Consider the following 56,236-nt stretch of genomic DNA (forward strand, 5'->3'; position numbering starts at 1 on the left):
TGCTGGAGCCTATCGGTAACATCCCGCCGGCCGAAGCCGAGGAGCGCTACTACGTCATGCTCGGTGAGCAGAAAATGGCGGCGTGACTTAAACCAAATGGCCTCCGGTGAAGTCGGGGCGGTTCACGTGTGCGTTAGATCAGCACCCGCTCAACCTCGTCCAGCGTCACCTCATCCGACCGCCGGTCATAAAGCTGGGTAGTACGCGTCGACGAATGGTTCGCCATGGCGGCCGCTCGCTCAAGCGTCCCGCCATTCTTCAGGTAGGCCGTGATGCCGGTCGCCCGGAACGTGTGGTTCCCGACCTTGGTGCCGATCCCGGCCGCTGCCGCACGCCGTCCGATCATCGCATAGGCATTGGCTTGGGGGAGAGGGCTCTGCGTCAGCTCGCCCGTGCCACGCCCGATCGTGCGGAACAGCGGCCCGCGCGGATCCTCTCCCAGCCCGCAGCCGTCGATGTAGGCGTGCAGATAGGTTTCAAGGTTGTGGTGGCAGGGCATCTCGTGCCGCTTGCCACCCTTCTCGTGCAGCCTCACCCACAGGCGCCGGTTCTGCACATAGACGTCCTCGACCTTCATCGCGAGCGCCGCACCCACCCGCGCGAAGGAATAGACCATCAGGCCGATAAGCGCTCGGTCCCGCAGGCCGATGGGCGTGGTCACGTCGATCGCGTCCAGCAGCGTTCGCGCCTCCTCCGGTGCGAGTACCGGCGTGCGCCCCCGCTTCACGATGTGCGAGGGGCCGCGCACCGACGCGGCAGGGTTCACCGGCACCACCTGCCCGGTCACTAGCCAGTCGAACAGATGGCGCACCGCAGCCAACCGCTGCTTGGCGGTCGGCGCAGCGTGCGAGCGGGTCTGCATTTCCACCCAGGCGGAAACGTGCAGCGGGCGGATCTCGCCCAGCCCCGATACGCCCTGATCCGCGCACCATGTCAGGAAGTCGGTCACGGCGCGGCCGTAGGCGCGGCGGGTGTGCGGATTGCGGATGTTCGCGGTGAAAAAGTCGAGGAAGCGCATCTGGGCGCGGTCGCAGGCAGCTGCGACAAGCAAGGGCAGTGCCGGGCTCACGATGCGGGTGAGCTGGTTCATTGACTACGCTCACAAAAGGTTACTGCGAACCAGGGAGGCATAATGTTGTCAGGCTGAGGCCTACCCTCTAGCCCAACACCGCCATCGGTCTCGAAGCTATGCCAATGGTCGATTACGTACTCCTGCTCAACGACCTGTTGGACCTGTCTCTGACTGGCGCCGAATGCCCCGGGAGGCGGCCCCCCGACGCTTACCGTGCCTTCGATCCGGACAAGGCGAATTGGAGACGGAATATCCATGGGACCAGTTCGGCCTCGATGGATATGGGGCGGCAATTCAGCTGGACTGAGTGGATGCTGCTCTTTGCCGCCAATCTGACCCTCAGCGCGCTCCTTCAGTAGCGTGCCATCCGAATTGCGCCCTTGCCCCGATCCGATGAGAAAACGCCCTTTTGTAATCTCTGAGACACGCCATCCCGGTGCAGGGCAATTAACTCCCTTGATCACCAAAATAGCATCCACGGGCAGTTCCGACGGTTGGGTGACCCCACCCAACGCTCGTATCAAACCGCCTCCGGTCAGCCACGCCCAAGACGCGGCTATGGTAACGACAACCGCAGCTACGGCAGCAGCCGCTGCGGCTTTCCATAGATGATCCATCAGCGCCTTACGCCCTTGCGCAAAGAAGTCGGCCTTACCCTCTTCGGGCGGAGGAGCTGAACCTTTGACCTCACCTCCTGGCTGCGTCTCACCAATCATCACCCATCCCCAGACATATGATAAAGGACATTATCATACATTTAGGCGTGCGATAACGCCTTCGGTTTGATGGGGAAGCCGCGCCGAGGAAATCCAAGTGACAACAGTTGGCGAATCGACGGTAAACGTGACAGAGTAACTATCTAAGGTTGCGAGGGTGCTCGATGTCTAGCGATTGCTTCCTTTGTCAGGGTGGTCATAAATCAACGTGACCCTGGAGGCTCCAGATATAGGCTGCGGATTATCCGCATGGGGGAAGTGTTCGCCCGACCGGCAGAACTTTCATCATCTCGCCCATCACTCTGCGGATGTCGCTGCGGCACTTCTTATTTTGTTAGATCAGCCCATAATTCGGCGCGCGGCTGATGCGGCGCTTGGGCGTGAATTGGACGAGGTAGAATTGCGGGCGCTTACCGCGCTCGCCTTTCTGCACGACATCGGAAAATTGGCACCAGGTTTTCAAGCCAAGGGTTGGGTGGGCCAGCATAACGTCCCATTTCGCGGCCACCTGGAATGCGGGTGGCTCTGGACCCGAACGCTAGATGCGCAGTCATTGGCCGGAGCGGCCCGCCATCTGGCGCGCTGGTCCGAAATCCGCATTTGGTTGTTGGTCTTGTTTGCCCATCACGGCCGCCCCGTCCCCGCGCCGGGTTCAGGATTAGCCAGCCCGTTCTATACGCCTCGCGATATCGCTTATGACTGGAAGGTAGAAGAAGAACGGATGGGTGAAGCGTTGCTTGCCTGGTTCCCCGATTTCGCTGAGCTTCTGCCTCCCCCTGCCTCGCCCCGGCTCGTGCATTTCTTCTGCGGCCTTATCACCCTCGCGGATTGGATCGGGTCGGACCAGCGTGCCTTCCCCTTCGAGCCGACGTTCCGGCCAGATTACTGGGCCACCGCACAGGCGCGGGCGGTACAGCGCATTCGTGACATCGGATTTTCGCGGGAGGGACTGAGCCTTCGTGGATCCCCGGGCTGGGCGCTGATCTCCGACCATGCGGCGCCGCGGCCGGCACAGGCAGCGGCCGGAGCGATGCCGCTGCAGGAGCGACTTGTTCTGCTGGAAGCTGAGACGGGAGCCGGCAAGACGGAAGCCGCGCTTTGGCGGTTTGTCTCCCTGGTGGCGGCCGGAGAGGTCGACGCGCTCTATTTCGCCGTTCCCACCCGTGCGGCGGCGCGACAGCTTCAGCGTCGGGTAAACGACGCTCTGGAACGCATGTTCGTTGATCCGCCGGAGGCGGTACTGGCCATTCCCGGTCAGGTAAAGGCCGGTGAAGCCTCGGGCGCCCGGCTTCCTGATTTCACCATGCTGTGGGACGACGAGAAAGATTTACCGGCCCGCTGGGCCGCTGAACATGCCGCACGCTTTCTCGCCTCCCGCGTGGCTGTGGGCGCGGTCGACCAGGTGGCGCTCGGCGGACTTCAGGTCAAATACGCGCATTTGCGCGGTACGACGTTGAGTCGGGCACTGCTCGTCATCGACGAGGTGCATGCGTCCGACGCTTACATGACCACGATCCAAACGGCGATGGCGCGTGACCATATCTCGCTGGGCGGCCATGTCATGCTGATGTCCGCGACCCTGGGGGCCGTCGCGCGGGCGCAATGGTTCGAACAGCCGGTGGGTAACTACGCCAGCGAGGCGGCTGTGCCTTATCCCGCCATCTGGACATCCCGCGGTGTGCAGCCCGTTGAGGCGGAGGTCGGAGCGGGCAAGACGGTGCATGTGCGGGCGTCGGCAGGCTGGACGGGTGACGACGCGGCCCGCCTTGCCACAGATATGGCGCGGCAGGGCGCGCGCGTGCTTGTGATCCGAAACACGGTGGCGCGGGCTCAGGAGACCTATGCGGCCTGCCGGGCTCAAGCGACTGACTGGCTGTTGCAGGTCAACGGCATCCCGACCCTTCATCATGGCAGGTTCGCAGCGGAAGATCGGGCGCGGCTCGATGAGGCGGTCGAACAGGCGATTGGCAAGGGCAGTCCCGTCGGCAGCCGCATCGTCATCGGCACGCAGACGCTGGAACAGTCGCTGGATCTGTGCGCTGATCTGCTGATCACGGACCTGTGCCCGATGGATGTGCTGCTTCAGCGCATCGGTCGCCTGCACCGTCATCGGCGCCCCCGTCCAGCGGGCTTCGAGGTGGCGCGCGCCGTGGTGCTCACGCCCCCGGACGGTCTCGATGGGTTAACGCGCAGGGCGGACAACGGGCTCGGTGCTTATAGCGATGGCGCGACGCTCAGCGGCATCTATCTCGACGTGCCGGGCCTCGCGGCGACCTTGGACGAGATCGACGCGCGGCCGGTCTGGCACCTGCCGGCCATGAATCGCGCGCTGGTGGAAGCCGCGACGCACCCCGAGGCGCTGGAGGCGGTCGCTGAGCGGCGGGGATGGCAGGATTACAGCCAGAGGGTAAGCGGCAAACGGCTCGGCGATCGCGCCACCGCCCGTCTCGGTCTTCTCGACCGCGCGCAGCCGCTGGCCGAATTCCCTGATGACGAGACCTTGCGCACCCGCCTTGGCGAGGATGGCGTGGTGCTCCGGTTGCCGGAGGACACACCGGGAGCGTTCGGTCTTCCCGTCTCGGTACTGGCAATCCCTGCCCGTTGGTCGCGTGGGCTGACGGGCGAGGAAGAGGTCGTGGTGGAAGAGAGCGGGCCGCCGCTGCGGCTGAAGCTGGCCGACCGCGTGATGATTTACGGGCCGGCAGGGTTGAGCCGTGGGGGAACCGACAAAGGATGATGCGCAACCTTCTCCTCGCCCCTCTCATCGAGACAAACGCCGGTGGGCACAGCCTGCCCGGCCTGTTCGCCGCCATGGTACGGGGCGAGGTGACCGGCTTTCCGGCATTGCGCCCGCATCAGCGGCCGGCGCTGCATATGTTTCTGGTCCAGCTCGCTGTGCTGGCGCTCGACGCCGCGGGCGCACGCGATCTGCCGCAGCATGAGGCGACGTGGCGGAAGGCGCTGCGCGGGCTGACGCCGGATTTCCCCGACGATGAGCCCTGGTGCCTCAGTGTCGACGATCGCGCCAAGCCAGCCTTCCTGCAGCCGCCCGATCCCGGCGGGCTGAAATGGTCGCCCGTCGCCACGCCGGACGCGCTCGACATGCTGGTCACCTCGCGCAATCACGATGTGAAGCGCGAGATCGCCCGCGAGGGCGCTCCGCAGGACTGGTTCTTCGCTCTTATCAGCCTACAGACGATGGAAGGTTTTGGCGGGGCGGGAAATTACGGCATAGCCCGGATGAATGGCGGCTCCTCCTCGCGCGTAATGATCGGCCTCGCGCCGGCCCGCCCGGGCTCGGCGGAAGTCGATCCCTCGCTGTGGTGGCAACGCGATGTGCGTCGGCTGCTGGAAACCCGGTCGGGTCTCCGAGGGCCGGCGCTGTTGTGGCTGGAGCCCTGGCCGGAAGGTCGCTCCCTGGGGCTCGACACGCTGGATCCGCTGTTCATCGAAGTGTGCCGGCGCATTCGCCTGACCAAGCGGGCGGGACAGCTTCTGGCCGAGCGGAGCACTTCCAAGGCCGCGCGCCTTGCGGGGAAGGAGTCGAAGGGCAAAACCGGCGACCCCTGGGCGCCGCTCCATGTCGCGGAGGGCAAGGCGCTCACCTTGGGCGAACGCGACTGGACCTGCGACATGCTGGTGACGCTGCTGTTCAAGGGGGACGGGCGCGAATGGAAAGTGCCGCTACTGGCCCGCCCTGCGCCGGGCGAGGAGGCGACACCGCTGCTGCTCATTGCCGAGGCCTTTGCGCGGGGCAACTCGAAGACCGACGGCTTCCGGTCCCGCGTCATCCCGGTGCCGCGCGCCGTTGTCACGGATTTCCTTGGTCCGCGCCCGGTGGCGGTGGCCGAAGAACTGCTCGCGGACATCGCTGCCATCGACGTGGCGCTGCGCGACGGCCTCGCGCTGATTGCCGCCGGCGGCGACCGCGACAAGGTTGGCAAATCGCACTACGCGCGCACCGGCCCAGCCCGCGCCGCGCTGCGCCGCGCCGCCGACCGGCTGTTCTTTCCCGAGCTTTGGAGACGGGTCGCCGCGACATCGGATGCCGAATTCGGCCGCCTGCGCCTTGCCTTCCTGGAAGCACTCGCCGGATTGGCGCGGCGGGAATTCCGGACCGCCCGGGACACCATTCCCTGCGCCAGCATTCAACGCCCGCGCGCGGAGGTGCGCGGCGCGGCTCGTCTCGAGGCGCGGCTTGCCGGGGCGATGGAGAAATTCAAGCAACCGGAGGCAGCCCATGGCTGACGACAGCGACGCTATCGCCCGGATCGCCCTTGGCATTGCCGGGGCACTCGGCGCGACCGACCCCGGCGAGAAGGCGCAGGCGCGGCGCATGGATGAGCAGGGCGCGCCGCTGTTCTGGCGGCAAGTGGCGCGGCTTGGCATCTCCCCCTCGCAGGAGCAGCTCTGGCTGCGCTTTACCCGCATGGTGGCGTTGCTGACGCCGGCCAGCGCCACGGAGTCGATTCATCAGTCCGGCCGTCGTCTCGGTGCCGTGCTGGCCGATGGCGGCGATGCCGGCGCCGATCTCCGGGCCTCCAGTCGGCCGTTTCTCTCCGAACAGCGGCTGGCCCGCCTGCTCGCCAGCCGCGACGAGGCACGGCTGGAAGCGCTGGAGCGCGCCATCCGCATGGTTGGCCGCTCCCGCCCCCGGCTCGACGTGGTGAGCCTCGCGCGCACCGTGATGAGCGCCGAGAGCAACGCGCTCGCCCGCGACTATTACGCCCGCATTGACAGAAGCCCCGCCCGGGAGGTCGAACATGCCTGAGCCCCGTTTCCTGCAGATCCATTTTCTCGCCCCCTATACGGCGGCCCTGCTGAACCGCGACGATGCCGGCCTCGCGAAGCGGCTGCCGTATGGCGGCGCCATGCGCACCCGTGTCTCCTCGCAATGCCTCAAGCGCCACTGGCGTCTCGCCGACGATCCGCACGCGCTGGCGGCGCTGGCCGCAGATGCAGCATCGTTCCGCTCCCGCGAGATCATCGACCGCCGGGTGCTGGAAGGCTGGACGCAGGGCGTTGACGAGGGCGTGGTGAAGCCCATCCGCGAGGCGCTGCTGGTCGCCGTCTATGGCGACAAGGGTGCCGACAAGAAGTCGCGTCAGACGCTGCTGCTGGGCGAGGCCGAGATCGCCTTTCTCACCGCCGAGGCGCGCCGGCTTGTCGTTGCCGCCGCGGGCGATGCAAAGGCGGCCGACGAGTTGGCGAAGGAATGGCGCAAGTCCGACAAGGCCAATCTCAAGGCACTGGGCGAGGGCGCGAAACTCCCCGGCGGTCTGACCGCCGCCTTGTTCGGGCGCATGGTCACCTCCGACCCGCGCGCTAACATCGATGCGCCGGTTCATGTCGCGCACGCCTTCACCGTCCATGCGGAGGAGGCGGAAAGCGATTATTTCATCGCCGCCGACGATCTCGCCCGCGAAGAGGAGACGGGCGCCGACACCATTCAGGAGACCGAACTGACATCAGGCCTGTTCTACGGTTATGTCGTGGTCGACATTCGCGGCTTGCTCTTCAATCTCGCGGGCGATGCCGAGCTGGCCGGCGCAGTGCTGCACAATCTTCTCTATCTCATCGCCGAGGTCTCTCCGGGTGCCAAGCTCGGCTCGACGGCGCCCTATTCCCGCGCCTCGTTCCTTCTGGTGGAAGCCGGCGACCGCCAGCCCCGGTCGCTGGCCGAAGCGTTCCGTGATCCGTGCGCGGCGCAGGCGGGCGTCGCCATCCGGCGGCTCGCCGATCATCTGACCCGCCTCGACGAGGCCTATGCGACCGGTGAGACACGGCGTTTTCTCTCGCTGGCGAACACCGATATTCCCGGCGCCGAACGCGGCGCGCTGGCCGATCTCGCGCATTTTGCCGGCACGCTGCCGCAGGCGTTCGCGGAACCCGCCGCATGACCCGTCGCTGGCTGCATCTGCGCCTTGTGGCTCCCCTCATGGCCTTTGGTGATGTCGCCATCGACCATGTCGGGCCGACGCGCGACTTTCCCTCCGCCTCCGCGCTAACGGGCCTGCTTGGCAACGCCCTCGGTTGGCGACGCGAGGATGGGGCGGCGCACCAGTCCTTGCAGGACAGGCTCATTTTCGGCGCACTTGTTGCCCGGCCAGGCCATTTGCTGACGGACATCCAGAACGCCAAGCTGGAGGCGAACGACCGCGGCTGGACCACGTGGGGCAAACCGGACGAACGGGCGGGCGCAACCTATGATTCGCCGCACCGCCGCCGCCGCGACTTTCTTGCCGACCACGACTGCCGCGTCGTGCTCCGGCTGCGCGACGCCCCGGAGGGTCCCGATCTTGACGCTCTAGCGGCAGCACTCGACCGGCCGGCGAGGCCGCTCTTCATCGGCCGCAAGCCCTGCCTGCCCGCCGCTCCCCTTGTTGCCGGATGGGTCGAAGGGGTGGATGTTCGTGCTGCCCTCGCCGCGCTCGGGTTGGGAGGCCGCGCACTCTGGCCGGCCGACGAAGAGGGCGGCACCCGCCGCGATGTCGCCGACCGGCGCAACTGGCAGACCGGGCTTCATGGGGGCGCCTCCCGGGTGAGCGAGGGAGAAATCGCATGAGCCTGCATCTGGTGGAGGCGCCGATTGCCTTGCGCGACCTGCATCTGTGGGCCGGCGCGCGGCGGTTGGTGGCGAAGGGATCCGGCGGAAGCGGCATTGATGAAGGGGTTATGCTGCATCATCTGTTGGGCGAGACCTTTGGCCCGGCCGCCTTGCAGCCTTTCCGCCTTCTTGTGGCCGAAGGCGGACAGGCGGCGACGCTCTACGCCTATGCCGCACAGGACGCTGAGGGGCTGCGCCAAACGGCGCTCGCGAGCCTGACGCCCGGACAGCACGCCGTCATCCGGCTCGATCGTCTGCGATCCATTCCCCGACCCACCTCAATCTGGCGGGAAGGTCAGCGCATTGGCTTCGATGTGCGCCTGCGCCCGGTGGTGCGGCTGCGCAACGATAGTACCGGCCAGACCGAGACGGGGGAGGCCGTATCGCTGCGCAAGGGTGCCGAGGTTGACGCCTTTCTCGCGCGCAGCCTGCGCACCGGGGTGGACAATCCAAGCCCGCCGGACCGCACGACGGTCTATCTCGACTGGCTGGCGGAGCGTCTCGCCGGGGCGGCTCAGCTTGAGACGGAAACGACCCGCCTCGTCGGCTTCCGGCGGCAGGTTGTTATCCGCAACGCGCGGCGGCTCGAAGGGCCTGATGCGACCGTGCACGGCACGCTGATCGTTACCGACACCGAAGCCTTCGCCCGTGTGCTGGCGGCAGGCATCGGCCGTCACCGGGCCTATGGCTATGGCATGCTTCTGCTGCGCCCGCCGCAACGCCGGCCCGGGGGCTAAGAGGAGAGGGTCATGCTGCTGGGACGCCTCGGCCTGGAGACAGCCCGTCTGCCCCATGCCGACCGGCACGGGCTGCTGCTGCTCGACCGCGGCGCGCTGACGGTCGAGGCAGGCTGCCTGCGCTTCGCCTCTGCCGGTGGCGGGGCGGTGGAGCGTGGCGACTACACCATCCCCCACCAATCCATTTCTCTGCTCCTGCTGGGGCCCGGCTCCATGGTAAGCCACGATGCACTGCGGCTGCTTGCCCGGCACGGGGCTGGGCTGGCGGCCGTGGGCGATGACGGCGTGCGCCTCTACACGGCACCGCCGCTGATGCCGGATTTTTCTCATCTCGCCCGTCGTCAGGCCGAGCTGTGGGCCGATGCCAATCGCGGCCGGCTGGACGTGGCCCGACGCATGTATGCTTGGCGGCTGGGCGAGGTGCTGCCCCATCGCGATATCGCGGTGCTCCGGGGCATTGAAGGGGCGCGGGTGAAAGCGCTTTATGCCAATCTCGCCCAGCGCTTCGGCCTTGCCTGGAAGGGGCGGCGCTACGACCGGGCCGATCCTCTGGCCGCCGATCTGCCAAACCAGGCACTCAACCATGCCGCAAGCGCTGTGGAGGGAGCCGCGGCGATTGCCGTGACCGCAACCGCGACCATTCCTCAGCTCGGCTTTGTTCACGAGGATTCCGGTCAGAGCTTCGTGCTTGATGTCGCCGATCTGTTTCGGGACGCGATCACCGTGCCGTGCGCCTTTCGGGCGGTCGGAGTGCAGAAGAAGGCACCTCATCTGTCGATCGAACGCGTCACGCGGCGGCTTGTCGGCGAGACGCTGCGCCGCGAGGACGTGATCGCGGCTATGATTGACCGCATCAAGGCATTGTTTTCGGCCGAAGCCAGCGGCGATGCACCGATGCGGCGAGCCCGCAAGGCGACGGCGGGGGACCGTGCACGGCTCGAACAGGAAATCACGAGGCCCGATGATGCCCATGACCGTAGTGGTGACGCGTGATGTGCCCGATCGCTATCGCGGCTTTCTGTCCTCCGTCATGCCGGAGGTTGCACCGGGCGTCTATGTCTCGCCGGAGCTTTCCCGAGCGGTGCGCGAGCGCGTCTGGAGCGTGCTGAACGACTGGTGGGGAACGCAGCCCGGCGGCTCCGTGGTGATGACCTGGCGGGACAGCGCGAGCGCCGGCCAGCTTGGCCTCGCCATGCTCGGAACCCCGCCGGTAGAGCTGGCGGACCTCGATGGCGTTCTGGTCGTGCGCAGGAAACCGTCTGCCAGCGCTGCTGCGTAAGCGCATTGCGGACAGCCATACGCACCTCTGTTGTTTGAAATTGTAAGTGTATGGAATAACCTAGCCCTCAGAGGCTCCCCCGCCCATGCGGGGATGGACCCCTGCTCGGGCTGCTCGGCGTGCTGGCGCTTACGGCTCCCCCGCCCATGCGGGGATGGACCTGTGACCGACCTCGCCATCATCGAGGCGCGCGAGGCTCCCCCGCCCATGCGGGGATGGACCTGACCAAGACCTACCGCATGATCGCGCTTTGCGGGCTCCCCCGCCCATGCGGGGATGGACCCCGGCTGCTGGCGAACGTGCCGCCCGGCTCGTCGGCTCCCCCGCCCATGCGGGGATGGACCCGCATGGGGAAATTACGACGTTGAGCTGGGATAGGCTCCCCCGCCCATGCGGGGATGGACCCTTCATCCCCGAACGCGAGAAACCCGAATGAGCGGCTCCCCCGCCCATGCGGGGATGGACCCCGTGATTGATGTGGACCGCATCGGCCGCAAGGGGCTCCCCCGCCCATGCGGGGATGGACCCGCGCAGCTTTGGGAGCGCGACCCGCTCGATTGGGCTCCCCCGCCCATGCGGGGATGGACCCGTGCAAGATGGCACGCTGCTGCCGATCACGGCGGCTCCCCCGCCCATGCGGGGATGGACCCTTCAAATGGGCGTCCGGCGGCTTTTACCTTCGGGCTCCCCCGCCCATGCGGGGATGGACCCGTGGCAAGAAAGCCCCGCGCGCCGCGGACAGCGGCTCCCCCGCCCATGCGGGGATGGACCCTGCGCCCGACCAAACGGGCATCGGCGGCGATTGGCTCCCCCGCCCATGCGGGGATGGACCCTACGTGGACAAGGCGGCTCTGGGCTGATCATGGGCTCCCCCGCCCATGCGGGGATGGACCCCATTCGCACGGGCTTGCCGTTGGCGGCCTCCGGGCTCCCCCGCCCATGCGGGGATGGACCCTGCAGGACGGGCCGGCGAACTCCGTGTTCGTCGGCTCCCCCGCCCATGCGGGGATGGACCCGTCATCCCCTTCGCGCGCGGGGGAGTCGTGTCGGCTCCCCCGCCCATGCGGGGATGGACCCTATGACAGCAGCTATACCGAGGCGGAACTCAAGGCTCCCCCGCCCATGCGGGGATGGACCCGCGACGACGGTTAGCGGGCTCGACTTCGCCAAGGCTCCCCCGCCCATGCGGGGATGGACCCTCGGGATAGAGGCCACGGTGCTCCTGGCTTTGGGCTCCCCCGCCCATGCGGGGATGGACCCCGACATCACCGAACGCGACTTCCTGATCAACAGGCTCCCCGCCCATGCGGGGATGGACCCGGGCTTCGCAATGCAGACGTGCCCGCCGTGGCGGCTCCCCCGCCCATGCGGGGATGGACCCGTGCCGTCCGGCGCGGTGATGGCGCCGAGCATGGCTCCCCCGCCCATGCGGGGATGGACCCGAAAAGCTGCCGGTCATGTCCTCGATGTCGCGGGCTCCCCCGCCCATGCGGGGATGGACCCGGCAGGATCGCGCCAGCCGCGCGGGTGTAGGGGGCTCCCCCGCCCATGCGGGGATGGACCTTTCTCGATCAGGAATTCACGCAGGCGCCGGAAGGCTCCCCCGCCCACGCGGGGATGGACCCCTGGCCGGAGGTGCTCGCCGCCACGGTCAAGCGGCTCCCCTGCCCACGCGGGGATGGACCCATGATCTCTCGCGAGATGGATCAGGCCGGCGTGGCTCCCCCGCCCACGCAGGGCCGGCCTTCTGATCAGGCTGCCGAAGCTACACGGCGGCGCGGGTCTCTCGCCTGCGCCAGAATATCTTCGGCAGAAGCGGGAATGTGGTTTGCCAGCGGGCGAAGGATGGACGTCCCGCGGGACGGTCCGCCACTTCACGAGAGGGGCTGGCGGGGTGCCGAATGCCGGCTTCAGTCGAGCATCGAGACCTTCAGGTCTATCGTCATCGGTTCCGGCTTGAAGTCCACCTGGCCGGCGTGGGGGGCCCTGCTGGCGTGTCTGTTCAGAACTGTCGGCCCCGGCCAGCGCCTAAGATGCCGGGCAGCGCGTCCGAATAGGAGCGCGGCTTGGATCGCCAGCTGGGCCATGAACTTCGTAGGGGTCATGATAGCCTCCGGCCTGTTGAAGCCAGATCAATAGCCGCAGGAGCCCGAAGATGCCATCCGACGACGCGCCTCTTGCGGTGGAGATGTCAAGGAATGTTGACATTGGGGGGGCTACATCGATGGGCCATCAGGCATTGAAGGCGGCCGTTGATCCCGGTCGATGACGGCCCTCGCCGCGGCGGCCTCCACCTCCGGGCGAAGACGTTCGAAGCCGAAGACATGGCACAGGTGGAAAACGGCCCGCTCGAACGAGCCGAGGATCAGGACCACGAGGTCAAGCGCGCCGCGCCCGGCCTTGATGGCGGCCTCCCTGCCGCTCCTGAACTGCCATTTGCTGGCGTCGCCGAGTTTAACAGCCATGCCCGCCGCGCCGCGCCATACTCCTCCCGGATGCGCGGTGAAATCCAGCGATTGGAGAACCTCCCCAAGCTCAAGCGGCCTTCGGCTCGCGTCGATCTGCTTCAGCTGCTCGATCGCGCGCCGGCCGGCGGCAAGCTCGGCGGCGCGGGCCTTCTCGGCCGCCTCTTCCTCCTGGCGCCGGCGGATTCGGATCCCGCGGCTCCGTTCCGCTTCAGCGCCACCCTGATCCGCTCCTCCACCTCCCGCTCCCGGCGTTCAAGATCGCGCTGCCGGGCCGCTGTGCCGGCCTGCACCGCTTCCCATTGGCCCGCGATCACGGCGCTCTGCTCGGCAGCCCATGCCTCCGGCGTGGTCGAGGCCATGGGAAGGAACACACGTGGAGGAGGCTCCACCACGGGCGGATCCGGGACCGGTACATGGGCGAGCGCGGCCTGCTTCGCTTCGGTCTCGGCCAGCGCCGCCCGCGCGGCCGCTACCTTCGCCTGGGTATCGGCCAAAGCCACTTCAGCGGCCTCCAGATCGGCGCGCGCCGCCTCGGCGCGGCGGTGATAGATCTCGGCATTCTTCCGCGCGGCATCTGACTTGGCGGCATTGTCGGCCAGCCTCTCAGCTTTCAGTGTGGCTTCCCTCGCCAGGCGCTCATTCTTGGCCAGCCTGTCGCGGGAGGCCTCGATCCGCTGGTTCAGAGCTTCCAGCTCAACTGCCAGGTCCTGGTGAAGCTGGCGCACGGAGCGGTTCACCACCTCGGCCGGCTTCGCCCCGGCGGCCAGGCGATCGGCTTTCCGATACCCGCGCTCGATCCGAGGCTCGTGACGCTGCGCAACGGCGGCCGCGATGTCTTGAAGCTGGTTCAGCACCGCCTTGGTCGCGACCTTGGAAACCGGGCCGCCGGCCCGGGTGATCGCGGCGAGCTGGTAGTGGGCATGGATGGCGGATTCGTCGAGATGGACGACGAGGCCATGCAGCGTGGTGCCGAGGCGCTCGGCGATGGCGTCGTCGACGTCGCGGAACAGACGATCCTGGCGCTCCGCTGCCAGAGCCTCGACCCAGGCCTGCGCCTGCTTGCCGAAGGTGATGATGCCGGCGACCGACACCGCCGCGCTATCGCTGACCCTGCGCTGCCGGACCTGACCCGACGCTTCGCGGCGCTGATCGCAGATCAGCCGCAGCTCACCTCCGGTGAGATTGGCAAGCAGCACCCGGTTGCGCACTGTGTGGTCGCTGTCCACGTAGCCGGGCTGGCGGCCGAGCCGCAGATCGTGGTTACGCTGGTTGTTCGTGGCGACGCGGTGCTTGCTCCTGATCCGGGTGGAGATGGCGCGTGGATTGGCGAGGGCCGCGGGGCGCAGGTGCGACATCTGCATAACCTACTAGCCGCAACCAGGGTTGCGGCGTAGGCGAAGGGGACCAGAGCCCCCTTTCGAAACCCCCGAAGGGCAGGAGGCCCGCCCCGTGTTCGACGCGCCGCAGGCCGTCGATCTTACTGTCGGGACGCCCCGCGTCCCGACGCCCTCCGCGCCGCCGGCGCGCGCAGGGGCTGTCACCCGGCAGGGCCGAAGCGCAGCGAAGGACGGCGCAGCCGTTGACCGCCACGAGCACGCTGGCATCTCGGGAAGAAGGCGATCCGGCCCTGCCCATAAAGGCTTGCGACACCAGAGGTGCATCATTCTACACCGCCTTCCGGTCATGAAGATTCGAACGCAGCAGCGCCATGGTCATGGGCCAGATCGAGAATTGGCCCCGCTGGGCGCGCTGGGTCAGGCTCCGCAGATAGCCGTTGGCATTGCTGATCTTGTCACCCCGCTCGTAGATGGCCGCGAGCGTGATGGCCGCGTGCTGCTCGCCCAGAACCTTTCGGGCGTCGTTCCAGGCGCTTGGGCAAATGCCCAGCATCCGGCCGACCAGCTGAGATGTGGCGACGAACTCCCGCCAGTACCGGATCTGCCCCCCAGGTGCCAGCTCCCGTACCGCCGGGCAGGCAGTGAGGACAATGCCGAGAGACAATTCACGTGGCGACGGAGTGTCCGGGCACTCCGGCGGCTCGCCGTCACCCGCCGTTCTCGCTGCCCGCTCGGCCGCTTCAATTTCTATCGGGTGGTCTGGTTTTGAATTCTGTATGTGCCCGCCAGATTGGCGTGCATTGGCGCCCGGAATCGATGAATTAGCGAACGATTCCAATGCCTTCCGGATTTCGTCCGACAGCTGGGCGAGGTCGGCCGAAATAGCCTCGATGAGCTGGCGCGGCGCGGAGCGCGGAAGCCGCGTGATGATCTCCTGATAGCTCCGCTCCGCCCGCGTCCAGTCGCCGGGAATGCCCTCGTGGACACCGACGTCGATCATCTTGACGATGTCGCGGCGAAGCAGCGTGAGACGCTCCCTGGCGACCCGGAAGGCCTTTTTCTCGGCGTGGACGGCGTCGGCAAGATCGCGAAACTCCTCGGCCCGGGCGACCAGAGGGGAAAGATCGAAGCCATAGGCCTGCTCAATCTCGCCGCCGCGGCCTCTCCGGGCGAAGCGTTTGCCGTTGGGACTGTCGCGGCGAATGATCAGGCCGCAATCCACGAGCACGCCAATATGCCGGCGCAAGGTGGTCGGCGGCATGCCGTTCGCGCGAGCCGCCAGCTGCTCATTCGATGGCCAGACGATGATGGCGGCGTCGCCGCCGAGAGCCGTCTCAGGATGGAAGCTGAGCAGGGCGTTCAGGACCGAGAGGGATCGCTCGGTGGCGCCGATCAGCTCCCGACCCTCGCGGATATCGCGGAACACCCGCCACTTGTGCACGACCGCGTCCCGCTGGACCGCTCGCGCCGCCATCTGGCTCGCGAGCAGGCGAAGCGTCATCGGCTGCCGCCCGAACGGCGTTATTGTCCGCTCCGGCGACCTGTGATAATTTCCGTCTCTGCTGTCTTCGGAATGATTGCCACTACGGATTGCCCCGCCAGCGTTGCCGCGCTTGGCGGGGTTTCCTTTTTGGGGGTCAGGCGGTTCCACCCTCATTCGCGCGTGCACGCCGGAACGGCCCGGGAACGAACTCCCCGGATTCTCTCCCAGTTCAGATGCAACAAACACGATTTGTTCCGCTCCGACCCGTGGGGGAGCAGGGACAGCATTCGCGCTTAAGTGCTGATTTTCCTTGGGAAAAATGGTGCTGCGAGAGAGGATTGAACTCGCCGCACGGCCTCAGAACTTATTGATAAATCTATCTTTTTTCGGGCCGCAGATTTCGCTTCTGTAGCACCGATATGCAGCAATGGGCTTGCCCGTGTCAACGGCGTGTTGGAGCCCCATTGCTGACGCGCTGCCGTGTGACGCCCATTGCATGGCAGGACAGTTCACGACACCTCGCGGCATCTTCAAGCTCCCCAAGCTAAGCGAGCCGGACTTCGGCAACGAGAGGTTCCCCAAGCCGGACGGTGAGTATTCCGTCTCGGTGGTCTACCGGGCCGATGACCCGGCGGTGGCGGCGTTCGTCGCGACGCTGAAGCCGCACCATGACGCTGCGATTGAGTTCGCGGAGGAGGAGTTCAGGAAGCTCGACGTGCGCTGGCGCAAGAAGCTGAACGCCGTGACCGTCAATGACCTGTTCAAGACCGTCTACGACAACGAGACCGAAGAGCCCACGGGTGAAATCGAGTTCAAGTTCTCGATGCCGGCGAGCGGTGTCGTGAAGCAGGGGCCGCGCAAGGGCCACAAGTGGACGGCCAAGCCGGACATATTCGATGCCAAGGGCCGCGCTATACTGAAGGCTCCGGCCATCTTGGGCGGCACCGAAGGCAAGGTAGCCTTCGAGGTCAGAAGCTATTTCATCCCCGGCTCGGGCCTCGCGGGCATCAAGCTGGCTCTGATGGCCGTCCAGATAATCGCGCTGGTCGTGCCCGTTAGCCGGACTGCGGAGAGCTACGGCTTCAGTGAAGAGGACGGTTATGTCCACGGTGACGGCGTCCCGATGAGCGCGCCTCCTTGGGAGCGGCGCCTTTGAGAGTTGCCTTGTTCTCTTTTCGTTCTCATGCTTCCCTCTGGAGAACGAGGAGACACGCCCATGCAGGCAAGCGCAAACCACCCCCAAGTTCCCACCGACTCAGCCGAGGCGGAACCCATCGTCATCACCGAAGCGGACGTGAGCGCCGTGCTCGCGGAGTGTTCAGGGGACGCTAGGGCGACCATACGCGCCCTTCTGCACGGACAGGCGTTGCTCCAGCAGCAACTTGAAGAGGCGCGCAAGCAAGCCTCGTGGGGCTATTTGCGAGGCCGTCCGTCTCGCTGGATCAACCGCCATGAGCCCGAAGCGGAAGGGTGAGCTGACCCCCGCGATGATCCTGCGGGAGCACCCCTTCCGCGTGGTGTTCCCCGATAGCGAGGTGAACCACGACCATATGCGCGGCGCGGGCTTCTATCGCTCCAGTGCGGAGAGGAAGGTGAGCCGGTGCCTGGATGGTGCGCGGGAAGTGCTCGTATGCTTTGCTGAAAGGACCGATGCGGTGGCGTTTCAGCGGCACGCGGGCGGAATTCTGGAGGGCTAGATATCAGGTTGCAGTTGCCCATAGACGGCTTGAGCAACCTGATAGATGCGCTCGAAATCATCCCAAGAGATGATCACGTTGCGGAATAGCTGCCTGCGTCCAAGCTTCTGCGTTGGCTCAAGAGGGTAACTCAATTCGGGCTTGTTCTCTCCTCCGGGCGTTGGAGCTGCGTACCGACCGGCCCACGTCATGATAACACCAAATGCATGAAGCCGTCTTTGGTCTGCCTCTTCAAGTTCCGGCAATCGGGCTTGGCGCCAAAGAACCGGAACATTGTGGGTCATCGGGACAGATGATGCCGCAAGGTGTTCTCTGTTCTCCAATCGCTGTGCAATTACCGCCTTCACGATCAACTCAATCGCGAGGCTCATCTCCCGGCGCGCGGCTGCCGCAAGGGCTGTTGCTGGGTCGCCCCTGAAATCGACATCACGGGCGAAAGTGGTAGCAGAGGAGGGGTATAATGACGAGAGAACGCGGGAGCTATAACGAGCGTTATCAGCCCTGATATAGTAATGTCCGGGGGCTTGTCTGCGTCGTTCGGCCATTGAGATTTCTGACATGCCACCTCTTCTAGCGCGGAAGCCCCTGAAATCCATCCAGAGGAGCGCCCTCGCGTATGGCAGCATATAGGTCGGTACCGCAGTTACAAAAAAGGCCCCCCGGCGAACCGAAGGACCTTTTTACCTGAGGCCCGATTGCTACCTAGGTAGCTGCGCATAAACGCATCGGGCCTCCAAAGCCTCTTTCGAGGACCTCACCAATATAGGCGTCCAAGGTTGCGATAGCAATGGTGATGGGAAGCTAAAGGCGCAGGACGCTCCGCAGCGCATCTTCCAACGCCAGCATGTCCTCGGCGTTCAAATCCTCTGTGTTCCGATAGCCGCCGACCGTTTGGATGCGGTCGAGCCTCTCGTGGGAGACGTTGGTGAGCATGGCACACTTCGCCCATACGTCGATGGTGAGGCTCCTGTAGCGGCCGACAGGAATGAAAACGTCGCAGGGGCGGGGTGAGTGCGGCGGGGTGCCACTGAACGGAACCACAGTGCAGAGACCGGGTGCCCTGCCGTGCCGATGATTGAGGGTCGTATCCGAGACCACCACGGCGCGCCTCAGCTTTTCCATTTCAGGCGGAACTCTCGCGTCACCGAAGTCGCACATGAGGATGGTGCCCCGTCGAGGGGCAAAGGAGATGGTCATGGGTGGGTGTCACTGAGTCGGGAAGAGTATTCATTCCCGTGTAACAGCCTACCGACCGTGATGGACACCCCCCGCCGTGTACACCCGAAACGGCACCGCTTACGCCTCCAGTCGAGACGTTGCGGCGTTCTTGGGGAAAAGACACACGCATGTTCTTGACAGCATCAAAGCCTTGCTTGCGGAAGCGCCGAGCACTGAGCCGAATTTCCGGTTGAGCGAATATCGGGACAGTACCGGCCGCATTCTCCCCGCCTACGAAATGACCCGCGACGGCTTCACGCTCCTCGCGATGGGCTTCACCGGGAAAACCGCGCTCGCCTTCAAGGTCCGCTACGTGGAGGAGTTCAACCGCATGGAGGCGCAGATCCAAGGGTCCCGTGCAACCAACGCTGCCGGACTTCGGGGACCTACTGCAGCGGCAATTGCGTGGGGTGAATTTCAGACTTCGGCGTCGGTACGCCGCGAGGGGGCTACGAGATTGGACTGCGCGATGCGCAGCCGAGACAACTGGCGTTCATTCACGTCTTGCATTCTATGCCACAGCTGCGCGCCATCGCCGCCCTGTCGGGTATCGGCAGACGCTGTCCGGTCTCGCCCGACTTCTTTCTGTGCCATTGAGACGAACGTTTTCAGGCAATCTTCGGCCACCAGTTCCATTCGAAGCCGTTCGTCGTCATTGGCCTCCGGAAACTCACATGCAATTTGATGGGCTACCACCAGTTGATCTAGTATTAGCGGCCGATAGCCTCGATAGGCTTCTTTTTTCTCCTTACCAAAATCATCGATTGTATGATTTTTAAAGAATAACCTACCCTTTTCAATTTCAATTGAAGTGGCAAATATTAGATCCGACATTCGACTTTTGATTTACTGATCTGAAAGCCGTTTGCGTCGCGCAAGAACGAGCAACAAGTGCAGGGTTTGGAGCTGCTCAATGCCGCTGTTAGCCCATGAGAGCACCTCCTCGCGTCGCAGCGAGCGTTCTCGCGCTCCCAACCAAGCCCCCAACAAGGCGAAGGCGGCCAGTATTGCCGATGCCACGGCTGCCGACGTCTCCCACATTGTTCCGCTATCCTAGTTGCCTAGGGCAGCATTATACCGATTTGGCTAGGAACACATTCGACTTCATCACCCGCAACGGCAACGCAACGACCACCTACCGCATCCGCGTGGTGCCTCTGGAGGGGAACCCGTGGTCTTCGCGGCGGATGTTCGCAACGTTTTCGGCATCAAGCAGAGCGGCTGCTGCCGAGGCCAAACATTTTGGCAGTCTGCCAAGGGCGGCGCTACTCCTGAGGCGGTACAAGATGCCTTTCGGAGGGACAGTCTATGTCAGTAGCCTTGCAGCCGGATCAGCCTTCGTTCTTTCCCGATGAGGTTCAATGGCGGCTGGGCAAGTACGTATACCGGCTGGTCGATCCACGCACGAATGAGACCTTCTATGTGGGTAAGGGGACCGGGAACCGGGTCTTCGAGCACGCTCGCGGTGAGATAGAGCCTGACCGGGAGGCGCTTCTGCCGCCGAAGCTCGACACCATTCATCAGATCAAGGCATCGGGACTTCAGGTCGTCCACCTCATCCACCGCCACGGCCTGACCGAGACGGAGGCATTCCTCGTAGAGGCGTCGCTCATAGACGCCTATCCAAACCTCACCAACGCCGTTGGTGGCCACGGTTCGGGAGAGTTCGGCCTCATGACAGCCAAGGAGATCATGATCAAGTACGGTCTTCCCGAGTTGCCGAAGAGCCCGCCCCATCGCCTTGTTCTGATAAATATCCGAAAGCTGACCGACCGTGAGGGCGCCGATGATATCTATCGGCTAGTGCGCTACTGCTGGCGGATCAACAAAGCTCGTGCCGAGAGAGCGGACTATATTCTCGCAGTCCTACGAGGCGTAGTGCTCGGCGCCTACAAGGCCCATAAGTGGCTGCCCGCCACCCCCGAGAACTTTCAACCCGAAATTTCATACGCGGACGGCTCCGAGTCGCATCGCTTCGGGTTCAAGGGGGAGAAGGCTCCTGCGGACGTCTGGGAGATGTATGTCGGCCAGTACGGAAAGCGGATCATCCAGCCGGAGTTAAGGCACGATCAATACCCCATCCGCTATTGGCGGTGCTGAGCAGTCAACGTTGCGACTAGCGCCTCTGCCCCCTTCAAGGGAGCCTCAACCCTCGCCATCGACCACCCGGAGCGGGGCGACCTGATGGCCGCACGCAACCTGCTGGTACGTTGCGGCTAAGAGCTGGCGAACGGGGGGGCAACCCGATGGCTCAATATGCTCTGCGTGCCGGTGGTCGAGCGCGTGCTGATCGGCCACCCTACCATCATAGATTATGATGGTAGGGCATCGTTCTTCAGCCGCGCGCTCACGTTCTTCACCGCGCCTGCCGCAACCATGTCGTGATGGCGTCCATCATGCCGTGGAAAAGTTGCTCGGCTCGCTCGTCGGGGCATTCGGTGCGCGCCGCTATCCTGACCGCCTTGGTATCCCTGAAGTCGAGCGCATCGCCGTCAATTGGGCTAACTTGGCCAACTGCCATGTTAGCCGACTCGAGAAGCAGCGCGCGGAGGGGCCGGCGGCAAACAGGCGCCTGTATCGCCATGAGGCGTATGCGCGGAAGAACTGGAATCCCGGCGACCTGGACTAAGCCTCCGTTTGGCACGCAATGGCGGCGCGACAATCGGGAATGGGGTCGATCATTGCTCCGTTGTGAAGCGATGGTCTCCCCCGGCTTCCCGTGAGGGGACCCGGAATATTCCATCAGAAAAATTCGTGCGACCATCTGAAATAGAGGAGCCGCGCGATACCCCCCATGGGGGCCTCCCGGTCGGCAATCGGCCCCGCTCAGGGCGCCCCTCACGAGGCCCCTACAGCCCCGCTCAGGTCCACCGCGCCACACCCTGCCGGGAGCCTCTGCCGGCCGCTGGTGAGTCAATCTGACTCGCCATGCGCGCCTTCCTGATGGGCGTTTCCCCGCCTTATCCTTCGGGGCATGACAACAGACGATCCATCAGAGCCGCCCGCCACGGAGAGCGCCGGACCACCGCACGCAAGGCGGGGTAAATCGCAATGGTTCTTCCGCATCGACCCGCCCCCGGAGGAGCGGGAACGCTTCCTAGAGCAGCTCGGCATCTACCTCGCGGCGATGTATCCCGGCTGTCCGCCTGAGTGGCGGCTTGAGCTGGTGGAGCGGGCGCGGAAGGGCGGCCATTACGGGCGGCTCGGGGAGATTGCTGGCGTCTTGGCGACAAGCTCCGCACGGCATAGAGCCACGGATTATGAGCGGCTGCTCCGCATCAATGGCGGACGCGAGGGCCTGACGCGGGAAGAAGCGCGGCAGGTCGTGAATGCCGAGGTGGCGGACACGGTGGCCGAATGGCGGCTCGGGGCGCCTGAAGCTGATGAGGGCTACATCGCCGTGCGCCGGCAGTTCCGCAAGGTGTGGCGGAAGGGGCGTAAGAAGCCGCGCCCTGTGGTGACGGCGCGGGAGAACGCGGCCATTGCCGAGTATCTCAAGGCGTGGCTGGAGCGGCGGGAGCCGGTGGAGGACTGAGGTTCGTTCCCGGCGCTGTTGTACTCTTGGGTAATAGACCTCAGCGAAACGAGGGTGAACCGACAGGTTGATCCTTACGGGTCCTGTATAGGGAGTGAAGGTTCCCACCTAGAGGCTGTCGAGCGAGGGGTGGGAGGTGGCGCTGGGGTTGTGACCACCATCAACACCATCATCAACCCCGCCTCAGAGGCCCTATACCGATAACCCCCTCCGAAATCGCCTTTCCTACCCCAGCATTTCCAACACCTCGCGAAGCCGCTTGACGATATACCTAAATCACTTGTATTCGGTATGTCGTTCCAAGCGAGGCCAAGACCATGACCGCCAAGAGTGTCGCCTTCTATCTCCGCGTCTCCACGGGAGAGCAGACCACCGCGAACCAGCGCCGCGAGCTGGAGGCGGTGGCCGCCAAGGCGGGATGGAATGTCGTGGCCGTGTTCGAGGATGCCGGCATTTCCGGCTCCAAGGGGAGGGAGCAGCGGCCGGGCTATGATGCCCTCCTGAAGGCCGTGACGCGCCGCGAGGTGGACTTGGTGGCCGCTTGGTCGGTGGATCGCATCGGCCGCTCGATGCCGGACCTCGTGTCCTTCCTCACGGAGCTGCATGCCCGTGGTGCGGACCTCTACCTTCACCAGCAAGCCCTCGACACCTCGACACCAGCCGGGCGGGCGATGTTCCAGATGATGGGCGTCTTCGCTGAGTTCGAGCGGTCGATGATCCAAGAGCGCGTGAAGGCGGGCCTTGCGCGGACCAAGGCGGCCGGAACGAAGCTCGGCAGGCCCACCTTAGGTCGCGATGTTGAGGTCCGCATCCGGGCTCTCAGGGCCGAAGGAATGGGCATTCTCAAGGTAGCGAAGACGCTCGGCATCGGCGTGTCTGCCGTGCAGCGTGTCGTGGCAACGGAAAATACTGCGGAAGCCTGAACAGTTTGGTGATGCGGGCGATACGGACGAGCCAAGCAGGCTAGATACAGGAGCTCGTGGCACTCCTGCCTAATAGATACAACCCCAAGCCTTTCCCTCCCGGAGGTCTGTATCTAGGGCCTTTGCCATGACCATTCATCTACATCTTCATATCCACGTACACATAAGCATTGCTTTTCTCATAGCGCTGTTTCTGCGCTTCGCGTTCTCATGACCGTCATCCCCAAAACATGGAGACCACTGCATCATGACCGATGCCACCCCTACGCACGTCCCTACGTCCCCCATTCTCGCCACCTTGCGCTTCGCGGGGAAGGCCATCCGTGCCACCCGGCACCCCGCCCATGGCCGCCTGATGATGGCGCACGATGTCCTTCTCGCCATCGGCTACACACCCAAGCCGCCTTACGGCACGCGGCCTATCCTCGCCGGCCTGAAAGTCTCGGACGCGAACCGCATCACGCTCACCCGCGAGGATTTCGACACCACCGAGGGCCGCCCGGAGCCGACCTTCTCCAATGCCACGTTCCTCACCCGCGCCGGCTTGGATGAACTGGTGGCGAATGCCGCCGCGAAGAAGGTGAAGACCTTCGGCCCGTGGATGGTGGACGTGATGGAGAACGGCGCCCCGAAGCGGAAGCCAAAGGTGGAGCCGAAAGCTGCCCCAGAAGTCCCGCCTGAGGGGCTGCCTTTGGGATGACTGAGGGTGCTCATCCTATGTCCAAATGGGAATAGCTAACACCCCACTATAGGACCCCCGGAGGCGTGCCGCTGCTCGAATGCCGGCCGTCTCGGGGCGCCCCTGTGCGCATCCGTCCCCGATGATATCCACACCCCTGAAGCGCCTCCTGTGGATATCTTCGCGTGGACGTTCGAGGGGGTGTCTATCCCTTTTGCAGCCCCCTTCACCTCCCCGAAACGCCCCTTGATCGCGGACTCCCGGTGCCGCAGAGAATCCTCATGGACAAGCCTTTTCATCTCCCTGAGCGCCACCGCTGGTTCGACGACTGGCGAGGCGCGCGAGGCCCGGCCCTCCGCAAGCTGGTCGTGGACATTACCGGCGAGGTGGAGGCGCTGGAGCGCGCCAAGGGTGCCCGTAAACGAGCCCGTAAGGCGGTCGATCAGAGCCGCTTCGAGGTGGCCGTGGAGGTGGTCGTGAGCAACCTCGCGAATGAAGTGCTGGTGCCGAGCGAGACCGGACGGCTGGCTATCATCACGGGCAACGGAGCGAAGGGCGCCGCCCGGTACGACAACACAGCGCTTGGAAAGCCCCTCCGGGACTTGCTGGCGCGCATGACCGAACTGGAACTGATCGACTGGCATAAACCGGCTTCACAGCGTGACGCGTGGTCCGTGTCGCCCGCCGCGTCCTTCCGCACGCGGGTAGAAAGCGCAGGCATCAGGACGGAAGATTTTGGCCGTGTCGCGGGGGAGGAGACCATCGTCCTAACGCGGAAGGGGCGCCGCGCGCCCGGCTCCGGTGGCGTCGTGCGGCAACTCGTCGATTACATCGACACTTCCGAAACGGTCGCCATGCGTCAGGCCATGGAGAGGCTCAACTCCGTCCTCTCATCCGCAGACATCGCGTTCGTGGACGATGGAGCCGGCCCCGTCGATGTGCATAACAGGGCGATGCGCAGGCACTTCATCACCGCGCTGCCCGAAGGCCAGGAATTTGACCGGGGAGGACGCTTGTTCGGTGGGTTCTGGCAGAACCTGCCATCGGCCCGGCGCGGCGGCATCCGCATAAACGGGGAGCCAGTGGCAGAGCTGGACTATGGGCAGATGGCCGTCAGGCTGGCCTATGCTCATGTGGGGGCGACCCCTCCTGAGGGCGACATGTACGCCCTGCCGGGGCTGATCGACCAAAGAGCGGCGGTGAAGACCGCGTTCAATGTCCTTCTGAACGACAGCCACAGGCGCAACTCGTGGCCCGCGATGCTGCTCGATGAAGGGGAGAAGGCGGAACCAAGCGAGGTGCTGCCCGTGGGCTGGACGGTGAAGAAGGTGAAGGCGGCCGTCCTCTCGCGCCACCCAGCCCTCGCGCCCTGTCTCGGCTCCGGCATCGGGCTCAAGCTCATGCATACGGAGAGCGAGATGCTCGTGGCGGTGCTGACCGAGATGCAGGCGAGGGGGATTGTGGGGCTTGGGATTCATGACGGCCTCCTCGCTCCGGCATCGAAAGCTGATGAGGTGGCGCGGATCATGTCGGTGGTCGGGGAGACCACCACCGGCACCACCATCCCGGTCACGGCCTCGGCTCTCTAGGGAGGAGCCTTCCCTCCCTATACAGGACCCGTAAGGGCAGCCTCACCCGACCTTGAAGCGCGGGTACTGCGACACGGCGAGCGCCTTCGCCTTCAGTGTCACGTCCCCGTAGTCATCGCCAGCGGTGCGGCTCGCGTGCCCTTCAATGGCGTCCAGCACCCTCGGGTTCAGGCCAAGCTCCCGGCCGATGGTCTTGCGCGTGTGGCGCCAACCATGGTTCGGCTTCACGTCCTGTCCGATGATGCCGAGGTCGCGCAACCATTCAACGAGTTGCTGAGCGACCTGCTTGGAGGGGTGGACATTGCTGGTGCGCTCTCCCGCGACAAAGAACAGCGGCCCCGGCTGCGATGCCTCGACGAAGCGGAGGAAGCCCTCCGCGATGACATGCTCATGCAGCGGCACGTCCCTGTATTGGCGGGTCTTCACCGAGCCCGCGTCGGGCGTGATGCGCATGTACCAGATGCCGTCCGCCTGCCGGATGTCCTCCTTACGGAGCTGAGTGATTTCCGCGATGCGCGCGCCGGAATAGGCGCACAGCCACGGCGCCCAACGCTTGGCGGCGGCGGTCTGAGCGTATTCTCGCGGGGGCTTCTGATAATCGCGGGCGGCCTTCAGGATGGCGCTGGCCTCATCGTTCGTGAAGCCCTTCTCGCGGCTCTGCGGGCGCTCCGTGAGGCGCACCTTGACCCCCTTGGCGGGGTTCTCCGCGAGCTTCGCATTATCCACGGCCCATCCGAACACAGCCCGGAGAGCGGCGATTTCCGTATCGCGCACCGTCTTGGGCGAACGCACGCCTAGCCGCTCATCCTTCCACCGGATGACGTCCTCCTTCGTCACACGGCTCGCATCGTCGTGCTCAACGAAGGCGATGAAGGCCCGGAGCACTGGCGTCCAACGGCGCTCTGTCTCGTTACCCTTGCCGGAGGCCCGAAGCTCCCGAAGATAGCCCTCGAAAAGCTCCATGATCGGCGTCGCGGGGGTGGCCGCTGCGGCCTGCTCGGGAGCCGATGGGGGCACCCATTCGGGGAAGCGGCTCTCCTCCGGGTCGGGCCGATAGTCGCCCTGGGCGTTCCTCTTGAGCTGCCGCGTGCTCTGCAAGAACGCCTTGTCCGCCTCGACCATCAGGCGCGCGCGGGTCGATTCATCGACCGTGAGGCCCTCGCGAAGCAGCTCCTCATTCAGTTCTGTGGCGAACCAGTCCAGCGGCTTGCCTGCCTTGGCCCGCTCCTCCGCGAGCGTCCCCAGCCGTTCCCATATCGTCGCCGGGCCGGGCTCCTCGCTCATCTCTGCCATCCACGCCTTGTAGACGCGGCCGGCAAGCGCAACGATTTGCTTCTGAGTGAGGACGGTCAGGCCCGACTGGAGCGACTTGAAGCGCGCATTCCACTCGGCATCGAGCGGCGCGGCGCGTTCCTTGGCGGTGTCCGGGTCTCGGCTGGCGAAGGCTTTGCGAGATTTCCCGCTTCCCGACGCGCGCGTCGGGAAGCGCCTTGCGAAACCAGAAAATGCCGGTCTTAGGATGACGGAAGGGACGGATCACAGAAAGGGCGGGCCATGCGCCATGCCATTTGCAGCGCCATCCCGCAGCAATGGCAGCCGCAAAGCCTTGATCCATCGATAAAGTGCTGATCTTGAAGGCAAAGGCTGGTGCTGCGAGAGAGGATTGAACTCTCGACCTCTCCCTTACCAAGGGAGTGCTCTACCACTGAGCTACCGCAGCATTGAGGCGTTCGGCTGTGTGCCGCCGAAGCGCGGGGACGTTTGCCACAGCGCGCCGGCCGGCGCAAGCGCCCGCGTTGCTATTCCCCAGTCTTAGCGTTCCGGCCGGCATGCGCGCCGGCTTCCCGGCGTCGCGTCCCGAGGCGTCGCGCCCTGTCGCGGTCTCTTGCCATGCCACCCTTTCCCCACGCTTGCACCGGCGCTATGGCTGGAGGCGGCCGCGCGTTCGCGGCCGGAAGGTGGAGACGTGGGATGAGCCCGCCCGATGACGCGGACCGCGCGGCACGCCTTGCCGCGGCGCTGCGGGAGAACCTGAAGCGCCGCAAGGTGCAGGCGAAGGGGCGCACCGTTCCCGATACCGCGCGGGGCGATGCCGCGACTGACACCTCATCCGCGCCGCCGGTTTCCCCCTCCCGAGATACCACTGGGGAGACCGGCTGAAAGCCCCGCGTTGTGCGGCCTCGCCACTCGCGCTAGACCCTTTGGGAAATGTAGCCGGCGTGGGCGTTCCGAATCGGCGCCACGAATCGGCCCCATCGGCCGGTCATGTCGCCCGGACCGTCGCGAACGCCGCCGGGAGTGGCGGGCGCGCCGTCGTTCCGGGCGTTAAGGAGAACTGACATTCATGGACCGCATCCGCATCGTCGGCGGCAACCCGCTCAACGGAACGATCCCTATCTCCGGCGCCAAGAACGCCGCTCTGCCGCTGATGATCGCCGGCCTGCTCACCGACGAGAAGCTGGTGCTGGAAAATGTGCCGCGCCTCGCGGACGTCGCGCTGCTGCAGCGCATTCTCGGCAATCACGGCATCGACATCACGGTGAACGGCAAAAGGCGTGGCGACGATGCCTATGCCGGCCAGACCATGGAGATCGACGCCCGCGTCATCGTCGACACCACCGCGCCCTATGATCTGGTGTCGAAAATGCGCGCCAGCTTCTGGGTCATCGGCCCGCTTCTGGCGCGGATGGGCCAGGCCAAGGTCTCGCTGCCGGGCGGCTGCGCCATCGGCACGCGCCCGGTCGATTTCCATCTCGACGCGCTGCGCGCGCTCGGCGCCGAGATCGAGATCGACGCCGGTTACGTGCTGGCCCGCGCCCCCAAGGGGCTGAAGGGCGCGCGGATCGATTTCCCGAAAGTCTCGGTCGGCGCCACCCATACCGCGATCATGGCGGCGAGCCTGGCGGATGGCGAGACCATCATCGAGAACGCCGCGCGCGAGCCCGAGGTCGTCGATGTCGCCGATTGCATCAACGCCATGGGCGGGCGGATCGAGGGGCAGGGCAGCTCGACCATCCGCATCATCGGCGTGCCGCGCCTGCGCGGCGCGCGCCATTGCGTGCTGCCGGACCGCATCGAGACCGGCACCTATGCGATGGCGGTGGCGATGACCGGCGGCGACGTGCTGCTGGCCGGCGCCCGCGCGGACCTGCTCGAATCGGCGCTCGACACGCTGCGGCAGGCCGGCGCCGAGGTGACGGTCTCCAATGAAGGCCTGCGGGTGACGCGCAACGGCGCGGGGATTTCCCCGGTCGAGGTGTCGACCGCCCCCTATCCCGGCTTCCCGACCGATCTTCAGGCCCAGCTCATGGCGCTGACCACGCGGGCGCGCGGCACCTCGAAGATCACCGAGACGATCTTCGAGAACCGCTTCATGCATGTGCAGGAACTCGCCCGCCTCGGCGCCCGTATCCAGCTCGACGGCGAGACCGCGACCATCGAGGGCGTGGAAAAGCTCACCGGCGCCCCGGTGATGGCGACCGACCTGCGCGCCTCGGTGTCGCTGGTGATCGGCGCGCTGGCCGCCGAGGGCGAGAGCATGATCCACCGCGTCTACCATCTCGACCGCGGCTTCGAGCGGCTGGAGGAAAAGCTCTCCGCCTGCGGCGCCCAGATCGAGCGCCTCGCCGGCTGAGGGGGCGGGCGGGTCGCTGCATCCGGGGACGCCGTCATACACTCCCAACACGCCGTCCTTCCCGGGCTTGACCCAGGGATCCACGCCTTGCCCGCCGCCCGCCAGCCGAAGGCGTGGATGGCCGGGCCTGATCCCCGGATCACGTCCGGGGACGGTCCTGACGGTGTGGGGAGGGTGCCTATCGCCCAGCCTGCGACGGTGCAGGGCGGTCTCTTCGCCCGCCGCGCTGAGCGCCGGCTTGTCTGACCGTGGGCGGTTGGCGACGGACCTGCGCCCTGTCAAACGCCTCCGTAAAACTCGCCCCTAATCTCCGAAGTGGCCGTAAAAAACGACTGCGGGCTCGTGACCTTGGGTTAAGCCCCTGCTACGAAATTACCGGCGCGTCTTTGATAGGGTGCGGTTCGTGGGGGTGTCGATGCGTTGTTCGTTGCGCGTAGTTCGGCGGCGGACCTTCGGTGCGTTCCACCCACTTAACTCGACCACCCTCTCGTCGGCGTCGCTTGGCGCGCTCATTCTGGCGCTGGCATCGCCCGGTGCGGCGGCACAGCAGAGCATTTCCTGTCAGGCGGTTTCCTGTGCGACGGACAGCAGCACCTTCTACACGGCCATTAGCATTGGCTCCCCAGGTGGCGACTCGTCCGACAATGACTATCCCGGCGGCACGGGGGGCGCGGGGGGAACGGCCGAGATATCGAGCAGCGGCGGCGGCGCGATCGCCGTCGAGGCGACGGCAACTGGCGGTCAGGGCGGTGCCGGCGCCGAGGCCGGCCTGGATGGTGGGCATTTCACCAACGGCCCCTCCAATGGCGGAGCGGGCGGAACAGGCGGGACCGCCACGGCGGGTAATAGCGGCACGATCTCGATCCCCGGCGGTGCGCCGACACCTTTGTCCGCGGTGAGCGCCAACGCCTCAGGCGGCCAAGGTGGCGCGGCTCAGCAAGGTTCGGGGTCGAATGGTGGTTCGGATGGCGGCGGCGGCGGCCAGGGTGGCAGCGCGAGCACGACGAATAGCGGCACGTTGATACTGATCTCCAACTCGGCAAGCGGCCTTTCATCCTTCGCCAATGGCGGCGCCGGCGTGATGGGTGGCGGTGCGGCTGAGTTCGCCGGCGCGGGCAATAGCGGCAGTGGCGGCGAAGGCGGTAGCGCGAACGCGACCAACGCAGCCGGCGGGACGATCACCACGGCCGGTTCGGATGCCGCGGCCATCCTCCTCAGCGCCCAGGGTGGCATCGGCGCGGATGGCGCCGATCCCGGCAATTCCTACAGCGCCGGGAATGCTGGAAATGGCGGCAATGGTGGAACCATCGTCGCGAGCAATAGCGGCATCGTCACCACGTCCGGCCTGAGTTCGGCGGGCATATGGGCGAGTGCGGCCGGTGGCAATGGCGGTGCCGGCGGCGATGACGAGGGAAGCGGCACCGCCGGCGGGATCGGCGGCAAGGGCGGCAGCGTCACGCTGACGAATGCGGGCCGCATCACCACCAGCGGCCAGCAGTCCTATGGCCTCGGCGCCGATGCGATGGGGGGCGCCGGCGGTGAGGGCGGCTACGGGGCCGCGGAGTTCTCCTCCATCGGTTCGGCCGGCGGCGCCGGTCATGACGGCGGCACCGTGACGATCCGCACGACGGCCGCGTCGATCATCATCACGAGCGGCGCGTCATCGCTGGGGATTTCCGCCGAAGCCAATGGCGGCGAGGGCGGCAATGGCGGGGGGTATAGCGCGGGGGCGGACACCCAAGGCGATGGCGGCGCGGCCGGCAATGGTGGCATCGCGACGGTAACGGCGCTCGGCACGGTGGCGACGTCCGGCGTCAATGCGTCGGGTGTCGGCGCCTTCGCTGTCGGCGGCAATGGCGGAACCAGCGGCAGCAATGCGACCGGCGGTCTGGGGGGCAAAGGTGGCATAGCCACGGCGATCGTGGGTCTCATGCCCAATGCCGGCAACGCGCCCACCACTTCTGGAAGCGGCTCGCCGGCCCTCGCGGTCGTCACTACCGGCGGGACGGGTGGGGCGGCGGATACGGGCGCGGCGGGCGGCGCCGGCGGCACATCGACGGCGATGGTCACCGGTATGCTCTCGACGACCGGCCTGGACTCGGCCGCCGCCTATATCGTCGCCAATGGCGGCGCGGCGGGCGACAGCACCGCCTCGCGCGGCACGAATGGCAGCAGCGGTGGTCTGGCCGGTACCGCGCGGCTCACCCTCGGCAACTCTCAGGGAGCGGTCACGGTCCTCTCCACCGATGGCGATGACTCCGCGGCGGCGGCCGTCCTGGCGATCGGCGGCGCCGGATCGGCCGCCTCGCCCGGGGATGGTTTCGGGGATGGCGGCACGGGCGGCGCCGGAGCTCAGGGCGGCACCATACAGGTCTTCACCTATGCCGGCGTCACGCTGGAAGCGGCCGGCTCCGGCTCGGCCGGCCTGCGTGCCGTGAGCGATGGCGGCGCCGGTGGCCAGGGGGGCAGTTTCTCGGCAAGCGGCACAGGCGGCGCGGGCGGCGCCACGCAAATCAGCGGCAGCGCCACGATCACCACAACGGGTGACGGGGGCACAGGCATTTTCGCCACCGCCTTGGGCGGCGCCGGCGGCAGCAATCCGACAACCGACCCGAACGAGATCGGCTATGGGGGGAATGGCGGCACCGGTGGCACGGTTATCCTTTCCAATGACGGGGTCATCAGTACATCCGGTGCGAGTGCCCACGGAATTTATGCCGCGGCGACCGGTGGCGTCGCCGGTACGGGCATGGCGGGCAACGGCACTGATGGTGACGGCGGGACCGTCACCGTCAAGACGGGGGCCACCTCGTCCATCTCAGCCGCTGGGCTCGGTTCTTCGGCGATCCGGGCGGATGCCTCGGGCGGCAATGGCGGCACCATCGCCCTGACGATCGGTGGAACCGTCTCGACGCAGGGGTTCCTTGCACCGGCGCTGTTCGCCACCAGCGCGGGCGGCATCATCAATGACGCGGGCGACGCGGGCAATGGCGGGACGATCACCGTGAGCGCCGCGCTGGCCTTGCCCGCCAACGGCGCGACGGCTTCGGGCACCGCGTCGGCGGGCCTCTCCCTCGCCTCCACCGGAGGTGCCGGGCAGGGGACGAGTTCCGGGGGCTCCGGCGGGTCGGGCGGGTCTGTCTCTCTCGACTTCACCGGTGCCGTCACCACCACCGGGACCGAGCTCTTTCCGGGCTTCAGCGCGCTCTCGCCGGCAGTCTGGCTCACCAGTGCCGGTGGTGCGGGCGGTGCCGCCGTCGATGGTTACGGCGCGCATGGCGGCACGGGCGGCGCGGGCGCAAGCGCAACGGTAAATTTCGGCACCGCCGCGGGCGCGGCGGCTCGGGCCATCACCTATGGCAGCGGTTCTGTCGGCCTCGGCGCCGTCAGCCAGGGGGGCGCCGGGGGCGGCGGCTCGCAGGCCACGGCCGGCAACGCCAATGGCGGGCGCGGCGGAGCCGGCGGCAGCGCCGGTGCCAGCATCGTCACCGCCTATGCCGGCACCTCGGTGATGACCTATGGCGACGCGTCCGCCGCCCTTTATGGGCTCAGCGCCGGCGGCGCGGCTGGCGACGGCTCGGACCAGAACGGCACGGTCGGCAATGCCGGCAGCGGTGGCGCGGGCGGAGACGGGGGCACGGTGCACGTGACCAGCGCAGCGTCGCTGACCACGTCCGGCTGGTCGTCCTACGGCATTTATGCCGCTGCTCTGGGTGGCGATGGCGGGTCCGGCGGGGTGTCCAACGAGGATTTCGACGCCGATGGCGGAGCGGGTGGGGCCGGTGGGGCGGGAGGATCGATCACCGTCACCTACGCCGTCACGGTCAGCAATGACGGGACCATCATCACGAGCGGCGACGCTGCCTATGCCATTTATGGGTTGAGCCAGGGCGGAAGCGGCGGCGCGGGCGGCGGCGCGAATGGCGACATCGTTGAGCAGGGCGGCAATGCCGGCACGGGCGGCGCCGGAGCCGGCATCTCGCTGACCAATAGCGGCGCGCTGACCACCACCGGCGATCAGGGCTACGGGCTGTTCGGCCAGTCGATCGGCGGCGGCGGCGACATGGGCGGATCGGCCGGCGGTATCGGCCTCATCAACATCACGGTGGGTGGGAATGGCAGCGGCGGCGGCGCGGGCGGCGCGGTCAGCCTGACCAATAGCGGCGCCATCAGCACCACGAACGATTCCGCCATCGGCATCTATGGCCTGAGCGTCGGCGGAGCAGGCGGCGCGGGCGGCACGGTCAGCACGACCGAACTGGCGTTCATCGTGCCTGCCGTCACCGTCGCGCTGGGTGGCGGGGGCGGGTTCGGCGGCAATGGCGGCAATGTCGGCATCATCAACACCGCGCCCATCGCGACGGTGGGTCTCGACGCGATCGGCATTTCCGCACTGAGCGTCGGCGGGGGCGGTGGATCGGGCGGCAACGCGGATTCGAGCTCCTACAGCCTCGGTTTCGGCGAGATTCCCAGCATCTCCGTGACGGTGGGACTCGGCGGCTCGGGTGCGGATGGCGGCGACGGCGGCAGTGTCACCGTGGCAAGCGCCGCGACCATCACCACCCAGAGCGACCAGGCCTTTGCCATTCACGCCCAGTCGATCGGCGGGGGCGGAGGCAATGGCGGCAACGCGGCGACCTCGACCTACACCTACGGCTCCTCGCTCGATCTCGCGCTCTCGGTCAGCCTGGGCGGCAGCGGCGGTGGCGGGGGGATCGGCAACGCCGTCACGGTCGAAAATGGCTTCGGCGGTTCCCTGTGGACGGGTGGCTTCGCGGCCGACGCCATTTACGCGTCCAGCATCGGCGGGGGCGGCGGCAGCGGCGGGACCGGCACGGCCGCCACATCGGTGAGCCTGCCGGTGTCATGGTCGGGGCAGGTCAATGGCGTCAATCTCAGTACCGACCTGATCCCGTTCTCGTTCAACGAATCCTTTGCGGCCAGCATTGGCATTGGCGGCGCGGGCGGATCGGGCAATGTGGGCGGCGAGGTGCTTGTCACCAATGCCGGATCCATCGCCACCATCGGCATCGATGCCCGTGGCATTTTCGCCCAGTCGGTCGGCGGCGGGGGCGGCAGTGGGGCGGCCGGCCAGGCCGCCGGGACCGACGACTATCAGCTGAACCTTTCGGTGGGCGGCTCGGGCGGCAGCGGCGGCAATGGCGGTGGGGTGGAGGTCGCCAACATTGCCGGGGGCAGCATTTCCACGGCGGCGGACGGGGCGCATGGCATTCAGGCGCAGTCCGTCGGCGGCGGCGGCGGCAGCGGCGGAACCGCCTCCTCCGATCCCGGCGGAGCGACGGGCGGCCTGATGGAATATCTCACGGCTTCGATGCTGAAATCGATCCTCGCCTACAAGCTCCCCGCCTATGCCGCGAACGAGGCTGTCAAGCTCGAATTCCCGACGACGGAGGCCAATATCGGCGTCGGTGGGGCCGGCGGTGCGGCGGGCGATGGCGGGCAGGTCGCCGTCTCGAACATCGGCACCATCAGCACGCTGGGTGACGTCGCCTTCGGCGTCTTCGCGCAGTCCGTCGGCGGCGGTGGCGGCAATGGCGGTGGCGCCACCATGGCCGGCAGCAATGTCATCAACATCGATGTCGGCGTCGGCGGCGCCGGCGGCGCGGCGGGTACTGGACAGCTTGTCGAGGTGACCAATCTCGGTGTCATCCGCACGGCCGGCGACTCCGCTTTCGGCATATTTGCGCAGTCGGTGGGCGGCGGCGGTGGTCTGGGGGCACTCGCGACCGATTCCACCAGCCTGTCCCTCACCGCGGCGATCACCGTCGGCGGTTCAAACGCCCAGAACCCGAACAACAGCAATACGCTGGAGGGGGCGACCGGCAGCGCGATGGCCGTTCAGGTCACTAACAGCGGGGCGATTATCACCACCGGGAGTGAAGCGCATGCGCTGGTGGCGCAGTCCATCGGCGGCGGCGGCGGCCTCTTCGTCCTCAACCCCGAGGAGCCCGGCCTGACCGAGCCGAGCAACGCCGAGATCATCGCGCTGCAAAACCAGATCCTCGCGGAATTGCAGACGCTCGGTGTCGATCTCGACGCGCTGGCGAGCAGCTACGCGGAAAAGCTCTACAATGCGAGCGGGACGGTCGATCTGGCCATCGGCGGCTCCTCGCTGACCTCGGGCGGTGGCGGCGCTGTCACCATTACCCATGACGGCGCGATCGCGACGTCGGGCGACAATGCCTTCGGTATTCTGGCTCAATCCATCGGCGGCGGCGGCGGTCTCGCGACGGACGGGGCCGGCGCGACCATGCCTGTCACGGTGAGCGGCAGCGTGGGCGGCAGCGGCAGCGGCGCGGGCGGCGCCGTCACAGTCACGCTGGGAAGCGGCAGCACGATCAGCACGACCGGGGTCGGCGCGATCGGCATCTTCGCCCAGTCCATCGGCGGCGGTGGCGGCTATAGCGGCGCGATGAACACGGCGGGCATGACGTGGCTGAGTTCGTCCTCATCCACGGATGTGCAGAGCCAGACGGGCGGCGCCATCACCATCACCGCCGAGGGCGGCGCAGCCATCTCGACTACAGGAGCGAACGCCCATGGCATCTTCGCGCAAAGCCTGGCGGCGGGCGGCGGGGCTATCGCGACCACCCAGGGCATCGCCATCGCTCCCGTCACCGGCGCCGGGCGCGGCTCGGCGGGGATTTACAACACAGGGCTCGTCACCATCGACTTTACCGGCACGATCAACGCGAGGGGCGCGGGTGCGGCGGGCATCATGGTGCAATCCGGCGTTCAGGCGTCGAACGGCGCGATCATCCAGACGGGCGCGACGATCGACGTGACTTTCGGCGGCACATTGGTGGGCGGCAGCGGGAACGGCGCCGCCATTGTGCTGATGGGGGGCTATCTGAACACCGTGACTCTGCGCCCCGGCAGCATGGTCAGCGCGCTGTCGGGAACCGCCATCATCGGCACGCTGGAGACCTTCCAGATCGAGAACAGCGGCACGGTTTCCGGCAATATCGATCTGAGCCAGGCGGGGCCGAGCACCTTCGACAATGAGGCCGGCGGTCTCTTCAATATGGGCGCCACCGTCGACCTCGGCATCTACGATCAGCTCGGTGCGCTTGATCTGGGCACCCTGACCAACCAGGGAACGGTCAATCCGGGAGGCGCCGGTGTCATCGCCGCGACCATGCTGCACGCCAGCTTCGTCCAGAGCGCCGGCGGTATCCTGGCTGTCGACATCAATGCGGCGGTGGGCGGTGGTCAGACCAGCGACGTGCTGAATGTCGCCGGGACGACCGCGCTTTCCGGCGCGGTACAGCCGCTGGTCGGCGCCAATCTGCTGCCGGGCAGTTACATGATCCTCGGCAGCACGGGCACCCTGACGGGAAACGCGCAGGTGATCCAGCCATCGCCGCTCGGGGTCATAAGCTTCGGCCTGGCTCAGGAGATGAATGAACTCTTCCTGAACCCGACGGCGAATTTCGCCCCGTCCAGCATCCCATTGACCTCGAATGAACAGGCGATGGCGCAGAACCTTCAGTCCGCATGGGACAATGGCGGCACTACCTACGCGCCCATCTTCGGCTCGATGGCCAACGTCCAGACCTCCACGGCCTACCAGACGGCGCTGCAGAGCCTGTCGGGCGATCAGATGCAGGCCTCCACCGTGACGCAGACGCGGGGGGCCCGCACCTCGCTCGCTTCCGCCCTCAGCTGCCCGGTGTTTTCCGGGAGTAGCACATTGATGGAGGAGACCGACTGCACCTGGGCACGCATCACCGGCAGCCGTGCGGAGCAGTCGTCGAACGCTGTCGGCAGCGGCTACACGGTGGAGGCGCTGACCTACCGTCTCGGTGTCCAGCGGGAAGTGGCGACGAACTGGTTCCTCGGCGCAACGCTCGGCTATTCCAACTCCTCCATGACCACCGATAATGGGCTCGGCGAATCCGACGGCGACAGCTTCGATGCCGCGCTGTCGCTGAAGCATCAGATCGGCCCCTGGCTGTTGTCTCTGGCGGGTCACGTTGGCTACGGCAGCTACGACACGAACCGCTCGGTGTTTCTGGGAACGGATTCCTGGATCGCCGAAGGCGATTCCGACGTGCTCACGGCGGGGCTGAGGTTCCGCGCCTCCTATGAGTTCATGTTCGACGGCTGGTATCTGCGCCCCTATGCGGATCTCGACCTGCTCTACACCTACATGCCCGGCTATCAGGAAACCGGCGCCAGCGCGCTCAACCTCTCCATCTCCGCGCTGGAGGAATGGACCTTCGTGTTCAGCCCGGCGCTGGAGATCGGCGCACGGGCGAACCTGAGCGGCGCTACCTGGCTGCGGCCCTATGCCAGCATCGGCGCGAGCTTCTATTCGAGCGATGGGCTGGAGTTCGAAAGCCGTCTCGTCGGGGCGGAGGCGCAGGTGCCGAGCTTTACCAACACCGTGCCCCTACCGGATGCCCTGCTGGACCTCACCGCCGGTCTACAGCTGGTGGATGACGGACGGTTCGATCTGCGCGCCGAGTACAAGGCGCAGATCGGCGAGGACTATGTCGGCCAGGAACTGACCGCCCGCTTCACCGTGTTCTTCTGAGCCATGCCGGCCGTCTCGACGCAGGCTTGGTCACGTAGCCCCTCCGGCTCGCAGGGCGGATGGTGCGCCTTGCGCCCGCGCGTCGCCGCCGACCTCGCCAAGGCCGCGGGCCTGGCCTACGAGCCCTCACGCCGCCATCAGGACATCTCCGGCCGCTTCGCCGTGCTGGAGGATGGGTTCGGCTTCCAGCGCGTGCCGGGGCAGCCGGTGTTCGACAAACAGATCGGTCGGCAGAGGGGCGGGGGGTGTGAGATTCTCGCTCGCTCCGCCAGAGCATTTTAGAGCGAAGCGGATTCCGGTTCGCGTGAAGAAAATGCGTCAGAACAAAAAGCTCTAGAAGATCGGCGGTCGGCGCTCGCAGCCATGACCTTTGCGCCTTAAGAGGCCTGAGTGGTGCGACGAGACGCGAAATGGTCGACGGCGTGGTCGGCAAACCGCCGCAGGATTTGCCCGCGATGGGCCCCGCCGCGCGAAGCGAGCACGACCCGCAGCGGGCGCACCTCGTTATCGATCTCCAGCGTCTTCACCCTGCCTCCATCGTATGTGACGGAGGATGGAGGCCGCATCACCAGCAGCGTGAAGCCGAAGCCGGCAGCGACCGCGCTCCGTACCGCTTCCAGCGAGGTGGAAATGTAGGAAATGCGTGGGCTGATCCCGATTTCTTCAAGCAGGTCCTCGAAATAACTCCGGCTCCCCGGCCCGTCGAGCATGACATAGGGTTCGGCGGCGAGATCCGAGAGATTGATCGAGCGGCGGTCGGCCAGCGGATGGTTGGCGGCGAGCACCACCATCGGCCGGAGTGCGGCGAGTTCGACAAAGGCCAGCCCGTCAGGTTCTGCGCCGCGATCATAGGTCAGAGCGAGGTCAATCGAGCCCTCGCGGAGCGCATCGGCGAGATCGGTGAGCGCCATCTCCCTGAGGCGGATGGTGATTCCTGGAGCGATGTCCGCGAATGAACGGATGAGGCGCGCCGCGTAGAAGGGAGAGAGCGTCCAGAATACGCCGAGACGAATCTCGCCCGCCGCTTCCGCGGCCAGCGCCGAGGCTTCGCGCTCGACCTGCTGGGCCTGCTCCTCCAGACGGGTCACGTGCTCCAGAAAGACGCGACCTTGAAGCGTGAGCGTCAGCCCCCGTGCGTGGTGCCGATCGAACAGCGCAAGGCCGGTGACGTCTTCCAGCTTGTCCAGCGCCTGCGCGACCGAGGGCTGGGAGATGTTGAGCGCGCGAGCCGCCTGCGCGATGCCGCCATGCTCGGCGACGGCACGGAAATAGGTGCATTGGCGCAGAGTGTAGCGAACCATATTAAACCTTGTCTAAAACCAAGATATTTGAGTTTTTCCCTATCTTGAAAAAAGATCAATCTGGTTTCCGATCGGCTGCCCTGCTCGACCGGAGTGGCGCCTGCCTGCGAGGACAAGGATCAGCGCATGTCGCCAGCTCAGCCCGTTGCCGAACTGCTCGAGGCCGCCGCGCGGCCGTTCGAGGACGCACGCGCAATGCCGCCAAGCGTCTACACCAGCCCGGAATTCCTTGCGCGCGAGCTGGACACCATCTTCTCCAAGGAGTGGATATGCGTCGGCCGATCCAGCGGCCTCGCCACTGCGGGCGACTACTTGACCTATGAACTTGCCGGCCAGCCGGTAATGGTGCTGCGCGACAAGGAAGGCGAGTTACGCGCTTTTTCCAATGTCTGCCTGCATCGCATGTCGACGCTGCTCGAGGGCACCGGAAACCGGCGCGCGATCGTGTGTCCGTATCACGCCTGGACCTACGGTCTCGACGGCCACCTCCGCGGGGCGCCGTTCATGGCCCAGACCACGGGCTTCTGCAAGGACGACTACGTCCTCCCGTCGATCCGCTGCGAGGAATGGCTTGGGTGGATCTACATAACGCTCGACAAGGATCGCCCGAGCGTTGCCGCGACGCTGCGGCCGCTGGAAGCGATGATCGCCCAGTACCAGATGGAGAACTATGTCGAGTGCTTCCGCGAGACCCACCTATGGGACACCAACTGGAAGGTGCTCGCGGAGAACTTCATGGAGAGCTACCACCTTCCGGTCTGTCACGCCGACACCGTGGGCGGGCACTCAAAACTCGAGGAGATGGAGTGCCCACCGGGCCTCGCCGCCTTCAACTATCACTGGATCACCAAGGAAGCCTCGCTGCCGATCGGGAATGCGCATCCCGACAATACCCGTCTTGAAGGACGCTGGCGCAAGACGACCGCGCTGCTGGCCCTCTATCCCAGCCACCTCATCACCCTGACCCCCGGCTATTTCTGGTACCTGTCCCTGCACCCGAAGGGCACGGGTCAGGTGGCGATGGTGTTCGGCGGCGGGCTGTCGCCGGAATTCATGGCCGATCCACGGGCCGGCGAGTATGTGGCGACGCTCAAGAACCTGCTGGATGAGGTGAATGTCGAGGATCGCGGCTGCACCGAGAAGGTGTTCCGCGGCATGAATGCGGGCGTGGCCTGCGCCGGCCATCTTTCCTATCTGGAGCGGCCGATCTACGATTTCATGCACTACATCGCGGATCGGGCAACCGGCTTCGATCGCTCCTTTGCTCTCGCCGCGGAGTGAGACCATGGCGGGTGAGCGCGCCGACATCGAGGGTCGGCACAATCTGGCATCGCGCCCGGTTCCGGTCTTGCGCAGCCTGACCCGCACGCAGCAAGCGCGATGCCGCCGATTGCCTTAGCGCGGCAGGCCGAATTGCTGGCGCAGCACCTTGTCGAACAGCCGCGCGGGCATGAGGCGGCGCAGCAGGCTGACCTGCTTCGCCACCTTGCCGACAGGGTAGCGGAGCGTGTGGCGCGATGCCGTGGCCGCCCGTAGCACCGCCTCCGCCACCTCTTCGGGAGTGACCGCCGTGGGCAAGGCCTTCTTGATGAAGTCCTGCACCCAGGCGCGCGCGGCGTCGTACTCTTTCTTCTTGGTGTCCGGCTCGAGCGCGCTCTGGTCGAAACTGCCGGTCACCGTGGCGGGCTCGATCAACGACACGCGGATGTCGAAGGCGCGGACCTCGTGATCGAGCGACTCGGAATAGCCCTCGAGCGCGAACTTGCTGCCGGCGTAATGGGCCGAATACGGCGCCGGCACGATCCCGAGTCCGCTGCTGAGATTGATGATGCGGCCCTGCCCGCGGGTCCGCATCGACGGCAGCACCGCGTTGATGACCCGGACAACCCCGAACAGATTGACGTCGTAGAGGCGCTGGACTTGCGCGACTGACGATTCCTCGGCGCCCCCGAATAGGCCGACGCCGGCATTGTTGACGAGAACATCGATGCGCCCGGTGCGCGCCAGCACCTCGGAGACGAGGGCGGCCACAGAGCCGTCATCCGTCACATCGCAGGTCAGCATCGTGACCTTGCTCGGGGGGACACCGCCCGGCTTGCGGCTGGTGCCGAAGACGGTGAAGCCGGCCCGCGCCAGGGCTTCGGCGCTCGCCCGGCCGATGCCGGACGACGCGCCCGTGACGAGAGCGGTTTTCTGGGAAGGGGAGGGCATGGCTGTTGATCCGGTTTGCTGAAGAGGGGAGGGGGCGCGATCGCGGTGTTGGGGTAGGAGCAGCCGGCACGGCCGTGCGTCGGGGGAGGCGGCACCGCCGTCACTTCAGCGCGACGACGACCTTGCCTTTGGACCGTCCGGTTTCGGTGTAGGCCAAGGCATCATTGGTCGCGTCGAACGGGAAGACCCGATCCACGACCGGGCGAATGATGCCGGCCTCGATCAGCGACGTGATCTGGCTCAACTGCCCGCCCTCCGCCCGCATGAACAGGAAGGAATAGGCGAGCCCTCGGGCTTTGGCCTTCCGTCGGATGCCGAAGCTGAGAAGGCGCATGAGCTGACGCAGAAGCCAGTTCAACCCTTGTTGCCGCGCGAAATCGGGGTCCGGCGGACCGGAGATCGAGATCAGCTTGCCCCCGCGCTTCAGCACGCTCAGGGATTTCTGGAGCGTCGCGCCATCGAGGCTGTTGAGCACGACGTCGTAACCCGACAGCACCGCCGCGAAATCCTGCGTCTTGTAGTCGATCACGACATCGGCGCCGAGGCGTCTGACCAGATCGACATTGGCGGTGCTGGTCGTCGTCGCGACCGTGGCGCCGAGATGCTTGGCCAGCTGGATGGCGAATGTCCCGACGCCGCCCGAGCCCGCATGGATGAGGACCTTCTGCCCCTTGCGCAGACCGGCGCGTTCCACCAGTGCCTGCCAGGCGGTCAGCCCGACCAGCGGAACCGACGCCGCCTCCGCCATGGTCAGGTTCGTCGGCTTCAGCGCCAGATCGTCCTCATGGACGGCGATCCGCTCCGCGAAGGTCCCGATGCGGCCATCGCGCGGGCGGGCATAGACCTCGTCACCCACCTTGAAACGGCGGACCTTGGCCCCGACGCGGACGACCCGCCCGGCCATGTCGTGTCCGAGGATGAGCGGCGGGCGATAGGGAAGGATGGGCTTGAAGGCGCCGTCGCGGATCTTGGAATCCAGAGGGTTGAGCCCGGCGGCGTGGATCTCGACCAGGACATCCTCATCGCCCACCGCCGGCTCCGGCCAATCGCCGAAGCGCAGGGCGCCACCCTTCCTGTACTTGTCGAGGATGAAGGCCTTCATGATGATCCATTCTCCGGGTTGCCGTGGGCGTTCGCCTCGCGGGAAAGGGCCGCGAGGCGAGCTGGGCCTTGGCGGCGCGAGTGCTCAATCGGCCGCCCGGTAGCGGGCAGCGGCGTGTTCCTGGCCTATGTTCGGCAGCATGGCCTGACGCGCGGCCTGGAAGGCGTTCCACTGCTCCACATCGGGCAGCGGCGGGATCGTGACGGCCTCGCGGCGGTCGAAGCCGGTCATGGCCGCGTCTACCAGCTCATCGACGCTCATCACCCCGGACATGGTGTCGACGTCCGCGCCGGCATGGCTCCAGATTTCGGTGCGCGTGGCGGCGGGAAGCACCGCTTGGACATAGACGCCCCTCGGGCCGAGTTCGACGCTGAGCCCCTGCGACAGGAACTGCACGAAGGCCTTGGTCGCACCATAGACCGTCATCCCGAACTCGGGCGCCAGACCGACCACCGAGCCGATGTTGACGATCGCGCCCTCGCCGGCCTGTGCCAGACGCGGGGCGATGGCGCTGGCCAGCCGCAGCACGGCGGTGGTGTTGAGGGCGAGCAGCCGCGCGACATCATCGGTGCTCTGCTCGACGAAGCTCCCGCCGATGGCGGTGCCGGCATTGTTGATGAGGATGCCGATGCGCGCATCCTCGCGCAGCCGGGCTTCCACGACGCCGAGGTCGGCGGGCTGCGTGAGATCCGCCGCGATGATGTCGATCGCCACGCCGGTCTCTTCGCGCAGGCGAGCCGCCAGCGCCTCCATGCGCGCCGTGTTGCGGGCAACCAGCACCAGATCGTGCCCACGCCGGGCGAAACGCTCGGCGTAAGCCGCGCCGATACCGGTCGACGCGCCGGTGACGAGAACGGAGGGATGCGAGGCCATGGGGTTGCTCTCTTTGCAATTCGAAATCATATACATGATATTCATCATGATTAGCCTTAAATATGATGATCATCATGTAACTGTCAATGAGGTTCCGGGAGATTTCGAAATGAAGGTCAGCCGCGAGCAGATGGCGGAGAACCGCCGCCGCATCCTGGAGGTCGCCAGCGAGCTGTTTCGCGACAGGGGGTTCGACGCGGTCAGCGTGGCGGAAGTGATGAAGGCCGCCGGGCTCACCCATGGCGGCTTCTATGGGCATTTCAGTTCAAAGGATGATCTGGTCGCGCAGACGCTGGCCCATGTCCTCGCGGCGGACTCGGGTGAAGGTGGCGATTTCCGCGCCTATCTCGGATCCTATCTGTCGCCGCGCCATCGCGACAACCCGGCCGCGGGTTGCCCCACGGCAGGGCTCGCCGCCGCCATCCGCCACCAGACCCCGGCGGCACGCGGCGCGATGACGGAAGGGCTTCGCGCCCAGATCGCCCGTATCGAGAAGGCACTCCCGGAGCTGGATCCGGCAGACCGGCACCGGGCAGCGATCGGCAGCTGGGCGGCGATGGTCGGGGCCGTCATTCTCGCCCGGGCCATTGCTGATCCCGCTCTTTCGGACGAGATCCTCGAGCAGACGCGGGCCTGGATCGAGGCGGGGATCAAGGATGGGGCAACCTTGTAGTTCCGAGGTCTGCGAACGGAGGGACATCTGGAGGACCGTTACGAGCACGCCTGAGGAGGTCGTGGATGACCGGGTCTGATCCCCGGATCACGTCCGGGGGCGGCCATGACGTCGCTGGGAGACCAACGGTGTGCGGGGGGCATAGCGGCTCAGCAATGGCTCCCATCCGGAACGCCGTCATCCCCGGGCTTGGCCCGGGGACCCACGCCTTGCCCGCCGCCCGCGCACGAGCCCAAGACGTGGATGGCCGGGTCGAGCCCGGCCATGACGTGGTGACGTTGGGGGCCCCATCGTGCAGCCGGGACCCCGCGTGAGACGCCGCCGCGGGCAGTAATCCTCCTCTGCAAAGGGCGTAACCAAGCTCGCACCCTCCACCACCCATCCCCCCTTGCCACGCGGCGCCTCCAACGCCATCTGGGCAGCATGAGACGGCGGCGCGGGACGTCGCTTGTGACAGGGGCCGGCGGCGTCGTTTGGGCGTCGTGCGGGCGTGGCGGAGACGAAGATCATGGCCGGGCTCAAACTGATCGCGCTGGATGCGGAAGACCTCGCCGTTCTCTCGGTGCATATGCAGGACGCCATCGTGACGGTGGGCGAGATGACCTATCTGCCGAAGGAGCGGCGCTTCGTGCTGCTGGCCAACCGGTTCGATTGGGAAAAGGCGATCCAGGCCGAGGCGATGGCCGAGCCCGATGCGCCGTTCGGCGCGGCGGCGGCGAGCGCGGGGCCGTGCGTGCGCCGGCGCTCCGGCATGCGCTTCGAGCGCGTGCTGGCGGCACGGGTGCGCGGCATCGACCTCAAGAACAAGCTCGGCGTGCTCAATCTGCTGGCGCTGAAATTCGAGGAAACCCAGTCCCCCTCCGGGACGGTGAGCTTCCTGTTCTCCGGCGGCGGCGAGGTGCAGCTCGATGTCGAGTGCATGGAAGCGGGCCTTGAAGATCTCGGCCCCGCCTGGGATGCCGCCGGCACACCCTGCCACGATGTGAAATGAGCTCCGCCGGCCCGTGCTGTCCGGCGGGCGCGGGCGGCGCGCCAGGGTCCGCCATTGCCTCTTGTGTTCCGCCGGCCCGGTTGTGATAGGACGGGGGAGCTCAAGCGCGCCCCGTGCGGCTGGAGCGTTGTCGCGTCCACCGCATGCGCCTGCCAGGTTTCATCATGCCGCTTCGCCTCTCCACCGCCGATCCTGATTTTGCCGCGCGCTTTTCGGCCTTTCTCGGCACCAAGCGGGAAGTATCGCAGGATGTCGCCGACGCGGTGGCGCGCATCATCAACGACGTGCGCGCGCGCGGCGACGCGGCGCTGATTGATTTTTCCCGCCAGTTCGACCGGGTGGACCTCGCCACAATCGGCATCCGCGTGACGGAAGCCGAGATCGACGCGGCGGTGGCCGCCGCCGACCCCGCGACCCGCGCGGCGCTGGCCTTCGCCCATGAGCGCATCCGCTCCCATCACGCCCGCCAGCTTCCTGCCAGCGGTCGCTATGTCGATGCCGCCGGCGTCGAGCTGGGCCATCGCTGGACGGCGGTCGAAGCGGTCGGCCTTTATGTGCCGGGCGGTACGGCGGCTTACCCGTCTTCGGTGCTGATGAACGCCGTGCCGGCCAAGGTGGCGGGCGTCGGTCGCCTCGCCATGGTGGTGCCGGCGCCCGATGGCGTGCTCAACCCGCTGGTGCTGGCCGCCGCGCGGCTGGCCGGCGTCGACGAGGTCTACCGCGTCGGCGGGGCGCAGGCGGTGGCCGCGCTTGCTTATGGGACGCAGACCATCGCCCCGGTGGCCAAGATCGTCGGGCCCGGCAATGCCTATGTGGCCGCCGCCAAGCGCCATGTGTTCGGCACGGTCGGCATCGACATGGTGGCCGGCCCCTCCGAGGTGCTGGTGATCGCCGATGGCGAGCAGAACCCGGACTGGATCGCCGCCGATTTGCTGGCGCAGGCCGAGCACGACACGGCGGCGCAGTCGATCCTGATGACCGATGACGCGGCGCTGGCCGAGGCGGTGATCGCTTCGGTCGAGCGCCAGCTCGCCACCCTGCCGCGCCGCGACATCGCCACGGCGAGCTGGGCCGATTACGGCGCGGTCATCCTGCTGCGCAGCCTGGATGAAGCCCCCGCGCTGTCCGACCGCATCGCCCCCGAGCACCTAGAAATCATGGCCGCCGATCCCGAGGCGCTGGTGGAGCGCATCCGCCATGCCGGGGCGATCTTTATCGGCGCCCATACGCCGGAGGCGATCGGCGATTATGTCGGCGGCTCCAACCATGTGCTGCCCACCGCGCGCTCGGCCCGCTTCTCCTCCGGGCTCGGCGTGCTCGATTTCATGAAGCGTACCTCGATCCTCAAATGCGGCCCCGAGCAGCTTCGCGCGCTCGGCCCCGCGGCCATCGCGCTCGGCGAGGCGGAAGGGCTCGGCGCCCACGCCCGCTCGGTCGCGATCCGGCTCAACCTCTGACGGAGGGGCCATGGGTGACGGTGACAATCCGGGCGGTGACGTTCCGGGGGAGGGCGGTTCGGGGGAATATCCTCAGGAGAAAGACCCCCACGCCGCCACCCGCCGCCTCGCGGCGGTGACGCTCGATCCGGCCTCGATCGGTCGCGCCAGCCGCGATGTCGAGCATGAGCGCGCCGTGGCCATTTACGACCTGCTGGAAGAGAACAGCTTCGCGCCGCTGGGCGATGACGGGGCCGGCCCCTATTGCCTGGCCATTTCGCTCACCGAGGGCCGTCTTCTGCTCGACATCACCCGGCAGGATGGCGGCGCGGTGGTGCAGCACCATCTCTCCCTCACCCCGCTGCGGCGGGTGGTGCGCGATTATTTTCTCGTCTGCGAGAGCTATTATTCCGCCATCCGCACCCTGAGCCCCTCGCAGATCGAGGCGATCGACATGGGCCGGCGCGGTCTGCACAATGAAGGCTCGGAGGTGCTGCGCGAGCGGCTGAAGGACAAGGTCGCCCTCGATTTCAGCACCGCCCGGCGTCTGTTCACGCTGGTCTGCGCGCTGCACTGGAAAGGCTGAGCGTGGACGGCCCTCCCGGCACCGCTGCCCTCGAAGGTCCCGTAGGTTCCACGCGCCGCGCGCGTCCGCAATCGGTGCTGTTCATGTGCGGGCAGAATGTGGTGCGCTCGCCCATGGCGGCGATTCTCGCCCGCCATCTGTTCGGCCGTTCGCTCTATGTCGGCTCGGCCGGCGTCATCAAGGGCGAGAACGACCCCTTCGTGCGCGCCGCCATCGACGAGATCGGCCTCGACCTCAGCCGGCACCGGCCGCAGACGCTGGAGGAGCTGGAGGAGAATGAGGGCCTCGCCTTCGACCTCGTCATTACCCTCTCGCCCGACGCCCATCACCGCGCGCTGGAACTGACCCGCACCAACGCCATCGATGTCGAATACTGGCCGACCCCCGACCCCTCGCTGGCGAGCGGAAATCGCGAGCAGCGCATGGATGCCTACCGCACGGTGCGCGACGAGCTGGAAATGCGCATCAAGCGACGCTTTCGCGCCTGATCGTCGACCTCACTGGCCTGATCGTTCACCTCACTGCACCGATAAGCCGTTCAATTTTGGCCCGGATTGAACTAGCGTGCGCCCCGACATGACCGCCCGTCGATGCGGCGGAATCAGGAGTTTTCTTGCGTGAATAGCCGCCCCAGACTGGTGCTGGCCTCGGGTTCGCCGCGCCGCCTCGCGCTGCTGGCCCAGGCCGGAATCGAACCCGAAGCCCTCCTCCCGGCTGATATCGACGAGACGCCCGAGCGCGGCGAGCTGCCCCGCCGTCTCGCCCAACGCCTTGCGCAGCAAAAGCTTTTGGCCGCCGACGCACGTCGCAAGCTGACCAGCGAGTATGACGGCGCCTATCTCCTCGCCGCCGATACGGTGGTGGCGGTGGGCCGTCGCATCCTGCCCAAGCCGGAGATCGCGGAGGAGGCCGCCGATTGCCTGCGCCTGCTGTCGGGCCGCGCCCACCGGGTCTATACCGGCATCGCCCTGATGACCCCGAAGGGCGCCATCCGCACCCGCCTGGTCGAAACCCGCGTCCGTTTCAAGCGTTTGTCCCGCGAGGAAATGGACGCCTACCTCGCCTCCCGCGAATGGCAGGGCAAGGCAGGAGGCTATGCAATTCAAGGACTTGCCGGCACATTCGTCATCAAGCTGGTCGGCTCCTACAGCAATGTCGTCGGCCTGCCGCTGGCGGAAACCGTGGCCCTGCTGGCGGGCGAACGCTTCCCGGTGTTGCAGCGTTGGGGCCATCCGGCGTGAAGGGAGGAGCCCGCCATGGTGGATGAACCGCCCGCCGCCAAGCCATGCCCGATCTGCGGCAAGCCGATGGTGGAGAAGTACAAACCCTTCTGCTCCAGCCGCTGCGCCGATGTCGATCTGCACCGCTGGCTCACCGGCGCCTATGCCATTCCGGTGACGGAGGAAGACGACGAGGACGGCGAGGAACCCTCCCTCGCTCCCGCGCCGCCCCGCGAGAGGTAGTATGCAGCCTCGATCCAGGCTGAAGCGGGCCTGACGCTCGGATTGCCGGTGCGGCGCGCCGGGTGGGCGGCGAATGTCGGCCAACCACGCAAGGGCTTCCGACGTTCCCGACATTCAAGGGTGATGCCCGTCGCTTCTCTGTCATGTCTGGGGAAAAGCCCGCACATTCCGGCCCCAGGCATATGGACAGCGGCAGGGGGAGACTCTATAACCCGCCCGCTCCGCACGGCCTTCGCGCCATGCCGGTATGCCCAGGTAGCTCAGCTGGTAGAGCATGCGACTGAAAATCGCAGTGTCGGCGGTTCGACTCCGTCCCTGGGCACCATTTCCTCGCTTTAGGCCGCTCGCCGAAGCTCAGAAACCCCGAAATTCATTGAGGTTAGGCCAGTCTCGAAGCTCATAGCGGCTTTGGGTGGCTCGTTGGCATCCGTGAAATTTGTTGGCATGGTCGTTGGCATCCGCGGATGCCAACAAATCGCGATGCCAACAGGGGGCGCCTCGAATGCCATTGACAGATGTCGCGATCCGGCAGGCTAAGGGCGGTGATAAGCCATTCAAGCTGTCAGATGGAGGCGGGCTGCATCTTCTCGTTACACCCACCGGCTCCAAGCTCTGGAGGCTATCCTACCGGTTCGACGGGAAGGTAACGGGCATTCGGGTGCTTTTCTGCGATGGATGATCGCAGGCATGTGGGCGGCGGCCAGCGTAGCGGCTGCTGGAGCGGGCCGGCCTTCAACTGATAAGCGTCGCGGCGGGGCTCAGGAGCGCGCGCGTCGCCCTCCGCCGAGGCGGGAACGGGCGGGCCGGCGCGGGAGGAAGAACAGGGCCCGGCCCTCGACCAGAAAGGCAATGCCGAGCCGGGCGCCGATCATCATGCCCGCGACCGCAAGGGGAAAGGAGAGCGCCATCAGCGAGCCGGCGGTGATGCCCTGCCCGATGGTGCACCCGCCGCACAGCACGCCGCCGGCGCCCATCAGCACGGCGCCCAGCAGATGCCGCTTCATCTCGCGGGCGTCGTCGAAGGCTTCCCAGCGGAACTCGTCGCCCGCCCGTGCGGCGGCGAAGGCGCCAAGGATCACGCCGACGATCGAGCCGGTGCCGAAATTCAGCAGCGTCGCGCCGTCGAGCAGTAGCCCGTGCAGGGTGATCGCGACCGGCGCGACGAAGGTCAGGCTCTGCGGCCGGGCCGCCTGCTGGAATTCGTCGACGAGAAACTGCGTCGCCAGCCAACCGCCGATCACCCCGGCGCCGAGCACGACACCGGCCGCAAGCAGGCGCCGCGCCTTGCGCAGGCGCGTGTCGGCCACGGCGAGAGCGATGAGGATGGCGGCGATGCCGGCCGCAAGTAGGGCGCGGCTCGACAGGCCGAGCAAGGGCTCGATCAGGCCCGGCAGGTCGGCCTGTCCGGAGTGGGGGATGGCGAGAGCCCAGGCCTCGCCGAAGGCGATCCTGTAGGTCGCCAGCGTGCCGCGCAGCATGGCGTAGGCGGTTATGCCGAAGACCAGGAGAACCACAAGGCTACGCAGATCACCGGAGCCCAGCCGGATGCAACTGCCAAACGCGCAGGTGCCGACCAGCGCCATGCCGAGGCCAAACATGACGCCGCCGAACGCGATGCCGATCCACGGCAGCGCGCCGGGGACGTAGGAGGTTGCCTGCGGATCGAGCAGGCCGGTCAGGACGAGGAATTGCGTGCCGGCAATGGCGATACCCAGCGCCAGGCCGAAGACGCGCAGCCGGCGGGTATCGGAGCCCACCAGCGCGTCCTCGATGGCGCCAAAGCTGCACAGGCGGGCGCGACGGGTGGTGAAGCCCACGGCGATCCCGATGGCGAGGCCGGCGAGGGCGGCCCACCACGCATTGAGGTCGTCCATTGCGCCTGGTCCTCCCGTCCCATGGCTCCCGCGGGCATTGGTGCCCATCTCGGCCGGCGCTTATGTGGCTCAGTCTTCCTTGGTTCCGCAGAAGATGTCGTAGATCACGCTGATCAGCCGGCGCACATCCTCGTCGGCTAGGCTGTAATAGACCGTCTTGCCGTCGCGCCGGGTAGTGACGAGGTCGTCCAGCCGCAGGCGGGCAAGCTGCTGCGACACGGTCGGCTGGCGCAACGACAGGATGTTTTCAAGCTCGGTGACGGAGCGCTCGCGCTCCGCCAGCAGGCACAGCAGCAGCAGGCGGTTCTCATGCGAGACGGCCTTGAGGAAGTCGCTCGCTTCCCGCGCATTGCGCATGAGACGGTCGAGCTCCGGCGAGACCTCCGGGCCGTCGCGTAACTCGTCCTCAATGCGTTTGGAAACAATTCCAGTCATCACCACGTCGCTTTCAATTCCAGCCTATCGGACTCGCCCCGCCTGCAAAAGCGTCATGGCGTCCGCGGCAATTTCTTGGTCAGTTCCGCGAGCAGCCCCCAGAAAGCCTCCTCGCCGGCATAGCCTGGGATCCTCCCGACCTCGCGCCCATTCTCGACCAGCACGAAGGTCGGAGTGTAGCGCACTGGCGCGGCCAGAGTGGCCAGCGCGGCATCGTCGTCGCCGAGATCGAGCCGGCGCAGCGGCGCCACACGCCCCTCCTCGGTCTCAGGATAGATGGGGGCGATCTCACGGTCGAAGCGCTGGCACCAGACGCAGCCCGGCTGCTCGAACACCAGTAGTTCTGCCGCCTTCGCCGGCGCCGCGCCCCACAACGCGCCTGCGATCGCGCCGAAGACGGCGACGCTGGCAAACGCCGTGCCGCGCCATCCGCTCATCTTTCCGTGAAGCCGTGGCTGTATGATCTCTACCAGATGACGTTGTCTCATTCCCATTATATAAACGCATTCGAATATGAATTCGATGGCCAATCCGCCGCAGAGCGGAGCGGGCCGTGAGGAAACGCCGTGTCGCTCGATATAACGTTGCCCGGGGCCTTCGGGGCCGGCCTCCTTTCCTTCGCCTCGCCCTGCGTGCTGCCGCTTGTCCCGGCCTATCTCGGCTTTCTGGGTGGTGCCGGTCGCGGCATCTCCGGCGGGTGCGTGACGCGCGCGCGGCTGGTCGCTCTCTCCGTGGCTTTCGTCGCCGGCTTTTCCAGCGTTTTCATCCTGCTCGGCGCCACCGCCTCGCAGCTTGGCCAGTGGTTTGCCGTGCACGCACCGGTTCTGACGATCGTGGCGGGAGCGATGCTGATCCTGTTCGGCCTGCATTTCCTCGGCCTGCTGCGCCTTCCGCTGCTCTACCGCCGGGTGGCGCCGGATGTGGCACGCGCCCCCGCCGGGCTCGCCGGCGCCTATCTGGTCGGGCTCGCCTTCGGTTTCGGCTGGACGCCCTGCGTCGGGCCGATCCTGTCGATGATCCTCATCATCGCCGGCACCGAGGATTCCCTCTCCAAAGGCGTGCTGCTGCTGTCCACCTATGCCGCCGGGATCGGCCTGCCCTTCATCGCGGCAGCGGCATTCTCAACCGGCTTCCTGCGCTGGTCGGCGGCGATGCGCTCGCGCCTCGGCCTGGTCGAGAAGGCCTCCGGCGTGCTGCTGGTCGCCACCGGCGTCGTCTTCATCGGCGGCTGGATGCCGCAATTATCCGCCTGGCTGCTCGATACCTTCCCCACACTCGGCGCGATCGGATAAGGCGCGCCCGTGAGATGGAGCCGATCATGGAACTCCACTTGACCCGCCGTTCGCTTGCCCTTGCCACAAGCGCGCTGCTTCTCGCTCCCGGCGCCGGCCGCGCCGCGACCCTCCTCGGCGAGGACGGGCTGTATGTACAGGACTGGTATGTCGAGAGTTTCCTCGACCTCTCCGAGGATTTCGCAGCGGCAAGGGCGGCGGGAAAGGGCTTCGCGCTTCAATGGAGCCAACGCGGTTGCCCGCTCTGCAAGCGGCTGCATACGGAGTATTTCGCCGATCCGGTCATCGAATCCTATGTGCGCGACCACTTCAGTGTCGTCCATCTCGACATTTTCGGTTCGCGCGAGGTGACGGGCTTCGAGAGCGCAGCGCGGTCGGAGAAGGCCCTTGCAGGGCAGTATGCGGTGCGGGCGACGCCCACCTTCCAGTTCTTCGGCATGCGGGGCGGCCGGGTGGTGGAGGTGGCCCGGCTGCCGGGTCTGCTGCCCAAGCCCGAGTTCCTGGCCATGTTCAAATATGTCGAAGCCGGCGCCTATGACGGCACCGGCTTCGAAGCCTGGATGGCGGCGCAGAAGGCGCCTTAGGTGGTCAGCTATTTGTTGACCGGCGAGTTCGGATCGAACAGATACGCCACCACATCCTTGATCTGCTGTTCGGTCAGCACGTCGTTGACGCCGAAGCGCGGCATGCTCGAACAAGCGAGCGAGGCCTGCGCGTCATAGACCTTGGCGAAGGTCGCCTTCGCATCGGCCGGATCGTAATTGCGCTCGCGGCCATAGCCAACGAGGCTGGGCCCGAGCGTGCCATAGCTCACTTCTTTGGGGTCGAGCTGGTGGCAGGCATAGCAATTGCCGCCGCTTACCGTGCCTGGCGGATCGCTGAACTGCCCGCCGCGCCCGTTCTGGGCGACCTTGGCGCCTTCCTTCCAGTCCCCGAGGATGGCGCCCTGTGGGAAGATGATCCTTACCTCCTCGCTCTTCATGATTGCGCTCGCCTGTTCGGGCGAGGGGTTATTGCGGGTCAGCGAGCAGATGCGCTGCGTTTCGTCCTGCTGGAGACGCGATTGCCATCCCTCCGGCAGCTTGGTGAAGCCCGCCTTGACCACCGCATCAACCCGCGCCGGGTCGATGGCAGGCGTTCTGGTCGCATCCTGCGCGGTCGCGGCGAGTGGAGAAAGGAGGACGGTGCCAGCGAGCGCGGCGCGCGCCAGAAAGGTATGAACAGTCATTTTCGCCTCCCTCAACGCTTGATCGACGGCACTTTGAGCTCACCGCCCTCTGCCTGTTTCGTCAGATAGAGGGTGAGGGCGGTCACCACGTCCGAGCCATAGTCGGGCGGGGGCATGCGCATCTGCCGGTAGCAGTCCCACATGCGGTGCTGCATGGTGCGCAGCGCGCTTTGCGAGACGCGGTAGGTCGGCCAGGTGCCCATGGTCAGCTGCGCGTCCTTGCCCGGGACGTCGAGCTGCGGCAGCGCCTGAAGGCGGATACGCTTACCGGCGTCGCCATGGCAGGTGGAACAGGAAAAGTCGTTGATCGAGGAGCGGCGGAAGAACAGAGCCTCGCCGATCGCATACATATCCTTCTCCTGCGGTGTCGCCAGCTCCACATGGAGCTTCATGCCGTCCGACTTGTTGGCGATGAAGGCGACGAGATCCTCCATGTCGGAGGTCCGGCCGGGGCCGGAGAACGGCTTGGCGACGATCGGCTTGGTATCCAAGCCTTGAATCGTCTGCATGCACCACAGCAGGCGCTGTTCAAGGTCCATCACCTTGTCCGCATCGGCGAAATAGCGCGGCAGATGGGCGTAGGCGCCTTCGAGCTTGCCCGGTCCCTCGCCGAGGTCGCAGCTCTCCAGCGAGACGTTCTTGGTGCCGCGTGGCTCACTCCACAGCACTTCGCCCCGGTCGACATTGAGGTAGCCCGGATTGGCCATCGGGTCCTCGATCATCTGCCGGTAGCGTTCGATCTCCTTCTCGCTCTCATCTTCGGCGCCCTGAGCCGTGGTCAGGATGAAGGGCAGCGCGAGGAGGGCGAGGGCCACGCACCCGGCGACGAAGCGTCGCGTCGGTTGGGCGTGTTCCTTGGGTCGTATCTGTTCCTTGGGCATGTGCTTCCCCAGCTGTTGAGCCGCGGCCTCACCCTTCTTGCGAGGATGTTGAAGCGGTCTCCGTGGCGAGCGATGATAGGCTTTGGCGATCGCTCGATAGTCCACTTTACATTCAAAAAATTTAATATCACAATATGTATGTTCGTCACCGGCGAAAAATGATCGCTGACGATTAAATCAAAGCAAAAACAAAGAGTTGGCGTTCGACGCCAGCAGGAGGACGCCTGATGCAACTTCGCAGTTGGACTCCGTCGCGACGGGAAACCATGGGACTCGGCCTGACCGCCATGCTGGCGGCGGCGCTCGCCCCCCACCTTGTCATGGCGACCGAGGAAGCGACCGCGGCCGAGCTCAAGAAGCTCTATGGCGACAAGCCGATGGCGCAGGGCAAGATCAAGCTCGATCTGCCCGAAATCGCCGAAAACGGCCTCGTCGTGCCGCTCAATATCGACGTGGAAAGCCCGATGACCGAGCAGGACTACGTCAGGGCCGTCCATGTCTTCGCCGATGGCAATCCGCTGCCTCAGGTCGTGACCTACAAGTTCACACCCCAGTCCGGGAAGGCGGCGGCCTCGGTCCGCATGCGCCTCGCCCAGACGCAGAACGTCGTCGCCGTGGCCGAGATGTCGAACGGCGCGCTCTTCACCGCCAAGGCGCAGGTGAAGGTCACGATCGGCGGCTGCGGCGGCTGAGCGGCGCGTCCGGCCTTCACGGCCGCGCGCATCGACATCTGGGGAAACGACAAGGAAACGCCAACATGGCCATCAAGTCCAAGCCGCGCGTCAAAGCGCCTTCCGAAGCGAAGGCCGGCGAGATCATCGAGATCAAGACCCTCATCTCGCACGAGATGGAGAGCGGGCAGCGCAAGGATTCCACCGGCAAGCCCATTCCACGCGCCATCATCAACAAGTTCACCGCCGCCTTCAACGGCAAGACTTTCTTCGAGGCGGACTGGTTCACCTCCATCTCGGCGAACCCGTATCAGGCCTTCTTCTACAAGGCGTCCGAAACGGGCGAGTTCACCTTCACCTGGAAGGACGACGACGGCTCCGAACAGACGGCGAGCGCCAAGCTCACCGTTGCCTGATCCGTCCGCCCCACCATGGGCCGGCGTCCAACAGGGATGACCTGCCAGCAGGGACTTGCCATATGATCTCACGCCGCGATTTCGTGATCGCCGCGATGGCTGCCGGGATGCTCGCATCCGGCGCCCGCGGTGCCTTCGCCCAAGCGGCCCGCTCGGGAAAGATGACGCAGGACGACATACTGCGCTTCGATCCCGTGGGCACGCTCACCATCCTGCACACCACCGATCTGCACGCGCAGCTCGCGCCGATCTACTTCCGCGAACCTTCGGTCAACATCGGGGTCGGCGAGGTGCGCGGCTTGCCGCCGCATCTCGTCGACGAGGCCTTCCTCGCCTATTACAAGCTCGCCGCCGGCGGGCCGGAGGCCTATTCGCTCACCAGCCTCGATTTCGATGCGCTGGCCGGAACCTATGGGCGCATGGGTGGCGTCGACCGCATCGCCACGCTGGTGAAGGCCATCCGCGCCGCGCGCGGCGATGGCAATGTTCTGCTGCTCGACGGCGGTGATGGTCTTCAGGGCAGTTGGAGTTCGCTGCAGACCAAGGGCGAGGACATGGTGCGCGTCTTCGGCGCGCTCGGCACCGATGCCATGGTCGGCCATTGGGAGTTCACCTACGGCGCGGCACGGGTGCAGGAAATCGTCGAGAAGGCGCCGTTCGCCTTCTTGGCGCAGAACATCCGCAGTGTGGAGTGGCAGGAGCCGGTCTTCGAAGCCCGCAAGATGTTCGAGCGTGGCGGCGCCAAGGTCGCCGTCATCGGCCAGGCCTTTCCGCGCACGCCGATCTCCAACCCGCGCTGGATGATCCCCGACTGGGAATTCGGCCTGCGCGAGGAGGACCTGCAGAAGCAGGTGGACGAGGCCCGCGCCGCCGGCGCCAGCGTGGTCGTGCTGCTCTCGCACAACGGCTTCGATGTCGACCGCAAGCTCGCCAGCCGGGTGAAGGGCATCGACGTCATTCTCACCGGCCATACTCATGACGCGCTGCCGGCGCCGGTCATGGTCGGCTTAACGCTGCTCATCGCCACCGGCTCGCATGGCAAGTTCATCTCGCGGCTTGATCTCGACGTGAAGGACGGCAAGGTGGCCGGCTTCCGCTACGGGCTGCTGCCGGTATTCTCCGACGCCATCGCGCCCGACCCGGACATGGCCGCGTTGGTGAAGGAGGTGCGGGCTCCGTACGCGGCCGATCTCGGGCGCGTGGTCGGGCAGGCGGGGAGCCTTCTCTACCGGCGCGGCAATTTCAACGGCACTTTCGACGATATGATCT

Annotated in this window: 50 protein-coding genes, 2 tRNA genes, 2 pseudogenes and 1 CRISPR repeat array (1 of these 55 cut by a window edge); of the genes and pseudogenes, 35 read left to right on the forward strand and 19 right to left on the reverse strand. The window is 66.3% G+C overall.

The window, feature by feature from the left end:
• Positions 1-133: 133 nt before the first annotated feature.
• Positions 134-1,090 (reverse strand): tyrosine-type recombinase/integrase, encoded by a 957-nt coding sequence (locus KIP89_RS17830; RefSeq protein ID WP_213756951.1) that lies wholly within the window; start codon positions 1,088-1,090, stop codon positions 134-136.
• A 906-nt stretch (positions 1,091-1,996) separates the two neighbouring features.
• On the opposite strand from KIP89_RS17830, the gene cas3 reads away from it, so the two are divergent.
• Genes cas3 through cas2e form a run of 8 tightly spaced genes read left to right on the forward strand, consistent with a single transcriptional unit; the run spans position 1,997 to position 10,411 of the window.
• Positions 1,997-4,525, forward strand: a complete 2,529-nt coding sequence (gene cas3 / locus KIP89_RS17835; protein ID WP_213756952.1) for a CRISPR-associated helicase Cas3' — start codon at positions 1,997-1,999, stop codon at positions 4,523-4,525.
• Positions 4,522-6,036 (forward strand): hypothetical protein, encoded by a 1,515-nt coding sequence (locus KIP89_RS17840; protein ID WP_213756953.1) that lies wholly within the window; start codon positions 4,522-4,524, stop codon positions 6,034-6,036. Before cas3 ends, KIP89_RS17840 begins: the two co-directional genes overlap by 4 nt.
• The gene (locus KIP89_RS17845; RefSeq protein ID WP_213756954.1) at positions 6,029-6,559 is read left to right on the forward strand and encodes a type I-E CRISPR-associated protein Cse2/CasB; all 531 of its coding nucleotides are present in this window, start codon (positions 6,029-6,031) and stop codon (positions 6,557-6,559) included. The genes KIP89_RS17840 and KIP89_RS17845 overlap by 8 nt, the downstream gene beginning before the upstream one ends.
• Complete coding sequence (gene cas7e / locus KIP89_RS17850) at positions 6,552-7,688, forward strand: type I-E CRISPR-associated protein Cas7/Cse4/CasC (protein ID WP_213756955.1); 1,137 nt, start codon at positions 6,552-6,554, stop codon at positions 7,686-7,688. Before KIP89_RS17845 ends, cas7e begins: the two co-directional genes overlap by 8 nt.
• The gene (gene cas5e / locus KIP89_RS17855; protein ID WP_213756956.1) at positions 7,685-8,353 is read left to right on the forward strand and encodes a type I-E CRISPR-associated protein Cas5/CasD; all 669 of its coding nucleotides are present in this window, start codon (positions 7,685-7,687) and stop codon (positions 8,351-8,353) included. The genes cas7e and cas5e overlap by 4 nt, the downstream gene beginning before the upstream one ends.
• Positions 8,350-9,132, forward strand: coding sequence for a type I-E CRISPR-associated protein Cas6/Cse3/CasE (locus KIP89_RS17860; RefSeq protein WP_213756957.1), 783 nt, complete (start codon positions 8,350-8,352; stop codon positions 9,130-9,132). The genes cas5e and KIP89_RS17860 overlap by 4 nt, the downstream gene beginning before the upstream one ends.
• Positions 9,133-9,144: 12 nt before the next feature.
• On the forward strand, positions 9,145-10,125 hold the full coding sequence (gene cas1e, locus KIP89_RS17865) for a type I-E CRISPR-associated endonuclease Cas1e (protein ID WP_213756958.1): 981 nt from the start codon (positions 9,145-9,147) through the stop codon (positions 10,123-10,125).
• Positions 10,103-10,411 carry a type I-E CRISPR-associated endoribonuclease Cas2e gene (gene cas2e, locus KIP89_RS17870; RefSeq protein ID WP_213756959.1) on the forward strand — a complete coding sequence of 103 codons (309 nt, stop codon included), beginning with the start codon at positions 10,103-10,105 and terminating at the stop codon, positions 10,409-10,411. Before cas1e ends, cas2e begins: the two co-directional genes overlap by 23 nt.
• A 72-nt stretch (positions 10,412-10,483) precedes the next feature.
• Positions 10,484-12,097: a CRISPR direct-repeat array (repeat unit 29 nt; unit sequence GGCTCCCCCGCCCATGCGGGGATGGACCC).
• Between the two features lie 530 nt (positions 12,098-12,627).
• Here cas2e and KIP89_RS17875 read toward each other — a convergent pair.
• From KIP89_RS17875 to repC, 3 genes are all read right to left on the reverse strand, one after another.
• Positions 12,628-12,876: a hypothetical protein gene (locus KIP89_RS17875; RefSeq protein WP_213756960.1), complete on the reverse strand. Its 249-nt coding sequence runs from the start codon at positions 12,874-12,876 to the stop codon at positions 12,628-12,630.
• Positions 12,877-12,977: 101 nt separating this feature from the next.
• Positions 12,978-14,234: a plasmid recombination protein gene (locus KIP89_RS17880; protein ID WP_213756961.1), complete on the reverse strand. Its 1,257-nt coding sequence runs from the start codon at positions 14,232-14,234 to the stop codon at positions 12,978-12,980.
• Between the two features lie 310 nt (positions 14,235-14,544).
• Complete coding sequence (repC, locus tag KIP89_RS17885) at positions 14,545-15,741, reverse strand: plasmid replication protein RepC (protein WP_369807199.1); 1,197 nt, start codon at positions 15,739-15,741, stop codon at positions 14,545-14,547.
• A gap of 454 nt (positions 15,742-16,195) precedes the next feature.
• Between repC and KIP89_RS17890 the strand changes: the two genes are divergently transcribed.
• Both KIP89_RS17890 and KIP89_RS17895 read left to right on the forward strand, forming a co-directional pair.
• Positions 16,196-16,855 (forward strand): hypothetical protein, encoded by a 660-nt coding sequence (locus KIP89_RS17890; protein WP_213756962.1) that lies wholly within the window; start codon positions 16,196-16,198, stop codon positions 16,853-16,855.
• Positions 16,856-17,150: 295 nt separating this feature from the next.
• The gene (locus KIP89_RS17895; protein WP_213756963.1) at positions 17,151-17,396 is read left to right on the forward strand and encodes a hypothetical protein; all 246 of its coding nucleotides are present in this window, start codon (positions 17,151-17,153) and stop codon (positions 17,394-17,396) included.
• Here KIP89_RS17895 and KIP89_RS19920 read toward each other — a convergent pair.
• Positions 17,393-17,956, reverse strand: coding sequence for a hypothetical protein (locus tag KIP89_RS19920; protein ID WP_250152630.1), 564 nt, complete (start codon positions 17,954-17,956; stop codon positions 17,393-17,395). The two genes, KIP89_RS17895 and KIP89_RS19920, sit on opposite strands and share 4 nt — an antisense overlap.
• A 241-nt stretch (positions 17,957-18,197) precedes the next feature.
• Positions 18,198-18,593 carry a type II toxin-antitoxin system PemK/MazF family toxin gene (locus tag KIP89_RS17905; protein ID WP_213756964.1) on the reverse strand — a complete coding sequence of 132 codons (396 nt, stop codon included), beginning with the start codon at positions 18,591-18,593 and terminating at the stop codon, positions 18,198-18,200.
• Positions 18,594-18,669: 76 nt separating this feature from the next.
• Between KIP89_RS17905 and KIP89_RS19925 the strand changes: the two are divergent.
• Positions 18,670-18,903 (forward strand): annotated as a pseudogene (locus KIP89_RS19925) (Rha family transcriptional regulator); the annotation flags it as partial.
• Positions 18,904-19,031: 128 nt separating this feature from the next.
• Here KIP89_RS19925 and KIP89_RS17915 read toward each other — a convergent pair.
• Entirely contained in the window at positions 19,032-19,448 is a 417-nt protein-coding gene (locus KIP89_RS17915) for a hypothetical protein (protein WP_213757079.1), read from the reverse strand.
• Positions 19,449-19,922: 474 nt separating this feature from the next.
• Between KIP89_RS17915 and KIP89_RS17920 the strand changes: the two genes are divergently transcribed.
• Complete coding sequence (locus KIP89_RS17920) at positions 19,923-20,714, forward strand: LEM-3-like GIY-YIG domain-containing protein (RefSeq protein WP_213756965.1); 792 nt, start codon at positions 19,923-19,925, stop codon at positions 20,712-20,714.
• Between the two features lie 256 nt (positions 20,715-20,970).
• On the opposite strand, the gene KIP89_RS17925 is transcribed toward KIP89_RS17920, so the two are convergent.
• Complete coding sequence (locus KIP89_RS17925) at positions 20,971-21,135, reverse strand: hypothetical protein (RefSeq protein WP_213756966.1); 165 nt, start codon at positions 21,133-21,135, stop codon at positions 20,971-20,973.
• A gap of 453 nt (positions 21,136-21,588) precedes the next feature.
• Here KIP89_RS17925 and KIP89_RS17930 point away from each other — a divergent pair, with 453 nt between their 5' ends.
• From KIP89_RS17930 to KIP89_RS17945, 4 genes are all read left to right on the forward strand, one after another.
• Positions 21,589-22,149 (forward strand): DUF2293 domain-containing protein, encoded by a 561-nt coding sequence (locus KIP89_RS17930; RefSeq protein WP_213756967.1) that lies wholly within the window; start codon positions 21,589-21,591, stop codon positions 22,147-22,149.
• Between the two features lie 317 nt (positions 22,150-22,466).
• Positions 22,467-23,072, forward strand: coding sequence for a recombinase family protein (locus tag KIP89_RS17935; RefSeq protein WP_213756968.1), 606 nt, complete (start codon positions 22,467-22,469; stop codon positions 23,070-23,072).
• Between the two features lie 247 nt (positions 23,073-23,319).
• Positions 23,320-23,772: a hypothetical protein gene (locus KIP89_RS17940; protein ID WP_213756969.1), complete on the forward strand. Its 453-nt coding sequence runs from the start codon at positions 23,320-23,322 to the stop codon at positions 23,770-23,772.
• A gap of 260 nt (positions 23,773-24,032) precedes the next feature.
• A complete protein-coding gene (locus tag KIP89_RS17945; protein WP_213756970.1) occupies positions 24,033-25,340 on the forward strand; it encodes a hypothetical protein in 1,308 nt (435 codons plus the stop codon).
• Between the two features lie 42 nt (positions 25,341-25,382).
• Here KIP89_RS17945 and KIP89_RS17950 read toward each other — a convergent pair whose 3' ends face one another.
• The gene (locus KIP89_RS17950) at positions 25,383-26,624 is read right to left on the reverse strand and encodes a site-specific integrase (protein WP_213756971.1); all 1,242 of its coding nucleotides are present in this window, start codon (positions 26,622-26,624) and stop codon (positions 25,383-25,385) included.
• Positions 26,625-26,985: 361 nt separating this feature from the next.
• Positions 26,986-27,060, reverse strand: a tRNA-Thr gene (locus KIP89_RS17955).
• A 251-nt stretch (positions 27,061-27,311) separates the two neighbouring features.
• Here KIP89_RS17955 and KIP89_RS17960 point away from each other — a divergent pair.
• The 4 genes from KIP89_RS17960 to KIP89_RS17975 all read left to right on the forward strand — a co-directional run bounded on the left by KIP89_RS17960 (position 27,312) and on the right by KIP89_RS17975 (position 37,816).
• Positions 27,312-27,500 (forward strand): hypothetical protein, encoded by a 189-nt coding sequence (locus KIP89_RS17960; protein WP_213756972.1) that lies wholly within the window; start codon positions 27,312-27,314, stop codon positions 27,498-27,500.
• A 184-nt stretch (positions 27,501-27,684) separates the two neighbouring features.
• A complete protein-coding gene (murA, locus tag KIP89_RS17965; RefSeq protein ID WP_213756973.1) occupies positions 27,685-28,974 on the forward strand; it encodes a UDP-N-acetylglucosamine 1-carboxyvinyltransferase in 1,290 nt (429 codons plus the stop codon).
• A gap of 427 nt (positions 28,975-29,401) precedes the next feature.
• Positions 29,402-37,534 (forward strand): autotransporter outer membrane beta-barrel domain-containing protein, encoded by an 8,133-nt coding sequence (locus KIP89_RS17970; RefSeq protein WP_213756974.1) that lies wholly within the window; start codon positions 29,402-29,404, stop codon positions 37,532-37,534.
• Between the two features lie 69 nt (positions 37,535-37,603).
• Complete coding sequence (locus KIP89_RS17975) at positions 37,604-37,816, forward strand: hypothetical protein (protein WP_213756975.1); 213 nt, start codon at positions 37,604-37,606, stop codon at positions 37,814-37,816.
• Positions 37,817-37,911: 95 nt separating this feature from the next.
• On the opposite strand, the gene KIP89_RS17980 is transcribed toward KIP89_RS17975, so the two are convergent.
• Complete coding sequence (locus KIP89_RS17980) at positions 37,912-38,835, reverse strand: LysR family transcriptional regulator (protein ID WP_213756976.1); 924 nt, start codon at positions 38,833-38,835, stop codon at positions 37,912-37,914.
• Between the two features lie 126 nt (positions 38,836-38,961).
• On the opposite strand from KIP89_RS17980, the gene KIP89_RS17985 reads away from it, so the two are divergent.
• Positions 38,962-40,116: an aromatic ring-hydroxylating oxygenase subunit alpha gene (locus KIP89_RS17985; RefSeq protein ID WP_213756977.1), complete on the forward strand. Its 1,155-nt coding sequence runs from the start codon at positions 38,962-38,964 to the stop codon at positions 40,114-40,116.
• A gap of 114 nt (positions 40,117-40,230) precedes the next feature.
• Here KIP89_RS17985 and KIP89_RS17990 read toward each other — a convergent pair whose 3' ends face one another.
• The 3 genes from KIP89_RS17990 to KIP89_RS18000 form a co-directional block, all read right to left on the reverse strand.
• Positions 40,231-41,046, reverse strand: coding sequence for an oxidoreductase (locus KIP89_RS17990; RefSeq protein ID WP_213756978.1), 816 nt, complete (start codon positions 41,044-41,046; stop codon positions 40,231-40,233).
• A gap of 100 nt (positions 41,047-41,146) precedes the next feature.
• Complete coding sequence (locus KIP89_RS17995) at positions 41,147-42,148, reverse strand: NADP-dependent oxidoreductase (RefSeq protein ID WP_213756979.1); 1,002 nt, start codon at positions 42,146-42,148, stop codon at positions 41,147-41,149.
• A gap of 84 nt (positions 42,149-42,232) precedes the next feature.
• Positions 42,233-43,021 (reverse strand): SDR family NAD(P)-dependent oxidoreductase, encoded by a 789-nt coding sequence (locus KIP89_RS18000; protein ID WP_213756980.1) that lies wholly within the window; start codon positions 43,019-43,021, stop codon positions 42,233-42,235.
• 109 nt (positions 43,022-43,130) lie between these two features.
• Here KIP89_RS18000 and KIP89_RS18005 point away from each other — a divergent pair, with 109 nt between their 5' ends.
• The 9 genes and pseudogenes from KIP89_RS18005 to KIP89_RS18045 all read left to right on the forward strand — a co-directional run.
• A complete protein-coding gene (locus tag KIP89_RS18005) occupies positions 43,131-43,694 on the forward strand; it encodes a TetR/AcrR family transcriptional regulator (protein WP_213757067.1) in 564 nt (187 codons plus the stop codon).
• A 508-nt stretch (positions 43,695-44,202) separates the two neighbouring features.
• Positions 44,203-44,685 carry a DUF2948 family protein gene (locus KIP89_RS18010; RefSeq protein ID WP_213756981.1) on the forward strand — a complete coding sequence of 161 codons (483 nt, stop codon included), beginning with the start codon at positions 44,203-44,205 and terminating at the stop codon, positions 44,683-44,685.
• A 164-nt stretch (positions 44,686-44,849) separates the two neighbouring features.
• On the forward strand, positions 44,850-46,142 hold the full coding sequence (hisD, locus tag KIP89_RS18015; RefSeq protein ID WP_213756982.1) for a histidinol dehydrogenase: 1,293 nt from the start codon (positions 44,850-44,852) through the stop codon (positions 46,140-46,142).
• 10 nt (positions 46,143-46,152) lie between these two features.
• Positions 46,153-46,707, forward strand: a complete 555-nt coding sequence (locus tag KIP89_RS18020; protein ID WP_213756983.1) for a UPF0262 family protein — start codon at positions 46,153-46,155, stop codon at positions 46,705-46,707.
• On the forward strand, positions 46,704-47,195 hold the full coding sequence (locus KIP89_RS18025) for an arsenate-mycothiol transferase ArsC (protein ID WP_369807200.1): 492 nt from the start codon (positions 46,704-46,706) through the stop codon (positions 47,193-47,195). The genes KIP89_RS18020 and KIP89_RS18025 overlap by 4 nt, the downstream gene beginning before the upstream one ends.
• Before the next feature lie 129 nt (positions 47,196-47,324).
• On the forward strand, positions 47,325-47,948 hold the full coding sequence (locus KIP89_RS18030) for a Maf-like protein (RefSeq protein WP_213756984.1): 624 nt from the start codon (positions 47,325-47,327) through the stop codon (positions 47,946-47,948).
• Positions 47,949-47,963: 15 nt separating this feature from the next.
• Entirely contained in the window at positions 47,964-48,170 is a 207-nt protein-coding gene (gene yacG / locus KIP89_RS18035; RefSeq protein WP_213756985.1) for a DNA gyrase inhibitor YacG, read from the forward strand.
• A gap of 249 nt (positions 48,171-48,419) precedes the next feature.
• Positions 48,420-48,495: transfer RNA gene (locus tag KIP89_RS18040), tRNA-Phe, on the forward strand.
• 177 nt (positions 48,496-48,672) lie between these two features.
• A pseudogene (locus tag KIP89_RS18045) lies at positions 48,673-48,813 on the forward strand (Arm DNA-binding domain-containing protein); the annotation flags it as partial.
• Positions 48,814-48,928: 115 nt separating this feature from the next.
• Here the strand turns inward: KIP89_RS18045 and KIP89_RS18050 are convergent.
• The 3 genes from KIP89_RS18050 to KIP89_RS18060 form a co-directional block, all read right to left on the reverse strand.
• The gene (locus tag KIP89_RS18050) at positions 48,929-50,044 is read right to left on the reverse strand and encodes a YeeE/YedE family protein (protein ID WP_213756987.1); all 1,116 of its coding nucleotides are present in this window, start codon (positions 50,042-50,044) and stop codon (positions 48,929-48,931) included.
• A 69-nt stretch (positions 50,045-50,113) separates the two neighbouring features.
• Positions 50,114-50,479, reverse strand: a complete 366-nt coding sequence (locus KIP89_RS18055) for an ArsR/SmtB family transcription factor (RefSeq protein ID WP_213756988.1) — start codon at positions 50,477-50,479, stop codon at positions 50,114-50,116.
• Positions 50,480-50,532: 53 nt separating this feature from the next.
• Positions 50,533-50,916, reverse strand: coding sequence for a thioredoxin family protein (locus tag KIP89_RS18060; protein WP_213756989.1), 384 nt, complete (start codon positions 50,914-50,916; stop codon positions 50,533-50,535).
• 129 nt (positions 50,917-51,045) lie between these two features.
• On the opposite strand from KIP89_RS18060, the gene KIP89_RS18065 reads away from it, so the two are divergent.
• Positions 51,046-51,771, forward strand: coding sequence for a cytochrome c biogenesis CcdA family protein (locus tag KIP89_RS18065; protein ID WP_213756990.1), 726 nt, complete (start codon positions 51,046-51,048; stop codon positions 51,769-51,771).
• A gap of 26 nt (positions 51,772-51,797) precedes the next feature.
• On the forward strand, positions 51,798-52,355 hold the full coding sequence (locus tag KIP89_RS18070) for a SoxW family protein (RefSeq protein WP_213756991.1): 558 nt from the start codon (positions 51,798-51,800) through the stop codon (positions 52,353-52,355).
• Positions 52,356-52,363: 8 nt separating this feature from the next.
• Here KIP89_RS18070 and soxX read toward each other — a convergent pair whose 3' ends face one another.
• Together soxX and soxA are read right to left on the reverse strand one after the other, a co-directional pair.
• On the reverse strand, positions 52,364-52,999 hold the full coding sequence (gene soxX, locus KIP89_RS18075) for a sulfur oxidation c-type cytochrome SoxX (protein ID WP_213756992.1): 636 nt from the start codon (positions 52,997-52,999) through the stop codon (positions 52,364-52,366).
• A gap of 11 nt (positions 53,000-53,010) precedes the next feature.
• The gene (gene soxA, locus KIP89_RS18080) at positions 53,011-53,880 is read right to left on the reverse strand and encodes a sulfur oxidation c-type cytochrome SoxA (protein WP_213756993.1); all 870 of its coding nucleotides are present in this window, start codon (positions 53,878-53,880) and stop codon (positions 53,011-53,013) included.
• 227 nt (positions 53,881-54,107) lie between these two features.
• Here soxA and soxY point away from each other — a divergent pair, with 227 nt between their 5' ends.
• From soxY to soxB, 3 genes are all read left to right on the forward strand, one after another.
• Positions 54,108-54,572, forward strand: coding sequence for a thiosulfate oxidation carrier protein SoxY (gene soxY, locus KIP89_RS18085; protein WP_213756994.1), 465 nt, complete (start codon positions 54,108-54,110; stop codon positions 54,570-54,572).
• 65 nt (positions 54,573-54,637) lie between these two features.
• Entirely contained in the window at positions 54,638-54,967 is a 330-nt protein-coding gene (soxZ, locus tag KIP89_RS18090) for a thiosulfate oxidation carrier complex protein SoxZ (RefSeq protein WP_213756995.1), read from the forward strand.
• Between the two features lie 62 nt (positions 54,968-55,029).
• Positions 55,030-56,236 carry the 5' portion of a thiosulfohydrolase SoxB gene (gene soxB, locus KIP89_RS18095; RefSeq protein WP_213756996.1) on the forward strand. 488 nt of this gene lie beyond the right edge of the window, so the window shows 1,207 of its 1,695 coding nt (coding positions 1-1,207); the start codon lies at positions 55,030-55,032; its stop codon lies off the right edge, out of view.

The organism is Ancylobacter radicis, assembly GCF_018449475.1.
GTDB classification, from domain to species: Bacteria; Pseudomonadota; Alphaproteobacteria; order Rhizobiales; family Xanthobacteraceae; genus Ancylobacter; species Ancylobacter radicis.

Coding starts and splice junctions, on each gene's coding strand:
- KIP89_RS17830 (WP_213756951.1), bottom strand. CDS start 1,090: ATGAACCAGCTCACCCGCATCGTGAGCCCGGCACTGCCCTTGCTTGTC.
- KIP89_RS17840 (WP_213756953.1), top strand. CDS start 4,522: ATGATGCGCAACCTTCTCCTCGCCCCTCTCATCGAGACAAACGCCGGT.
- KIP89_RS17845 (WP_213756954.1), top strand. CDS start 6,029: ATGGCTGACGACAGCGACGCTATCGCCCGGATCGCCCTTGGCATTGCC.
- cas7e (WP_213756955.1), top strand. CDS start 6,552: ATGCCTGAGCCCCGTTTCCTGCAGATCCATTTTCTCGCCCCCTATACG.
- cas5e (WP_213756956.1), top strand. CDS start 7,685: ATGACCCGTCGCTGGCTGCATCTGCGCCTTGTGGCTCCCCTCATGGCC.
- KIP89_RS17860 (WP_213756957.1), top strand. CDS start 8,350: ATGAGCCTGCATCTGGTGGAGGCGCCGATTGCCTTGCGCGACCTGCAT.
- cas1e (WP_213756958.1), top strand. CDS start 9,145: ATGCTGCTGGGACGCCTCGGCCTGGAGACAGCCCGTCTGCCCCATGCC.
- cas2e (WP_213756959.1), top strand. CDS start 10,103: ATGACCGTAGTGGTGACGCGTGATGTGCCCGATCGCTATCGCGGCTTT.
- KIP89_RS17875 (WP_213756960.1), bottom strand. CDS start 12,876: ATGGCTGTTAAACTCGGCGACGCCAGCAAATGGCAGTTCAGGAGCGGC.
- KIP89_RS17880 (WP_213756961.1), bottom strand. CDS start 14,234: ATGTCGCACCTGCGCCCCGCGGCCCTCGCCAATCCACGCGCCATCTCC.
- KIP89_RS17890 (WP_213756962.1), top strand. CDS start 16,196: ATGGCAGGACAGTTCACGACACCTCGCGGCATCTTCAAGCTCCCCAAG.
- KIP89_RS17895 (WP_213756963.1), top strand. CDS start 17,151: ATGAGCCCGAAGCGGAAGGGTGAGCTGACCCCCGCGATGATCCTGCGG.
- KIP89_RS19920 (WP_250152630.1), bottom strand. CDS start 17,956: ATGTCAGAAATCTCAATGGCCGAACGACGCAGACAAGCCCCCGGACAT.
- KIP89_RS17905 (WP_213756964.1), bottom strand. CDS start 18,593: ATGACCATCTCCTTTGCCCCTCGACGGGGCACCATCCTCATGTGCGAC.
- KIP89_RS17915 (WP_213757079.1), bottom strand. CDS start 19,448: ATGTCGGATCTAATATTTGCCACTTCAATTGAAATTGAAAAGGGTAGG.
- KIP89_RS17920 (WP_213756965.1), top strand. CDS start 19,923: ATGTCAGTAGCCTTGCAGCCGGATCAGCCTTCGTTCTTTCCCGATGAG.
- KIP89_RS17925 (WP_213756966.1), bottom strand. CDS start 21,135: ATGGCAGTTGGCCAAGTTAGCCCAATTGACGGCGATGCGCTCGACTTC.
- KIP89_RS17930 (WP_213756967.1), top strand. CDS start 21,589: ATGACAACAGACGATCCATCAGAGCCGCCCGCCACGGAGAGCGCCGGA.
- KIP89_RS17935 (WP_213756968.1), top strand. CDS start 22,467: ATGACCGCCAAGAGTGTCGCCTTCTATCTCCGCGTCTCCACGGGAGAG.
- KIP89_RS17940 (WP_213756969.1), top strand. CDS start 23,320: ATGACCGATGCCACCCCTACGCACGTCCCTACGTCCCCCATTCTCGCC.
- KIP89_RS17945 (WP_213756970.1), top strand. CDS start 24,033: ATGGACAAGCCTTTTCATCTCCCTGAGCGCCACCGCTGGTTCGACGAC.
- KIP89_RS17950 (WP_213756971.1), bottom strand. CDS start 26,624: ATGAGCGAGGAGCCCGGCCCGGCGACGATATGGGAACGGCTGGGGACG.
- KIP89_RS17960 (WP_213756972.1), top strand. CDS start 27,312: ATGAGCCCGCCCGATGACGCGGACCGCGCGGCACGCCTTGCCGCGGCG.
- murA (WP_213756973.1), top strand. CDS start 27,685: ATGGACCGCATCCGCATCGTCGGCGGCAACCCGCTCAACGGAACGATC.
- KIP89_RS17980 (WP_213756976.1), bottom strand. CDS start 38,835: ATGGTTCGCTACACTCTGCGCCAATGCACCTATTTCCGTGCCGTCGCC.
- KIP89_RS17985 (WP_213756977.1), top strand. CDS start 38,962: ATGTCGCCAGCTCAGCCCGTTGCCGAACTGCTCGAGGCCGCCGCGCGG.
- KIP89_RS17990 (WP_213756978.1), bottom strand. CDS start 41,046: ATGCCCTCCCCTTCCCAGAAAACCGCTCTCGTCACGGGCGCGTCGTCC.
- KIP89_RS17995 (WP_213756979.1), bottom strand. CDS start 42,148: ATGAAGGCCTTCATCCTCGACAAGTACAGGAAGGGTGGCGCCCTGCGC.
- KIP89_RS18000 (WP_213756980.1), bottom strand. CDS start 43,021: ATGGCCTCGCATCCCTCCGTTCTCGTCACCGGCGCGTCGACCGGTATC.
- KIP89_RS18005 (WP_213757067.1), top strand. CDS start 43,131: ATGAAGGTCAGCCGCGAGCAGATGGCGGAGAACCGCCGCCGCATCCTG.
- KIP89_RS18010 (WP_213756981.1), top strand. CDS start 44,203: ATGGCCGGGCTCAAACTGATCGCGCTGGATGCGGAAGACCTCGCCGTT.
- hisD (WP_213756982.1), top strand. CDS start 44,850: ATGCCGCTTCGCCTCTCCACCGCCGATCCTGATTTTGCCGCGCGCTTT.
- KIP89_RS18020 (WP_213756983.1), top strand. CDS start 46,153: ATGGGTGACGGTGACAATCCGGGCGGTGACGTTCCGGGGGAGGGCGGT.
- yacG (WP_213756985.1), top strand. CDS start 47,964: ATGGTGGATGAACCGCCCGCCGCCAAGCCATGCCCGATCTGCGGCAAG.
- KIP89_RS18050 (WP_213756987.1), bottom strand. CDS start 50,044: ATGGACGACCTCAATGCGTGGTGGGCCGCCCTCGCCGGCCTCGCCATC.
- KIP89_RS18055 (WP_213756988.1), bottom strand. CDS start 50,479: ATGACTGGAATTGTTTCCAAACGCATTGAGGACGAGTTACGCGACGGC.
- KIP89_RS18060 (WP_213756989.1), bottom strand. CDS start 50,916: ATGAGCGGATGGCGCGGCACGGCGTTTGCCAGCGTCGCCGTCTTCGGC.
- KIP89_RS18070 (WP_213756991.1), top strand. CDS start 51,798: ATGGAACTCCACTTGACCCGCCGTTCGCTTGCCCTTGCCACAAGCGCG.
- soxX (WP_213756992.1), bottom strand. CDS start 52,999: ATGACTGTTCATACCTTTCTGGCGCGCGCCGCGCTCGCTGGCACCGTC.
- soxA (WP_213756993.1), bottom strand. CDS start 53,880: ATGCCCAAGGAACAGATACGACCCAAGGAACACGCCCAACCGACGCGA.
- soxY (WP_213756994.1), top strand. CDS start 54,108: ATGCAACTTCGCAGTTGGACTCCGTCGCGACGGGAAACCATGGGACTC.
- soxZ (WP_213756995.1), top strand. CDS start 54,638: ATGGCCATCAAGTCCAAGCCGCGCGTCAAAGCGCCTTCCGAAGCGAAG.